Source organism: Pseudomonas sp., from assembly GCF_040514055.1.
In the GTDB taxonomy this organism is placed as follows: domain Bacteria; phylum Pseudomonadota; class Gammaproteobacteria; order Pseudomonadales; family Pseudomonadaceae; genus Aquipseudomonas.
This window is the reverse complement of record NZ_JBEVDL010000026.1, coordinates 171,495-229,165: the sequence shown is the minus strand read 5'-3', so window position 1 is coordinate 229,165 and position 57,671 is coordinate 171,495. Positions and strand designations below refer to the sequence as shown.

The 57,671-nt window shown below is 64.8% G+C and carries 45 protein-coding genes and 1 pseudogene (2 of these 46 cut by a window edge); 27 read left to right on the top strand and 19 right to left on the bottom strand.

The window, feature by feature from the left end; all coding sequences use genetic code 11:
- Both rloB and rloA read right to left on the bottom strand, forming a co-directional pair.
- On the bottom strand, positions 1–512 hold the beginning of the coding sequence (gene rloB, locus ABWY06_RS07040; RefSeq protein WP_353924845.1) for an osmotic stress tolerance membrane protein RloB. It extends 1,012 nt beyond the left edge of the window; only the first 512 of its 1,524 coding nucleotides appear in the window; its start codon is at positions 510–512; its stop codon lies beyond the left edge, outside the window.
- Positions 513–517: 5 nt separating this feature from the next.
- Positions 518–1,048: a retropepsin-like aspartic peptidase RloA gene (rloA, locus tag ABWY06_RS07035; RefSeq protein ID WP_353924844.1), complete on the bottom strand. Its 531-nt coding sequence runs from the start codon at positions 1,046–1,048 to the stop codon at positions 518–520.
- Positions 1,049–1,349: 301 nt separating this feature from the next.
- Between rloA and ABWY06_RS07030 the strand changes: the two genes are divergently transcribed.
- The 5 genes from ABWY06_RS07030 (at position 1,350) to prpF (ending at position 8,159) form a co-directional block, all read left to right on the top strand.
- Entirely contained in the window at positions 1,350–2,090 is a 741-nt protein-coding gene (locus ABWY06_RS07030) for a GntR family transcriptional regulator (RefSeq protein ID WP_353924843.1), read from the top strand.
- Positions 2,087–2,974 (top strand): methylisocitrate lyase, encoded by an 888-nt coding sequence (gene prpB, locus ABWY06_RS07025; protein ID WP_353924842.1) that lies wholly within the window; start codon positions 2,087–2,089, stop codon positions 2,972–2,974. The genes ABWY06_RS07030 and prpB overlap by 4 nt, the downstream gene beginning before the upstream one ends.
- A 76-nt stretch (positions 2,975–3,050) precedes the next feature.
- Positions 3,051–4,214 carry a bifunctional 2-methylcitrate synthase/citrate synthase gene (gene prpC, locus ABWY06_RS07020; protein WP_353924841.1) on the top strand — a complete coding sequence of 388 codons (1,164 nt, stop codon included), beginning with the start codon at positions 3,051–3,053 and terminating at the stop codon, positions 4,212–4,214.
- Positions 4,215–4,225: 11 nt separating this feature from the next.
- Positions 4,226–6,835 carry a Fe/S-dependent 2-methylisocitrate dehydratase AcnD gene (gene acnD / locus ABWY06_RS07015; protein WP_353924883.1) on the top strand — a complete coding sequence of 870 codons (2,610 nt, stop codon included), beginning with the start codon at positions 4,226–4,228 and terminating at the stop codon, positions 6,833–6,835.
- 136 nt (positions 6,836–6,971) lie between these two features.
- On the top strand, positions 6,972–8,159 hold the full coding sequence (gene prpF, locus ABWY06_RS07010; RefSeq protein ID WP_353924840.1) for a 2-methylaconitate cis-trans isomerase PrpF: 1,188 nt from the start codon (positions 6,972–6,974) through the stop codon (positions 8,157–8,159).
- Between the two features lie 25 nt (positions 8,160–8,184).
- Here the strand turns inward: prpF and ABWY06_RS07005 are convergent, their stop codons facing one another.
- Positions 8,185–9,090, bottom strand: a complete 906-nt coding sequence (locus tag ABWY06_RS07005; RefSeq protein WP_353924839.1) for a LysR family transcriptional regulator — start codon at positions 9,088–9,090, stop codon at positions 8,185–8,187.
- A gap of 101 nt (positions 9,091–9,191) precedes the next feature.
- Between ABWY06_RS07005 and ABWY06_RS07000 the strand changes: the two genes are divergently transcribed.
- Together ABWY06_RS07000 and ABWY06_RS06995 are read left to right on the top strand one after the other, a co-directional pair.
- A complete protein-coding gene (locus tag ABWY06_RS07000) occupies positions 9,192–9,725 on the top strand; it encodes a GNAT family N-acetyltransferase (RefSeq protein WP_353924838.1) in 534 nt (177 codons plus the stop codon).
- A gap of 28 nt (positions 9,726–9,753) precedes the next feature.
- The gene (locus ABWY06_RS06995; RefSeq protein ID WP_353924837.1) at positions 9,754–10,893 is read left to right on the top strand and encodes an MFS transporter; all 1,140 of its coding nucleotides are present in this window, start codon (positions 9,754–9,756) and stop codon (positions 10,891–10,893) included.
- A gap of 15 nt (positions 10,894–10,908) precedes the next feature.
- Here ABWY06_RS06995 and ppsR read toward each other — a convergent pair whose 3' ends face one another.
- Positions 10,909–11,727: a posphoenolpyruvate synthetase regulatory kinase/phosphorylase PpsR gene (ppsR, locus tag ABWY06_RS06990; protein WP_353924836.1), complete on the bottom strand. Its 819-nt coding sequence runs from the start codon at positions 11,725–11,727 to the stop codon at positions 10,909–10,911.
- Positions 11,728–11,907: 180 nt separating this feature from the next.
- Here ppsR and ppsA point away from each other — a divergent pair, with 180 nt between their 5' ends.
- From ppsA to ABWY06_RS06950, 8 genes are all read left to right on the top strand, one after another.
- The gene (gene ppsA, locus ABWY06_RS06985) at positions 11,908–14,283 is read left to right on the top strand and encodes a phosphoenolpyruvate synthase (RefSeq protein ID WP_353924835.1); all 2,376 of its coding nucleotides are present in this window, start codon (positions 11,908–11,910) and stop codon (positions 14,281–14,283) included.
- 59 nt (positions 14,284–14,342) lie between these two features.
- Entirely contained in the window at positions 14,343–15,341 is a 999-nt protein-coding gene (locus tag ABWY06_RS06980) for an alpha/beta fold hydrolase (RefSeq protein WP_353924834.1), read from the top strand.
- An 80-nt stretch (positions 15,342–15,421) separates the two neighbouring features.
- Entirely contained in the window at positions 15,422–15,910 is a 489-nt protein-coding gene (gene rraA, locus ABWY06_RS06975; protein WP_353924833.1) for a ribonuclease E activity regulator RraA, read from the top strand.
- A 78-nt stretch (positions 15,911–15,988) separates the two neighbouring features.
- Positions 15,989–16,984, top strand: a complete 996-nt coding sequence (gene cmaX, locus ABWY06_RS06970) for a divalent cation transporter CmaX (protein ID WP_353924832.1) — start codon at positions 15,989–15,991, stop codon at positions 16,982–16,984.
- Between the two features lie 191 nt (positions 16,985–17,175).
- Positions 17,176–17,421 carry a CrfX protein gene (locus ABWY06_RS06965; protein WP_353924831.1) on the top strand — a complete coding sequence of 82 codons (246 nt, stop codon included), beginning with the start codon at positions 17,176–17,178 and terminating at the stop codon, positions 17,419–17,421.
- 2 nt (positions 17,422–17,423) lie between these two features.
- Positions 17,424–18,248 carry a mechanosensitive ion channel family protein gene (locus tag ABWY06_RS06960; protein ID WP_353924830.1) on the top strand — a complete coding sequence of 275 codons (825 nt, stop codon included), beginning with the start codon at positions 17,424–17,426 and terminating at the stop codon, positions 18,246–18,248.
- 88 nt (positions 18,249–18,336) lie between these two features.
- Entirely contained in the window at positions 18,337–18,927 is a 591-nt protein-coding gene (sigX, locus tag ABWY06_RS06955; protein ID WP_353924829.1) for an RNA polymerase sigma factor SigX, read from the top strand.
- A gap of 107 nt (positions 18,928–19,034) precedes the next feature.
- Entirely contained in the window at positions 19,035–20,018 is a 984-nt protein-coding gene (locus ABWY06_RS06950; RefSeq protein ID WP_353924828.1) for an OmpA family protein, read from the top strand.
- 127 nt (positions 20,019–20,145) lie between these two features.
- Here ABWY06_RS06950 and cobA read toward each other — a convergent pair whose 3' ends face one another.
- The 5 genes and pseudogenes from cobA to ABWY06_RS06925 form a co-directional block, all read right to left on the bottom strand.
- Positions 20,146–20,883 carry a uroporphyrinogen-III C-methyltransferase gene (gene cobA / locus ABWY06_RS06945; protein WP_353924827.1) on the bottom strand — a complete coding sequence of 246 codons (738 nt, stop codon included), beginning with the start codon at positions 20,881–20,883 and terminating at the stop codon, positions 20,146–20,148.
- Between the two features lie 56 nt (positions 20,884–20,939).
- Positions 20,940–23,663, bottom strand: coding sequence for a nitrate reductase (locus ABWY06_RS06940; RefSeq protein ID WP_353924826.1), 2,724 nt, complete (start codon positions 23,661–23,663; stop codon positions 20,940–20,942).
- A gap of 114 nt (positions 23,664–23,777) precedes the next feature.
- Positions 23,778–25,043, bottom strand: a pseudogene (locus tag ABWY06_RS06935) (NAD(P)/FAD-dependent oxidoreductase); the annotation flags it as partial.
- 304 nt (positions 25,044–25,347) lie between these two features.
- Positions 25,348–27,015: a bifunctional protein-serine/threonine kinase/phosphatase gene (locus tag ABWY06_RS06930; protein WP_353924825.1), complete on the bottom strand. Its 1,668-nt coding sequence runs from the start codon at positions 27,013–27,015 to the stop codon at positions 25,348–25,350.
- Between the two features lie 28 nt (positions 27,016–27,043).
- Positions 27,044–28,255 carry a nitrate/nitrite transporter gene (locus ABWY06_RS06925; protein ID WP_353924824.1) on the bottom strand — a complete coding sequence of 404 codons (1,212 nt, stop codon included), beginning with the start codon at positions 28,253–28,255 and terminating at the stop codon, positions 27,044–27,046.
- A 767-nt stretch (positions 28,256–29,022) separates the two neighbouring features.
- On the opposite strand from ABWY06_RS06925, the gene ABWY06_RS06920 reads away from it, so the two are divergent.
- Positions 29,023–29,709 (top strand): polysaccharide lyase family 7 protein, encoded by a 687-nt coding sequence (locus ABWY06_RS06920; protein ID WP_353924823.1) that lies wholly within the window; start codon positions 29,023–29,025, stop codon positions 29,707–29,709.
- Positions 29,710–29,742: 33 nt separating this feature from the next.
- On the opposite strand, the gene ABWY06_RS06915 is transcribed toward ABWY06_RS06920, so the two are convergent.
- Entirely contained in the window at positions 29,743–30,168 is a 426-nt protein-coding gene (locus ABWY06_RS06915; protein WP_353924822.1) for a DUF3010 family protein, read from the bottom strand.
- Between the two features lie 260 nt (positions 30,169–30,428).
- On the opposite strand from ABWY06_RS06915, the gene ABWY06_RS06910 reads away from it, so the two are divergent.
- On the top strand, positions 30,429–31,718 hold the full coding sequence (locus tag ABWY06_RS06910) for a sigma-54-dependent transcriptional regulator (RefSeq protein ID WP_353924821.1): 1,290 nt from the start codon (positions 30,429–30,431) through the stop codon (positions 31,716–31,718).
- A 7-nt stretch (positions 31,719–31,725) separates the two neighbouring features.
- Here the strand turns inward: ABWY06_RS06910 and ABWY06_RS06905 are convergent, their stop codons facing one another.
- The 4 genes from ABWY06_RS06905 to ABWY06_RS06890 all read right to left on the bottom strand — a co-directional run bounded on the left by ABWY06_RS06905 (position 31,726) and on the right by ABWY06_RS06890 (position 34,766).
- On the bottom strand, positions 31,726–32,754 hold the full coding sequence (locus ABWY06_RS06905; protein WP_353924820.1) for a DNA topoisomerase IB: 1,029 nt from the start codon (positions 32,752–32,754) through the stop codon (positions 31,726–31,728).
- Between the two features lie 16 nt (positions 32,755–32,770).
- Positions 32,771–33,463 carry a DUF421 domain-containing protein gene (locus ABWY06_RS06900; protein ID WP_353924819.1) on the bottom strand — a complete coding sequence of 231 codons (693 nt, stop codon included), beginning with the start codon at positions 33,461–33,463 and terminating at the stop codon, positions 32,771–32,773.
- 293 nt (positions 33,464–33,756) lie between these two features.
- Entirely contained in the window at positions 33,757–34,026 is a 270-nt protein-coding gene (locus ABWY06_RS06895; protein ID WP_353924818.1) for a hypothetical protein, read from the bottom strand.
- Positions 34,027–34,271: 245 nt separating this feature from the next.
- Positions 34,272–34,766, bottom strand: coding sequence for an MgtC/SapB family protein (locus ABWY06_RS06890; protein WP_353924817.1), 495 nt, complete (start codon positions 34,764–34,766; stop codon positions 34,272–34,274).
- Positions 34,767–34,937: 171 nt separating this feature from the next.
- On the opposite strand from ABWY06_RS06890, the gene ABWY06_RS06885 reads away from it, so the two are divergent.
- Positions 34,938–35,162 (top strand): DUF3203 family protein, encoded by a 225-nt coding sequence (locus ABWY06_RS06885; protein ID WP_353924816.1) that lies wholly within the window; start codon positions 34,938–34,940, stop codon positions 35,160–35,162.
- Positions 35,163–35,192: 30 nt separating this feature from the next.
- Here the strand turns inward: ABWY06_RS06885 and ABWY06_RS06880 are convergent, their stop codons facing one another.
- The 4 genes from ABWY06_RS06880 to xthA form a co-directional block, all read right to left on the bottom strand.
- A complete protein-coding gene (locus ABWY06_RS06880; RefSeq protein ID WP_353924882.1) occupies positions 35,193–35,984 on the bottom strand; it encodes an ABC transporter ATP-binding protein in 792 nt (263 codons plus the stop codon).
- A gap of 20 nt (positions 35,985–36,004) precedes the next feature.
- The gene (gene ntrB / locus ABWY06_RS06875; protein WP_353924815.1) at positions 36,005–36,841 is read right to left on the bottom strand and encodes a nitrate ABC transporter permease; all 837 of its coding nucleotides are present in this window, start codon (positions 36,839–36,841) and stop codon (positions 36,005–36,007) included.
- Positions 36,842–36,849: 8 nt separating this feature from the next.
- A complete protein-coding gene (locus ABWY06_RS06870) occupies positions 36,850–38,121 on the bottom strand; it encodes a CmpA/NrtA family ABC transporter substrate-binding protein (RefSeq protein WP_353924814.1) in 1,272 nt (423 codons plus the stop codon).
- A gap of 515 nt (positions 38,122–38,636) precedes the next feature.
- Positions 38,637–39,449, bottom strand: a complete 813-nt coding sequence (gene xthA / locus ABWY06_RS06865; RefSeq protein WP_353924813.1) for an exodeoxyribonuclease III — start codon at positions 39,447–39,449, stop codon at positions 38,637–38,639.
- 190 nt (positions 39,450–39,639) lie between these two features.
- On the opposite strand from xthA, the gene ABWY06_RS06860 reads away from it, so the two are divergent.
- The 3 genes from ABWY06_RS06860 to ABWY06_RS06850 are packed head-to-tail and all read left to right on the top strand — an operon-like array spanning position 39,640 to position 45,764.
- Positions 39,640–40,290 (top strand): GNAT family N-acetyltransferase, encoded by a 651-nt coding sequence (locus ABWY06_RS06860; RefSeq protein WP_353924812.1) that lies wholly within the window; start codon positions 39,640–39,642, stop codon positions 40,288–40,290.
- A gap of 60 nt (positions 40,291–40,350) precedes the next feature.
- Complete coding sequence (locus tag ABWY06_RS06855) at positions 40,351–42,078, top strand: autotransporter assembly complex protein TamA (protein ID WP_353924811.1); 1,728 nt, start codon at positions 40,351–40,353, stop codon at positions 42,076–42,078.
- A 53-nt stretch (positions 42,079–42,131) separates the two neighbouring features.
- Positions 42,132–45,764 carry a translocation/assembly module TamB domain-containing protein gene (locus tag ABWY06_RS06850; RefSeq protein WP_353924881.1) on the top strand — a complete coding sequence of 1,211 codons (3,633 nt, stop codon included), beginning with the start codon at positions 42,132–42,134 and terminating at the stop codon, positions 45,762–45,764.
- Between the two features lie 130 nt (positions 45,765–45,894).
- Here ABWY06_RS06850 and ABWY06_RS06845 read toward each other — a convergent pair whose 3' ends face one another.
- Positions 45,895–46,890: an aldo/keto reductase gene (locus ABWY06_RS06845; RefSeq protein ID WP_353924810.1), complete on the bottom strand. Its 996-nt coding sequence runs from the start codon at positions 46,888–46,890 to the stop codon at positions 45,895–45,897.
- Positions 46,891–47,010: 120 nt separating this feature from the next.
- On the opposite strand from ABWY06_RS06845, the gene ABWY06_RS06840 reads away from it, so the two are divergent.
- From ABWY06_RS06840 to ABWY06_RS06815, 6 genes are all read left to right on the top strand, one after another.
- Positions 47,011–47,913: a LysR family transcriptional regulator gene (locus ABWY06_RS06840; protein WP_353924809.1), complete on the top strand. Its 903-nt coding sequence runs from the start codon at positions 47,011–47,013 to the stop codon at positions 47,911–47,913.
- A 144-nt stretch (positions 47,914–48,057) separates the two neighbouring features.
- Positions 48,058–49,419, top strand: coding sequence for an alanine/glycine:cation symporter family protein (locus ABWY06_RS06835; RefSeq protein ID WP_353924808.1), 1,362 nt, complete (start codon positions 48,058–48,060; stop codon positions 49,417–49,419).
- Between the two features lie 138 nt (positions 49,420–49,557).
- Positions 49,558–50,058, top strand: coding sequence for a thiol peroxidase (gene tpx / locus ABWY06_RS06830; protein ID WP_353924807.1), 501 nt, complete (start codon positions 49,558–49,560; stop codon positions 50,056–50,058).
- A gap of 296 nt (positions 50,059–50,354) precedes the next feature.
- On the top strand, positions 50,355–51,584 hold the full coding sequence (locus ABWY06_RS06825; RefSeq protein WP_353924806.1) for an MdtA/MuxA family multidrug efflux RND transporter periplasmic adaptor subunit: 1,230 nt from the start codon (positions 50,355–50,357) through the stop codon (positions 51,582–51,584).
- The gene (locus tag ABWY06_RS06820; RefSeq protein WP_353924805.1) at positions 51,581–54,673 is read left to right on the top strand and encodes an MdtB/MuxB family multidrug efflux RND transporter permease subunit; all 3,093 of its coding nucleotides are present in this window, start codon (positions 51,581–51,583) and stop codon (positions 54,671–54,673) included. Before ABWY06_RS06825 ends, ABWY06_RS06820 begins: the two co-directional genes overlap by 4 nt.
- A gap of 46 nt (positions 54,674–54,719) precedes the next feature.
- A protein-coding gene (locus ABWY06_RS06815) for an efflux RND transporter permease subunit (protein WP_353924804.1) crosses the window boundary here: on the top strand, positions 54,720–57,671 show its 5' portion. Its footprint extends 156 nt past the window's final position; the window shows 2,952 of its 3,108 coding nt (coding positions 1–2,952); the start codon lies at positions 54,720–54,722; its stop codon lies beyond the right edge, outside the window.

The following is a 57,671-nucleotide window of genomic DNA, read 5'->3' as shown; positions in this document are numbered from 1 at the left end:
ACCCGCTTGATGGTCTCGCTGATAAAGGTTTCGACGTCCGCCGAGTGTTGACGGATCGGCGCCATCAACGCCTCGGCGGCGATTTTCTCTGCGCCCTCGACCGGGATGCTGTCGCGGAAGATCGGGCCCTTGGCCTTGAGCTTTTCGCCGCTGTAGCGTTTGGTCAGCACCAGCCGGTAATACAGGGTCTGGCCGCCACTGACGCGCCGCGCCGACCAGGTCACCTTGCGGTTGCCGTCGACGCGATTGATGCTCACGCCGTAGTTATTGGAGATAAAACTCTCGTTCAGGCTCACGTAATCCTGGTTCAGCGGCGGCACGAACATCTGCAGCTTGACCGGTTCACGCGGGTTGGCCTGAAACTCGACTTTGGCGTCGATATTCCACAGGTCGGCGGTGTCGTCCTCGGTCACTGGAATGCCCAGTACGAAGATTTGATAGGCCGTAACCATAAGCCCCAGCGCCACCAGGACGGTGATCAGGACTTTAAGATGCAGGTTAAGAGAGCGCATGTGGATTACTCGGCAGACAGTGCGTCGGTGGCGCAACCGGGTTTGCCGGCAGCGTATTTAAGGCTCGGGTCGACCAGCGCATCGAAACGCTTGAGCGCTTCGGAGCCGATCAAAAGCGGGTATTGGAAGGCGCTGCGGTCGGTCAAGTTCACTTCGATCGTCCGCTGCGCCTTGCCCATGCAGATCGCCAGCTCGATTACCGGGCGGGCGGTGTAGGTTTTTTCTTCGCTGGGGTCGTAATCGCCGGAGCGACGTTTGATCTTGCTGATCCGCGCCAGCGGCCGTTCGATAGGGTGCGCGTGGGCATCGTCGATGGCCAGGTAAAAGCGCACCCAGGTCTCGCCGTCGCGTTTGAACCGCTTGATATCGCGGGCGCTGAGCGAGGCGGTCTTGGCCCCGGTGTCGAGTTTGGCCGCCACTTCCAGATCGATATCGGCCAACAGGGCGTATTCATTCAGGCCATAAACGGCCTTGTCGGCGGCGAGACTCAGGCCGGGAAGCAGGCAAAGCATGGCGAGGTAGGGCTTGAGTCTCATAAATCCCGAAAGCTGTATTGCGGTCGGCGGGATGACGCAGCAGGGCGTGGCGCACAAGCCTGCGTGCGTCGAGGGTGAGTCTAGCAGGCAACCGCAGGGCAGCCGGCCGGGCAATGACGGTGCGCATTCTAGCATGGGGATTTTCCACGGTAACAGGCGCTTAGACAGCTTTCTGCATGTGACTTCCCGAAACCGTGCATCACCCCCTTCTGATGATGTGTCGACAATCGTTACGTTTTGTTTGACAAGAATGCGGCTTGGCGGTAATTTTTTCGAAAATATCAACAAGGTTGTCGACAGTATGAGCGAGGCCCTCGATTCGCCCAGCCTTCTTTCGGACGATTCCGAAACACGCTCCGAGCAGGTGTTTCGCCGTATTCAGGCGGCTATCGTCTGTGGCGAAATCGCCCCGGGCAGCAAGATCTCCGAACCCGAGCTGGCGCGGGTGTATGGCATCAGCCGCGGCACCCTGCGCGAGGCCATCCACCGCCTGGAAGGCCAGCGCCTGCTGGTGCGCATTCCCCACGTGGGGGCGCGGGTGGTCGAGCTCAGCCATGCGGAATTGATCGAGCTCTACGAGATTCGCGAGTCGCTGGAGGGCATGGCCTGTCGCCTGGCCGCCGAGCGCATGAGCCAGGCCGAGATCGCAGAGTTGCGCCGGGTGTTGGAGACCCATGAGCGTGACGCGGCCTTTCAGGCGGGGGTCGGCTATTACCAGCAGGAAGGGGATTTCGACTTCCATTACCGGATCATCCAGGGCAGCGGCAACCAGACCCTGTCCAAGCTGTTGTGCGGCGACCTGTATCAACTGGTGCGTATGTACCGCATTCAGTTCTCCGCCATGCCCAATCGGCCGCGCCAGGCCTTCGCCGAGCACCATCGCATCCTCGACGCGATTGCCGAGCGTGATGGCGAGCTGGCCGAACTGTTGATGCGCCGGCATATCGGTGCCTCCAAACGCAATATCGAACGACATTTTCAGGAAGCGGCCGCCAGCCAGGCGTTGCTTTCCCCACCAGCCAAACCCCGAGGTGAGTCATGAGTTCTTCCCCCAGTGCCGGTCAGCGTTTTCGTGATGCGGTGGCCAGCGAGCACCCGTTGCAAGTGGTGGGCGCGATCAACGCCAACCATGCGCTGCTGGCCCAGCGGGCCGGCTTCAAGGCCATCTACCTGTCCGGTGGCGGCGTCGCGGCGGGCTCCCTGGGCCTGCCGGACCTGGGCATCACCGGGCTGGATGACGTGTTGACCGATGTCCGTCGGATCACCGACGTGTGCGACCTGCCCCTGTTGGTGGACGTCGACACCGGCTTCGGCTCCTCGGCGTTCAACGTCGCGCGGACGGTGCGCTCGATGTGCAAGTTCGGCGCGGCGGCCATCCATATCGAGGACCAGGTCGGCGCCAAGCGCTGTGGCCACCGGCCCAACAAGGAAATTGTTTCCCAGCAGGAAATGGTCGACCGGATCAAGGCGGCCGTCGACGCGCGCACCGATGACAGCTTCGTGATCATGGCCCGCACCGATGCGCTGGCCGTCGAAGGCCTGAACGCCGCGCTGGACCGCGCCGCCGCCTGTGTCGAGGCCGGTGCCGACATGGTCTTTCCCGAAGCCATCACCGAGCTGGCGATGTACAAGACCTTCGCCGATCGCATCAAGGCGCCGATCCTGGCCAATATCACCGAGTTCGGGGCAACGCCGCTGTACACCACCGACGAGCTGGCGTCGGTCGATGTCTCCCTGGTGCTCTATCCGCTGTCGGCGTTCCGCGCCATGAACAAGGCGGCGGAAAACGTCTATGGCGCCATTCGCCGCGATGGCAGCCAGAAAAACGTGGTCGACACCATGCAGACCCGCATGGAGCTGTACGAGCGCATCAATTACCACGCCTTCGAGCAACACCTCGACGCACTGTTCGCCGCCAAGAAGTGACGGCATGCGGGTCGCCCAACGCAGGCGGCCGGCAACTGACAACATGTAACCGGATTAGCTGAGGAGAGACACCGCGATGAGCGCTACCCCCGACACCATCAGTCCCGGCTTCAAGCCGAAAAAGTCCGTGGCCCTGAGCGGCACCACCGCTGGCAACACCGCCCTGTGCACCGTCGGCCGTACGGGTAACGACCTGCACTACCGGGGCTATGACGTTCTGGACTTTGCCAATCGCTGCGAGTTCGAGGAAATCGCCCACCTGCTGGTCCATGGCAAGCTGCCCAACGCCGCCGAGCTGGCCGCCTACAAGGCCAAGCTCAAGGCCCTGCGCGGCCTGCCCGCAGCGCTGAAGAGCGGCTTGGAGCAACTGCCGCCCTCCGCGCACCCGATGGATGTGATGCGCACCGCGGTGTCCGTGCTGGGCTGCCTGTCGCCGGAGAAGGACGACCACAATCACCCCGGTGCCCGGGATATCGCCGACAAACTGATGGCTTCCTTGGGGTCCGCGCTGCTGTATTGGTACCACTTCAGCCACAACGGCAAGCGTATCGAGGTGGAAACCGATGACGACTCCATCGGTGGTCACTTCCTGCACCTGCTGCATGGCGAGGCGCCGCGGGCGTCCTGGGTGCGCGCCATGCACACCTCGCTCAACCTGTATGCCGAGCACGAATTCAACGCCTCCACCTTTACCGCGCGGGTGATCGCCGGTACGGGTTCCGACATGTTCTCCTGCATCGCCGGCGCGATTGGCGCGCTGCGCGGGCCCAAGCACGGCGGCGCCAACGAAGTGGCGTTCGAGATTCAGAAACGCTACGACAACCCGCAGGAGGCCGAGGCCGATATCCGCGCCCGCGTCGAGAAGAGGGAAGTGGTGATCGGCTTCGGTCACCCGGTCTATACCGTGGCCGATCCGCGTAACAAGGTCATCAAGGAAGTGGCGCGCGAGCTCTCCGCCGAGCAGTCGAACAGCAAGATGTTCGATATCGCCGAGCGGCTGGAGACCATCATGTGGGAGATCAAGAAGATGTTCCCCAACCTCGATTGGTTCAGCGCCGTCAGCTACCACATGATGGGCGTGCCCACCGCCATGTTCACACCGCTGTTCGTGATCGCGCGCACCTCCGGCTGGGCCTCCCACGTCGTCGAGCAGCGCATCGACGGCAAGATCATTCGTCCGAGCGCCAACTACACCGGCCCCGAAGACCTGAAGTTCGTGCCGCTCAAGGATCGCCCCTAACCATGAACCCGATGAACACCCTCTACCGCAAGGCGTTGCCCGGCACCCAGCTGGATTACTTCGACACCCGCGAGGCGGTCGATGCCATCGCCCCGGGCGCCTATGCGACGCTGCCCTACACCTCCCGCGTGCTGGCCGAGCAGCTTGTTCGCAGATGCGATCCGGCCCTGCTCACCGACTCGCTCAAGCAGTTGATCGAGCGCAAGCGCGACCTGGACTTTCCCTGGTACCCGGCGCGGGTGGTCTGCCACGACATCCTTGGCCAGACCGCGCTGGTCGACCTGGCGGGGTTGCGCGACGCCATCGCCGATAAAGGCGGGGATCCGGCCAAGGTGAATCCGGTGGTGCCGACCCAACTGATCGTCGATCACTCCCTGGCCGTGGAATTCGGCGGTTTCGACCCGGACGCGTTCGAGAAGAACCGTGCCGTGGAAGAGCGCCGCAACGAAGACCGCTTCCACTTTATCGAGTGGACCAAGACCGCGTTCAAGAACGTCGACGTGATTCCGGCCGGCAACGGCATCATGCACCAGATCAACCTGGAGAAGATGAGCCCGGTGATCCAGGCGCGTGGTGGCGTGGCCTTTCCGGATACCTGTGTCGGCACTGACAGCCATACCCCGCACGTGGATGCCCTGGGCGTGATCGCCATTGGCGTGGGCGGCCTGGAAGCGGAAACCGTGATGCTCGGTCGCGCCTCGATGATGCGCCTGCCGGATATCGTCGGTGTCCAGCTGGTCGGCAAGCGCCAACCCGGCATCACTGCCACCGATATCGTGCTGGCCTTGACCGAGTTCCTGCGCAAGGAACGGGTGGTCGGCGCCTGGGTCGAGTTCTTCGGCGAGGGCGCGAACAGCCTGACCATCGGCGACCGTGCGACCATCTCCAACATGTGCCCGGAATACGGCGCGACGGCGGCGATGTTCTACATCGACCAGCAGACCATCGATTACCTCAAGCTGACCGGTCGCGAGCCGGAGCAGGTGGCACTGGTCGAGCACTACGCCAGAACCACCGGCCTGTGGGCCGATGCGCTGGTCAGTGCCGCCTACGAGCGGGTGCTGAGCTTCGACCTGTCGAGTGTGGTGCGCAACATGGCCGGCCCGTCCAACCCGCACAAGCGTTTGCCGACCTCGGCGTTGCATGAGCGCGGCATTGCCGACGAAGCCAAGCTGGCGGCCGGCAAGGTCGAGGAGGCCGAAGGCCTGCTGCCCGATGGCGCGGTGATCATCGCCGCCATCACCAGCTGCACCAACACCTCCAACCCGCGCAACGTGGTGGCGGCCGGCCTGGTGGCGAAAAAGGCCAATGCCTTGGGGCTGGTACGCAAACCCTGGGTCAAGACCTCCTTCGCCCCGGGCTCCAAGGTGGCCAAGCTGTACCTGGAGGAAGCCGGCCTGTTGCCGGAGCTGGAGCAACTCGGCTTTGGCATCGTCGGCTACGCCTGCACCACCTGTAACGGCATGTCGGGGGCGCTGGACCCGCTAATCCAGCAGGAAATCATCGGCCGCGACCTGTATGCCACCGCGGTGCTGTCCGGCAACCGCAACTTCGACGGGCGCATCCACCCCTATGCCAAGCAAGCCTTCCTGGCGTCGCCGCCGCTGGTGGTGGCCTACGCCATCGCCGGAACCGTGCGTTTCGACATCGAGCAGGACGTGCTGGGCCATGACCCGGCGGGCAACCCGATCACCCTGAAGGACCTGTGGCCCAGCGACGAAGAGATCGACGCCCTGGTTGCGACTTCGGTGAAGCCGGAGCAGTTCAGGCAGATCTATATCCCGATGTTCGACCTGGGCACGGTCAAGGAGGCCGAAAGCCCCTTGTACGACTGGCGCCCGAGCTCCACCTATATCCGCCGTCCGCCGTACTGGGAAGGCGCCCTGGCCGGAGCGCGCGCGCTCAAGGGCATGCGTCCGCTGGCGGTCTTGCCAGACAACATCACCACCGATCACCTGTCGCCGTCCAACGCCATCCTGCTCGACAGCGCCGCGGGCGAGTACCTGCACAAAATGGGCTTGCCGGAAGAGGACTTCAACTCCTACGCCACCCACCGCGGCGATCACCTGACCGCCCAGCGCGCGACCTTCGCCAACCCGCAACTGATCAACGAAATGGCGCTGGTCGATGGTCAGGTGAAGAAAGGCTCGCTGGCCCGCGTCGAGCCGGAAGGCCAGGTCATGCGCATGTGGGAGGCGATCGAGACGTATATGGAGCGCAAGCAGCCGCTGATCATCGTCGCCGGTGCCGACTACGGTCAAGGCTCGTCCCGCGACTGGGCCGCCAAGGGCGTGCGTCTGGCCGGCGTGGAGGCGATCGCCGCCGAAGGTTTCGAGCGTATCCACCGGACCAACCTGGTCGGCATGGGCGTGTTGCCGCTGGAGTTCAAGCCGGGCACCAACCGCCTGACCCTGGGCATCGACGGCACCGAGACCTTTGACGTCCTCGGCGAACGCACGCCCCGTGCGGACCTGACCCTGGTGATTAACCGGCGCAACGGCGAGTGCCTTGAGGTACCGATGACCTGCCGCCTGGACAGCAACGAGGAAGTGCTGATCTACGAAGCCGGAGGCGTGCTGCAGCGCTTCGCCCAGGACTTCCTCGAGTCGTCCACGGCCTGATGCCGGCGTTCACTCCCTCTCCCTCTGGGAGAGGGTTGGGGTGAGGGTGCTGCGACAATGAGCTGCCCCTTACCCGCCCTCCGGGCGCCTTTTCCCTGAGGGAGAAGGGTATTAGAAGCCTCTCAGGACATACTCCATGACCCACGTAGCGCAAATCAGAATCCCCGCCACCTATATGCGTGGCGGCACCAGCAAGGGCGTATTTTTTCGCTTGCAGGACCTGCCGGGGCCTTGCCAGGTGGCGGGCAAGGCACGCGACCAGTTGTTTATGCGGGTGATCGGCAGCCCCGATGCCTACGGGGCGCACATCGATGGCATGGGGGGCGCCACCTCCAGCACCAGCAAGTGCGTAATCCTGTGCAAAAGCAGCCAGCCGGATCACGATGTCGACTACCTCTACGGTCAGGTCTCCATCGACAAGGCCTTCGTCGACTGGAGCGGCAACTGCGGCAACCTGTCCACCGCCGCCGGCGCGTTCGCCCTGCATGCCGGGCTGGTCGATACGGCCCGGATTCCCCACGACGGTACCTGCGTGGTGCGCATCTGGCAGGCCAATATCCAGAAAACCATCATCGCCCATGTGCCGGTCAGCAATGGTCAGGTGCAGGAAACCGGTGACTTCGAGCTGGATGGGGTGACCTTTCCGGCCGCGGAGATCGTGCTGGAGTTTATCGATCCGTCCGACGAGGGCGAGGAGGGAGGCTCGATGTTTCCCACCGGCAATCTGGTGGATGACCTGGAGGTGCCTGGCATCGGTACGCTCAAGGCGACCATGATTACCGCGGGCATCCCGACGGTGTTCGTCAGGGCCGAGGACATCGGCCACAGTGGTACCGAGCTGCGCGAGGACCTCAACGGCAATCCCGAGGCGCTGGCGCGTTTCGAGGCGATCCGCGTGGCGGGGGCATTGCGCATGGGGCTGATCAAGACGGCGGAAGAAGCGGCGACTCGCCAGCACACGCCAAAGATCGCCTTCGTTTCCCGGCCCAGGGATTATCGGAGCGCCAGCGGCAAGCCGGTCAAGGCGCAGGAGGTCGACCTGCTGGTGCGGGCCTTGTCCATGGGCAAGCTGCACCACGCCATGATGGGTACGGCGGCGGTGGCCATCGGCACCGCGGCGGCCATTCCAGGCACCCTGGTCAACTGGGCCGCCGGTGGTGGCGAGCGCAGCAGCGTCTGTTTCGGCCATCCCTCGGGTGTGCTGCGCGTGGGTGCCGAGGCCCGGCAGCTAAATGGCCACTGGACGGTGACCAAGGCAATCATGAGTCGCAGCGCGCGGGTACTGATGGAAGGCTGGGTACGCGTGCCCGGCGATTCATTTTAGTCGCTAGTGGAGCCTGGACAGGCGCTTAGAAGCGGGTGCGCTCGTCAATAGACAGGGTGTTCAGGTGCTGCAGCAGGTGCTGCAAGCCGCGGCTCAGGGGTTTGTCCTGGCGCACGGCAATGGCCAGGGTGCGTATCAGCGGGGATTGCAGGGCGAGCACCTGCAGCTCGCGACGGTGATGCTCGGCGGTGACGGCCATGCGCGGCACCAGGCTGCAGCCCAGGCCCGCGGCGACCATTTCCTTGATCGCCTCGATACTGCCCAGTTCCATGATCGGCCGTGGGTCCTGTCCGCCTTGCAGGAACCAGTCGTCGATCAGGCGCCGGGTGCTGCTGCCGGCGTCGAACAGCACCAGCGGCCGCGTGGCCAGGCTTGCCGGATTCACGGCCAATGGCAGGTCAGGTTCGCCCGCGGCGAAGATCGCCACGAAGGGATCCTGCAGCAGGGGCGTGATCTGCAGGCTGGGGCCGCTGGCGGGTAGGGTGACCAGTGCCAGGTCCAGGCGATTGTCTTCGACCGCCTTGAGAATGTCGCGGGTGTGGCCGGTACTGACCCGCACGTCCAGTGCGGGAAAGCTCGCCTTTAGGCGACGCAGTAGCGGCGGCAGCAGGTGGATACAGGCCGTGGCGCCCGTGCCCAGGGCGATACGTCCACTGACGCCCTCGGCCTGATGCTGCATGGCGTGGAGGGCGCCCTCGACCGCCGCATCGATATGCCGGCTGTGTTCCAGCAAGACGAGGCCGGCGGCGCTGGCTTTGGCGCGTTTGCCCACCCGTTCGATCAGGCGCACGCCCAGGCGCTGCTCCAGCTGACGAATCTGCAGACTGATGGCGGGTTGGCTGAGGCCCAGGCGCTCGGCCGCCGCGGAAAAACTGCCGTGGGTGATCACCAGGGAAAAACTGTGCAGTTGATCCAGATTGAGTCGACGCATGCCAAAGTTATTCTTATGGTTATGATAAGAAAGCAAAGCTTCATTTAGTGTAAGTCGATTGCCATGCTATGGGCACCTGTCCTGCACGAGTGATGCCCTCCATGCCGCTTTCCCCGATTGTCCGCGATGCCCTGCTGGCCGATCTGGCATCGGTGCAGGCGATCTACGCCTGGCATGTCCAGCACGGCCTGTCCAGTTTCGAAACGGTGCCGCCGACCCTGGAGCAGATCCAACAGCGCCACGCGGAGGTCCGCGCCCAGGGGTTGCCCTTCCTGGTGGCCGAGGTTGCTGGCGAGGTGGTGGGCTACGGTTATGCGAGCCCCTACCGACCCCGCCCGGCCTATCGGCATACGGTCGAAGATTCGGTCTATGTGCGAGCCGATCGGGCCGGCCTGGGGCTGGGGCGGGCGCTGCTCGCTGCGTTGATCCGGCGGGTCGAGCTGGGCGACTGGCGGCAGATGGTGGCCATCGTTGGCAACAGCGAGAACCAGGGTTCGATCGCCTTGCATCAAGCGTTGGGTTTTCGCCAGGTCGGGGTGTTCCAGTCGGTGGGCTTCAAGCACGGCCGCTGGCTGGATACGGTGCTGATGCAACGCGCGCTGGGTGAGGGCGACTCCACACCGCCCGAAGTTTAAGCACGTGCGCACGGCGTTCAGCAGGTCCGTGGAGCTGCGCTTGGGCCTGGCGCAGTTGATCGGCTGGGGCGTGACTTTCTACTTGCCCGGCGTCTTTGGCCCGGCCATCGCCACGGCAATGGGCTGGACGCCGGTGTGGGTGTATGCCGGGTTGTCGCTGGCGATGCTGGTGATGGGATTGGTTTCGCCGCTGACCGGTCGACTGGTGGGGCGCCATGGCGGGCGGCGGGTGATGGTCGCCGGCATGCTGCTCAGTGCCCTGGGGTGCGTATTACTGGCGGTCAGTCAGGGCGCGCTCAGCTATTACGGCGCCTGGTTGGTCCTGGGCGTGGGCATGCGCGGCTCATTGTACGACGCCGCGTTCGCCACCCTGGTGGGGCTGCAGGGCACGGCGGCCGGCCCCGCCATGCAGCGCATCACCCTGTTCGGGGGGCTTGCGTCGACGCTGTTCTGGCCCCTGGGCGAGCTCTGGATGGCGCTGCTTGGCTGGCGACCGGCCCTGGGGCTGTACGCAGCGCTGGCGCTGGCGGCGGGCCTGTTGCTGCTCGGGTTGCCAAAGGCCTTTGCCGTGGCTGTGTCCGCGGTGCCCGTGGCGCGCAGCCCCTGGTCGCGCGCGGCCCGGCTTTACGCGCTGCTGATGGTGCTGCTGGGTTTCCTGGCGGCCGGCGTGACCGCGCATCTGCCGGCCTTGTTGGCGGGCCAGGGGTTGCCGGTGGTGATCGCCGCCCTCTGGGGAATAGGTCAGGTCAGTGGCCGGGTGCTCGACCTGCTGCTGGGCCGGCGCCTGTCGCCGCTGGGCTTGACCCGGGTGATCGGGATCGCCTTGCCACTGTGTTTTGCCCTGGGCCTGTGCAGTGGCGGATCGATCCTGCTGGCAACCCTCTGGGTGTTCGGTTACGGAGCGGTCAATGGCCTGGCGACGCGGGTGCGCGCCAGTGTGCCGTTGCTGCTGTTCGCCCCCGATCAATACGCCGCGCGAACAGGCCCGTTGCTGGCGCCGGGTTTTGTCATGGCCGCTCTGGCGCCGGCGGCCTACGCGGCGCTGCGCCAAGATTACGGCGACCCGGCGAGCCTGTTGCTGTCGCTGCTGCTGGCGGTGCTGGTGTGCGGGGCCGCGCTGGCGCTGCGGCGCGAGCTGTTGGCCCGGCCGCCGTTCGACGTGCGTTGAGGACGGGCAGGGCCTTTACTTCAGGCGGCGTTCGACGCCTTTTTCCACCAGGATCTTGGCGGAAATCTCTTCCACGGAAAAATGCGTGGAGTTGATGTAGTGGATGTTCTCGCGGCGGAACAGGTTCTCCACTTCGCGCACCTCGAACTCGCACTGGGCATAACTGGCGTAGCGGCTATTGGGCTTGCGCTCGTTGCGGATGGCGGTCAGCCGGTCGGGGTCGATGGTCAGGCCGAACAGCTTGTTCTTGTAGGTTTTAAGGGCCGCCGGCAGTTGCAGGCGCTCCATGTCGTCCTCGGTCAGCGGATAGTTGGCCGCACGAATGCCATATTGCAGCGCCATATACAGGCAGGTCGGGGTCTTGCCGCAGCGCGAGACGCCGACCAGGATCAGGTCGGCCTTGTCGTAGTAGTGCGTACGGGCGCCGTCGTCGTTGTCGAGGGCGAAATTGACCGCCTCGATACGCTCCATATAGTTGGAGTTGTGCCCGATAGAGTGGGATTTGCCCACCGAGTAGGAGGAGTGCGAGGTCAGTTCCTGTTCCAGTGGGGCGAGAAAGGTCGAAAAGATATCGATCATAAAGCCGTCGGACGTGGCCAGGACATCGCGAATGTCCTGATTGACAATGGTATCGAAGATAATCGGCCGCGTGCCGTCCTTCTCGGCCGCGCTGTTGATTTGCTGTACCATGGCCCGCGCTTTTTCCACGCTGTCGATATAGGGCCGCGTGAGTTTGGTGAAGGTGATGTTTTCAAACTGCGCCAACAGGCTCTGGCCCAAGGTTTCGGCCGTGATGCCGGTGCCGTCGGAGATGAAAAAGGCGGATCGTTTCATTTGTGCCGAAGGCCTTAAGCTGGGAACGATTCTTGGCTATGATAGACGCGCTTCATACGCAGTCCATGCCGGTTGGCATTGTCACTTATTCGAGGGCCGGGAGACAATTGGGCAAAGCCGTTGTCTCAGTGCTTCACCCCGCCCCAGAGCTTGTCCAACACCGTTAGTGGAGAGATCACCTTGGTAGAGTACGTAGTTTCCCTCGATAAGCTCGGCGTCCACGATGTGGAGCATGTAGGGGGCAAAAACGCATCCCTGGGCGAGATGATCAGCAACCTGGCCGGTGCCGGCGTGTCGGTGCCCGGTGGCTTTGCCACCACCGCCCAGGCCTACCGCGATTTCCTTGAGCTCAGCGGCCTCAACCAGCAGATTCATGAGGCCCTGGACTCGCTGGACGTGGACGATGTGAACGCCCTGGCCAAGGTTGGCGCGCGGATTCGCGAATCGATCATGGCCGCCGAGTTTCCCGAGGCGCTGAACGAGCAAATCCGTACCGCCTTCGCCGCCATGTCCAACGGCAACCCCAATATGGCCGTGGCCGTACGCTCCTCGGCCACCGCCGAAGACCTGCCGGACGCCTCCTTCGCCGGCCAGCAGGAGACCTTTCTGAATATCCGCGGTGTGGAGAACGTGATCCGTGCCACCAAGGAAGTCTTCGCCTCCCTGTTCAATGACCGCGCCATCTCCTACCGCGTACACCAGGGTTTCGAGCATAAACTGGTCGCCCTGTCCGCCGGTGTGCAGCGCATGGTCCGCTCGGAAACCGGTACCGCCGGGGTGATGTTCACCCTGGACACCGAATCGGGTTTCCGTGACGTGGTGTTTATCACCGGGGCCTACGGCCTGGGCGAAACCGTGGTTCAGGGGGCGGTCAACCCGGACGAGTTCTACGTGCACAAGAAGACCCTGGCAGAAGGGCGTCCGGCCATTCTGCGGCGCAACCTGGGCAGCAAAGCGATCAAGATGATCTACGGCGAGGAGGCCAAGGCCGGCAAGTCGGTCAAGGTGGTGGACGTCGACCCCGCCGAGCGCGCGCGTTTCTGCCTCAGCGATGCCGAAGTCAGCGAGTTGGCCAAGCAGGCCATGATCATCGAGAAGCACTACAAGTGCCCGATGGACATCGAGTGGGCCAAGGATGGCGACGACGGCAAGCTGTACATCGTCCAGGCCCGTCCGGAAACCGTGAAAAGCCGTACCAACGTCAATGTGATGGAGCGCTACCTGCTCAAGGAAACCGGCACCGTGCTGGTGGAGGGCCGTGCCATCGGTCAGCGCATCGGTGCCGGCAAGGTGCGGATCATCCGCGACGTGTCCGAGATGGACAAGGTCCAGCCGGGCGACGTGCTGGTGTCCGACATGACCGACCCGGACTGGGAACCGGTGATGAAGCGCGCCAGCGCCATCGTCACCAACCGCGGCGGGCGCACCTGTCACGCGGCGATCATTGCCCGTGAACTGGGCATTCCGGCGGTGGTGGGTTGTGGCAATGCCACCCAGCTGCTCAAGGATGGCCAGGGCGTGACCGTGTCCTGCGCCGAGGGTGACACTGGCTTTATCTTTGAAGGCGAGCTGGGTTTCGATATTCGCAAGAACTCCGTCGACGCCATGCCGGAGCTGCCGTTCAAGATCATGATGAACGTCGGCAACCCGGACCGCGCCTTCGACTTCGCCCAGTTGCCGAATGCCGGCGTGGGCCTGGCGCGCCTTGAGTTCATCATCAACCGGATGATCGGCGTGCACCCCAAGGCGCTGCTGAACTTCGACGGCCTGCCGGCTGAGATCAAGGAAAGCGTGGAAAAACGCATCGCCGGTTACACGGATCCGGTGAATTTTTACGTCGAGAAGCTAGTCGAGGGCATCAGCACCCTGGCGGCGGCGTTCTGGCCGAAAAAAGTCATAGTGCGGTTGTCGGACTTCAAGTCCAACGAGTACGCCAACCTGATCGGTGGCAAACTCTACGAGCCTGAAGAAGAGAACCCGATGCTGGGCTTCCGCGGCGCCTCGCGTTATATCAGCGAGTCGTTCCGTGATTGCTTCGAGCTGGAATGCCGGGCGATGAAAAAGGTCCGCAACGAGATGGGGCTGACCAACGTCGAAATCATGGTGCCCTTCGTGCGCACCCTGGGTGAAGCCAGTCAGGTGGTCGATTTGCTGGCCACCAATGGCCTCAAGCGGGGCGAAAACGGCCTGCGCATCATCATGATGTGCGAACTGCCGTCCAACGCCATCCTGGCCGACGAGTTCCTCGAGTTCTTCGACGGGTTCTCCATCGGCTCCAACGACCTGACTCAGTTGACCCTGGGCCTGGACCGCGACTCGGGGATCATCGCGCACCTGTTCGACGAACGTAACCCGGCGGTCAAGAAGCTGCTGTCCAATGCCATCCAGGCCTGTAACAAGGCCGGCAAGTACATCGGCATCTGCGGTCAGGGCCCTTCGGATCACCCGGACCTGGCCCTCTGGTTGATGGAGCAGGGCATCGAAAGCGTCTCCCTGAACCCCGACTCGGTACTGGACACCTGGTTCTTCCTGGCCGAAGGCCAGGCTCGCGCCTGATTCCCAGCCACTCCAGAAGGGCGGGTCTGATTCCCGCCCTTTTTTATGCCAGAAACATTATGCAAAGCAGCAGTGATCTTTTTCCCGTGGCGCTGATCAGCGCCGAATTGCGTGCCGACCTGAGCGAGGACGTCTACCGCCTCAAGCCGGGCAACAGCCCCGACTTCAGCGTCGAGCTGGCGTTGACCCGGCTGGGCCTGGCCGGCCATGAGGGTGCCCGTGGCGTGCCGGTGGTTCTCCTGCACGGCAGTTTTTCCAACCGACGGTTCTGGTATTCACCCAAGGGCCTCGGGCTGGGACCGTTCCTGGCGCGGGCCGGTTTCGATGTCTGGATTCTCGAGATGCGGGGCCACGGCCTGTCGTCGCGTAATCAGGACTACCGGCACAACCAGGTGGCCGACTACGCGCGCTACGACCTGCCGGCGGTGGCGGCCTTCGTGCGCGAACAAAGCGGCCAGGTGCCGCACTGGATCGGGCACTCCCTGGGAGGGATCACCCTGGCGGCGGCCTTGGGCGGTCATTACCTCGGCGAGCAGGACGTCGCGTCGGTGGCGCTGTTCGGCAGCCAGGTCAGCCGGGTCTACTGGCCGCTGAAGATGCCGCCCGTGGCCTGGGCCGGACGCCTGCTGCTCAAGGGGCTGGGCAGTATCCCGGGGCAGCGCCTCAAGCGCGGTCCTGAGGACGAACCGATTGGCCTGGCACTGGAAGGCCTGCGTTGGCATGGCTTGTTCGGCCGTTTCGGCGACCGCGAGCGCGACTGGTGGGCCGGCCTGGCCGAGGTGCGGGTGCCGGTGCTGGCGGTCAGCGCGGTGGGTGACCTGCAGGACCCGGCGTGGGCCTGCCGCAAGCTGTTGGCGCAATTCGGCTCGCCCGTACAGGCGTTTTGCTGCCTGGGTCTGCAGCACGGCGACGCCAGCGACTATGGGCACGTCGAAATGCTCGTCAGCAAGGCCGCCCAACAGGAGGTCTGGCCCCTGGTGTCACACTGGCTAACGTTCGGTGAGGTGCCGGCCCAGCGTCGGGCCGACCCGGCGGCCAGCCCCGAGCCCGCGTCCTGAGTCGATTTTATGAGTACTATGGGGGCTCCAGGCAGTCCGCCATCGAGCCCTGGTTCATCATGCTTTTACAGGAGAGTCCCATGCACTACCTCACCCCCGATCTGTGTGACGCCTACCCGGATGCGGTCCAGGTGGTCGAACCCATGTTCAGCAACTTCGGTGGCCGAGATTCCTTCGGCGGCGAAATCGTGACCATCAAGTGTTTCGAAGACAACTCGCTGGTCAAGGATCAGGTCGAGCTCGATGGTAAGGGCAAGGTACTGGTGGTCGACGGCGGCGGTTCGCTGCGCCGCGCCCTGTTGGGTGACATGCTCGCGGAAAAGGCTGCCCGCAATGGCTGGGAAGGGCTGGTGGTGTACGGCTGTATCCGCGACGTCGACGTGATCGCCCAGACCGACCTCGGTGTACAGGCACTGGCCAGTCATCCGATGAAGACCGAAAAGCGTGGCATCGGTGACCTGAATCTGGCCGTGACCTTCGCCGGCGTGACCTTCCGCCCTGGTCATTACCTGTACGCCGACAATAACGGCATTATCGTGTCGGCCGACCCCCTGACGATGCCCGAGTAACCTGACTGGCATCCAATTCCCGGCCTGGCATCACCCGGCCGGGTTTTTTCGCGCCCGCTATCCCTACGAGGAATCCTGATGCTCGAGCAAGACAATGCACAATGGGGGCTGGTGCATGCCTTTGTCCTGGACGGCAAGGGCGGCGCCCGTGCGCTGGCCCGCCAGCAGCTCGACGACCTGGCAATGTTGCCCGGTGAAAGCCTGTGGCTGCACTGGGACCGTGGCCATCCGCATGCCCAGGCCTGGCTGCGCGAGGCCAGTGGGCTGAGCCCCTTCAGTTGTGACCTGTTGCTGGAAGAAAATACCCGGCCACGCCTGCTGCCGTTACCGGATGAGAAATTGCTGTTGTTTTTGCGCGGGGTCAACCTCAACCCCGGCGCGGAGCCCGAGGACATGGTGTCGGTACGCATCTTCGCCGCGGCGCAGCGGGTGATTTCCCTGCGCCTGCGGCCGCTGCGGGCCACCGAGGAGCTGATCGAGCTACTGGCCAAGGGCCGTGGGCCAAAAACCGCGTCCGAGCTGATCCTGGCCCTGGCCGACTACCTGACCGACAAGGTCGATGCCCTGGTGAGCGAGCTGTCGGAGCTGGTCGATCAGGAAGAAGAGAAGGTCGACGCCGACGAGCATTATTCGCCCGAGCACGGCGCCTTGCTGCAGATGCGCCGTCGCGCCGCCAGCCTGCGCCGTTTCCTGGCCCCGCAGCGGGATATCTTTGCCCAGCTCACGCGCAACAAGCTGCCCTGGTTCGTCGACGACGATGCCGACTACTGGAACGAGCTGAACAACCGACTGACCCGCTACCTGGAAGAGCTGGAGTTGACGCGCGAGCGGGTGGGTTTGGTGCTGGAGTCCGAGCACCGCCGCATGAGCGAGCGAATGAACCGCATCATGTACCGGTTTGGCATCGTCACGGGGGTGTTCCTGCCCATGACCTTCGTCACCGGCCTGCTGGGCATCAATGTCGGCGGTATCCCGGGCTCCGAGAGCAACTATGGCTTTATGGTCGCCTGCTTAATCATGGGCGGCCTGGCGGTCGGCCAGTGGTGGCTGTTCCGGCGCTTGCGCTGGGTGTGAGCGGCTCCGGGGCAAAGGGCGTCCAGTCGCGATTGGCTGCACCCAATCGAGGCGGGTGTCGCAGTCGTTCGTTGCCCTGCCCGGGCGCCTCTCGGGCGTGGTGCGGGCGCAGGGCGATGGGCGCGCCTCGGCGGCCGTTGTGACTTGGCTGAAACTCGCCTCGTCTAGCCGTCACATCCCGTGAGGTGCGTATGCACGATCCGTTTGAAGAATCCCTGCGCGACTTGCTCAAATCGCCATCCTCCAGTCATGACGACGATGCTTGCCTGGGGCGCGTCCTGAAAACCGCCAACCGCCAGGTCGGGGCCGGCGACATGTTCAGCTTGATGGGCCATTGGCTCGACGCGCTGATGATGGCCCTTAATAATGGCTCGGCTCACGTCGCGCCGGTTTCACGCCGCAATTCAGCGGCCCGTTCTGCACAGAAGGTTGATTGAACATGGAACTCGATCCCTGGACTCAAAGTTTGGTAAGCGCCATGACGGCCCTGTGGACCAAGGTCGCCGGGTTCATACCCAACCTGTTCGTGGCCTTGATCCTGGTGTTGCTCGGGTTCGTGGTCGCCAAATTGCTCGATACGCTGATCTCCAAGCTGCTGGGTAAGGTGGGTCTCGATCGCCTGATGGCCGGCACCGGTTTGACCAAGCTGCTGGGGCGCGCGGGCATCCAGGTGCCGGTCTCGACCCTGATCGGTAAGATCATCTACTGGTTTATCCTGTTGATCTTTCTGGTGTCGGCCGCCGAATCACTGGGCCTGGAACGGGTCTCGGCGGCGCTGGACCGGGTGGCATTGTACTTGCCGAAAGTCTTCGGTGCGGCGCTGGTGCTGTTGGCCGGCGTGCTGTTGGCGCAGCTGTTCAGTGGTCTGGTGCGCGGCGCGGCCGAAAGCGTCGGGCTTGACTACGCCCACGGCCTGGGCCGCATGGCCCAGGTGTTGGTGATCGTGATCAGCATCTCGGTGGCTATCGGTCTGCTGGAGATCAAGACCGACCTGTTGAACTACATCATCGCCATTGTGCTTATTTCGGTCGGCGTGGCGGTAGCCCTGGCCTTGGGCCTGGGCAGTCGAGAAATCGCCGGCCAGATTCTGGCCGGCATCTATGTACGTGAGCTGTACGAAGTCGGACAGGAAGTCAGGTTGGGGGCACTGGAAGGACAGATCGAGGAGATCGGCACGGTCAAAACCACCTTGCTGACGGCCGACGGCGAATTGGTGTCGGTAGCCAACCGTATGCTGCTCGAGCAACAGGTGAGCAGCCGCTAAGGCGCTAATCCCTGCTACTGTAGGCCGCCTTATCGCCCGACGTGTCGGGCGTTGGCGGCTATTCACCTGACTGTCGGCCTGATTCGTTTTGAACAAAGCCCAATCGCTGTCCTTGCGCTACGACCCTCGCGAACTCTCGGATGAAGAGTTGGTGGCGCGTGCGCACGCCGAACTGTTTCACGTCACCCGTGCCTACGAAGAGCTGATGCGGCGTTACCAGCGCACGCTGTTCAACGTCTGTGCCCGCTACCTGGGCAACGACCGTGACGCCGATGACGTCTGCCAGGAGGTCATGCTCAAAGTGCTCTATGGCCTGAAGAACTTCGAGGGCAAGTCGAAGTTCAAGACCTGGCTCTACAGCATTACTTATAACGAGTGCATCACCCAGTACCGCAAAGAGCGGCGCAAGCGCCGCCTGATGGACGCTCTCAGTCTGGATCCGCTGGAGGAGGCGACCGAGGAAAAACCGGTGCTGCTCACTGAGCCTGCGGGGTTGGACCGTTGGTTGGTGCACGTCAATCCCATCGACCGGGAGATTCTGGTCCTGCGTTTTGTCGCCGAGCTGGAGTTCCAGGAAATCGCCGACATCATGCATATGGGCCTGAGCGCGACTAAAATGCGCTATAAACGCGCACTTGACCGCTTGCGCGAGAAATTTTCCGACAGCGCCGAAACTTAGTTAGGCGAAATACCTCTAACAAATCGGCTAGTTCTGATAGAATTAAAAATTGAGTTGTCTTGCGTTAGTCAGACAGCTTAACTGATAACCAAGATGGGGATTTACGGATGAAATTGAAAAACACCTTAGGCGTTGTCATTGGCTCACTGCTGGCCACTTCCTCTCTCAGCGTGCTGGCCCAAGGCCAAGGCGCGGTCGAGGTGGAAGCGTTTGCCAAGCGTTCCTTCACTGAAAGCAATCGCGACGTTACCAACGGCAACCTGTTCGGCGGCAGCCTCGGTTACTACCTGACCGACGACGTTTCGCTGAACCTGTCCCATGGTGTTTACGAGAGCATCGAATCCGACCTGTTGCCAGGCGGTAGCGGTGAGAAGGAAATCGACGGTCACCTGAGCACCGTTGAAGCCCTGTACCACTTCGGTACCCCCGGCGCGCAAAGCCTGCGTCCTTACGTGTCTGCTGGTTTCGGCCATCAGTCGCTGGACAATACCGCCGAGCGCGGCAAGGACAAGACCACCTTCGCCATGGTCGGTACCGGCGTGAAGTACTACTTCAATGAAGTGTTCTTCGCCAAAGCCGGCGTTGACGTCCTGCACAGCCTGGATACTGAACAGACCGAATGGCAAGCGGGCGTTGGTGTTGGCCTGAACTTCGGTGGCAACACCAAGCAAGTGGCTGAAACCGTCGAAGCTGCTCCAGAGCCTACTCCTGAGCCAGTGGTTGCTGAAGAACCGGCTGAAGTGGTTCGTGTCGAGTTGGATGTGAAATTCGACTTCGACAAGTCCAAGGTCAAGGAAGAAAGCTACGGCGACATCAAGAGCCTGGCTGATTTCATGAAGCAATACCCGCAAACCAACACCACTGTTGAAGGTCACACCGACGCCGTCGGTACTGACGCTTACAACCAGGGCCTGTCCGAGCGCCGTGCTAACGCCGTGCGTGAAGTGCTGGTCAATCAGTACGGTGTTGAAGGCGAGCGCGTCAACTCCGTTGGCTACGGCGAATCCCGCCCGGTTGCCGACAATGCCACTGCTGACGGCCGTGCCGTCAACCGTCGCGTAGAAGCTGAAGTAGAAGCTCAAGCCAAGTAATGGTTTGACTGCTGCACAAAAAACCCGGCTTCGGCCGGGTTTTTTGCATTCTGGCATCGGACATGTGTCTGGCGAAAAAAAACCCGGCACGAAGGCCGGGCAAAAACTCCGCAGGAGCGAAGGGGGGTCAGCCGTACTGGACGATCGGCAGTACCTGAGCGCCTGCGGCGACCTCACCGATTATCAGGATGGCTGGACTCTTGAGGCCAAATGCCAGGGCCTCGCCGTGCATGGTCGCCAGGGTGCTGCGGCAATCGCGCTGTTGGGGTAACGAGGCATTCTCGATCATTGCCACCGGGGTGGAGGCGGGAAGGCCGCCGGCCAGCAGGCCGTCGCGGATATCGGCCAGTTTCGCCACGCCCATGTACACCACCAGGGTCGTGCCGCCCTGGGCCAGGGCCGACCAATTGACCGGGCTGTCATCCTGGGTATGTGCGGTCACCAGGGTCACGCCTCGGGCCACGCCGCGCAGCGTCAACGGGATACCACATTGGGTGGCGCCGGCCAGGCCGGCGGTGATGCCGTTGACCAGCTCGACCTCGATGCCGTGCAGCTTGAGCCAGTCGGCCTCTTCGCTACCGCGGCCGAAAATGCAGGGGTCGCCGCCCTTGAGGCGCACCACGACTTTGCCCTGGCGGGCATAACGCAACATCAGGCGATGGATAAACGCCTGAGGCGTGGAGCGGCAGCCTCCGCGCTTGCCGACCGCAATGATTCGCGCGTCCGGGCAATGTTCGAGCACGGCGGGATTGACCAGATCGTCGATCATCACCACCTGTGCCTGGTGCATGGCGCGGACCGCCTTGAGCGTCAGCAATTCGGGATCGCCAGGACCCGCACCCACCAACCAGACTTTTGCACTCATTCCAGGGATCTCCATCCAGGTTCGGGTCGCGGAGCAGGTGCTGCGCGTTTGCAGGGTCAGGCCGCTGGCAGCGCAACCGGGTACGTAGCCAGCAGACGTTTGATTTCCGGGACGCAGGAGCCGCACTGGGTGCCGCAACCCAGGCGGCGTTTCAGGCCGTCCAGGTCCAGGCCGGCGCCGATACCCGCGCACACCGCGGTTTCGGCGACGTTCATGCAGGTGCACAGGATCTTGCCACCGTGACCGCTCGCCCGGCCAGGCGGTGCGCTCAACGGGGCAAGTAACCAGCGCCGCAGTTCGGTGTCGATGGTGCCGTTCTGCCAAAGGCTCTTGAGCCAATCGCGGGCTGCGGTTTCGCCGGCCAGGCGGAGCGCGGTGATGCGCCCCTGCTCCAGACGCACGCGTTTGCCAATCGACTTGCGCGGATCGTCGTAGGCCATTACCGGTCCATTAGCGAGTCCCAGCCAGTGATCGATCTCGGCCAGCAGCGCTGGGCTCGGCGCCTGGCTGGCCGCCGCACGAATTAACAGGGCCGGACGCTCGCGTCCGCTCAGGCCGAAGCTGGCGTAGTCGAAGCCCTCACACAGCGGTCGCAGGCCTTCGAACAGCCGCTGCACGGGACCTTCGACCAAGGCGAACAAGTGCCAGGGCAGGGTCACTTTCGCGACCTCGACACTGGCATGTTTCAGCTCGGGTTGCTTGGACAGCGGGTCGTAGGCGGGCAGGGTCAACACGTTGGTGCCCAGGCCTTTAAGAAAGCGATCACCCCAATGCATCGGCAGGTAGGCCTGACCGGCCATGACGCCGCTGTCGGCGCGTACCGGCAGGATCAGGCGGCCACGCCGGCTGCTCACCTGGACCAGCTCACCGTCAAGCAGCTGGCGGCGCCGCAGCTCGTCCGGGTGCAGGCTCAACAGGGCTTCCTCGACATGGCCGAACAGACGGGCGGCCGTGCCGGTGCGGCTCATCCCGTGCCATTGGTCGCGCAACCGACCGGTGTTGAGGGTCAGCGGGTACTGGGTATCGCTGAGCTCCTGAGGCGCCTGGTAGGCATCGGCGATAAAGCGCGCGCGACCCGAGGGATGGGCGAAGCGTCCATCGCCATACAGGCGCGGCGTGCCGCGCGGTGCGCCGAGGGGAAACGGCCATTGTTGCGGGCCGTCACGGTCGAGCAGGGCATAACTCAGGCCGCAGAGGTCGAGATCGCGGCCCTCGGTCAGTCCCTTGTATTCCTCGAACAGCGCCTGCGCACTGTCGAACTCGAACAGGTCCGGGTGGCTGTGGGGGAGTCGGGCCTGCAGGCGGCGGGCGAAGTCGCAGGTGATGGCCCAATCTGCCCGGGCTTCACCCGGTGCGGGGATCGCACGCCGGACATGGCTGACACGGCGCTCGGAGTTGGTGACCGTGCCTTCCTTTTCACCCCAGCTGGCGGCGGGCAGCAGCAGGTCGGCGTAGCGGCAGGTCTCGGTGGTGAAGAAGGCCTCCTGGACCACCACGAAAGGGCAGCGGCTTAAGGCCTCATGCACGCGGGTCTGGTCGGGCAGCGACTGTGCCGGGTTGGTACAGGCAATCCACAGCGCCTTGATGGTACCGGCGTGCACTGCGTCGAACAGTTCGATGGCGCTCAGCCCCGGGCGTTCGGACAGGCCGGGGACACCCCAATAGGCGGCTACCTCCGCGCGGTCCGTGGCGCTGGCCACCTCGCGGTGACCTGGCAGCAGATTGGCCAGGCTGCCGGTCTCGCGGCCGCCCATGGCGTTGGGCTGGCCAGTCAGTGAGAAAGGTCCGGCGCCGACCCGGCCGATTTGCCCGGTGGCCAGGTGCAGGTTGATCAGGGCGCTGTTTTTCGCCGAGCCGGCGCTGGACTGGTTCAGGCCCATGCACCACAACGAGAGGAAGCTCGGCGCGTTGCCGATCAGGCGGGCGCAGGCGTGCAAGGCCTCGACGCTGATGCCACACAGCTCGCTGACACGCTGCGGTGGGTAGTCGCGCACCAGGGCCTGCAAGGTGTCAAAGCCCTCGGTGTGGCTGTCGATAAAACGCCGATCGATCCAGCCCGCCTCCAGCAGTACAAAGAGCAGGCCATGAAACAGTGCCACATCACTGCCCGGCCGAATGGCCAGGTGCAGGTCGGCCAGCTCACAGGTGTCGGTGCGGCGCGGATCGATAACGATGACCTGCATGTCTGGTCGCTTGGCTTTGGCTTCTTCAAGGCGGCGGAAAAGAACGGGGTGGGCGAAGGCCGTGTTGCTGCCGACGATCAGCACGCAATCGCTTTGCTCCAGGTCCTCGTAATTGCAGGGCGGCGCATCGGCGCCCAGGCTGCGCTTGTAGCCCACCACCGCCGAGGACATGCACAGGCGCGAATTGCTGTCGATATTGTTGGTGCCCACCAGCGCCCGAGCCAGTTTGTTGAACGCGTAGTAGTCCTCGGTCAGCAACTGACCGGAGATATAGAACGCCACGCTGTCCGGGCCATGTTCGGCAATGGTCGCGGCGAACTGCTGCGCCGCGTGGTCCAGCGCACTGTCCCAGTCGCAGCGCGCACGGGCCAGGCCCTTGCCCAGGCGCAACTCGGGATACAGGGCGCGCGCGTCGAGGTCACCGGTCAGGTGCAAGGACGCACCCTTGCTGCAGAGTTTGCCGAAGTTGGCCGGATGCTGCGGGTCTCCGCGCACGTCCAGGATATGCTCATCGTCATGTTCGATCAGGACCCCGCAGCCCACGCCGCAGTAGCAGCAGGTCGAGGCAGTAATACGGCGTTCAGCGCTGGCTGACATGGGGCAGCTCCCGGAGTGAGAAATAGGGGGCAGGGTGCTGAGCAGGCGTCACAAGGCGACCTCTGCCATGGGCACCAGGCTCGGTTGCGGGGCTGGCCGGACCAGGGGCGTTGGCTCGGCGCTCAGCTCTGCGACGGCGGCCGCGCCGCTGCCCTCGGCGTCTGCGTCGGCGAGGCAGGCCTTGCCGAACATCAGCCGGTCACGGATTTGCGCGATATTCTGCTGTTCGCGCACCTGGTGGACGTACCAGCTGCCGTCGGCGGTGTCGCCGTACAGGCACGCGCCGACCAGCACGTCGTCCCTGATCACCAGCTTTTTGTACACACCGCCGATGGGGTCGGACAGGGTGATGGTTTCAGTGCCTTCGCCCCCCATAAATTCGCCGGCGGAAAACAGGTCGATGCCGGTGACCTTGAGTTTGGTCGAAGTCACCGAACCCGGGTAACGGGCGAAACCGAGCTGGGCCAGGTGGTTGGCGCAGACCTTGGCCTGTTCGAACAATGGAGCGACCAGGCCATACGCCGTGCCACGGTGGTTGGCGCATTCGCCGACGGCGTAGATCCGTGGATCATTGGTCTGCAGGGTGTCGTCGACCAGGACGCCGCGGTTGCAGGGCAGGCCGGCGCGTTGTGCCAGTTCGAAGTTAGGCCGGATACCGGCCGCCATCACCACCAGGTCCGCGGGGATCACTTCGTCGTCGGTAAAGCGCACGGCGCAGACCCGGCCGTCTTCGTTGCCGATCAGTTCGGCCGTGCTCTTGGCCAGCTTGAAGTGCAGGCCGCGCTGCTCCAGCGCGCGCTGCAGCAAGGTGGCGGCGGTCTGGTCCAGTTGACGCTCCATCAACCAGTCGCTGAGGTGCACCACGGTGACGTCCATGCCGCGCAGGCTCAGGCCATTGGCCGCCTCCAGGCCGAGCAGGCCGCCGCCGATCACCACGGCATGGCTATGGGTGGCGGCGGTGTCCATCATCATCTGGGTATCGGCCATGTCCCGGTAGCCGATCACGCCGGTCAGCCGGTTACCGGGCACCGGCAGCACAAAAGGCAGCGAGCCGGTCGCAATCAGCAAACGGTCGTATTCGGCACTGGAGCCGTCGTCGGCGATTACCTGGCGCTTGATCCGGTCGATGCTGACGACCTTGCGATTGAGCAATAGGCGTATACCGTGTTCGCTGTACCAGTTCAGGTCGTTGAGTACGATGTCGCTGAACTGCTGTTCGCCAGCCAGCACGGGCGATAACAGGATGCGGTTGTAGTTGGGGTGCGGCTCGGCGCCGAACACGGTGATCTGGTAGAGATCAGGGGCGAGCTTGAGCAGTTCCTCAAGGGTGCGTACACCGGCCATGCCATTGCCGATCACTACCAGTTTTAGCTTTTTCATAGCTGTCTCCGCGAGTCTGCGCGCCACGCTGCCGGGGCGCTGCGCCAAAAGCAACGCAACAAAAAAGGCGTCCCGCTGGTAAACCAGCGAGGACGCCTTTGTCCTGATCCCGCTCTTCGGGAAGCCGGGTCTTCTTCGTTGAAGGCCAGGCTCTATGTCATCTCCCTCTTACCAATGCAGTGTCCGTGCCAAGCCTGTTTATTATTGATTTATAAGGTTTTTTAAGGCTATTGATAGATATGGGAGGGAGGTGGATGCACTCGATTAAGGCAAGCTGCGCCGTTCCAGTGCGTGGTTTGACAGGTTACTTCAACAGCAGCAGCATCAATACTAGGTTGAGTGTCAGCGCCAGTAGCGCAAGGGTGCGCCACACTTTCAACGGTTCGCGCTCCAGCAAGGGCCGCAGCCGTTGAGGCGCGACTTGGCGGTCGCCCTGCTCAAGGCACAGGAGCCATTGTTCGGCGGTTTCAAAACGCTGCTGCGGGTCCGCGGCCACCGCCATGCCCAGGCACTCGTCCAGCCAGCCTGGCAAATCCGGGCGATAGCGGCTGGCCGCCACGGGTTGGCCGAAGCGGGGGTGCTGGAAGGCCTCGATTTCACCGTAAGGGTAGTGACCGGTGAGCAGGTAATAGAGGGTAACGCCCGCCGCGAACAGATCCTGCCGGGGGCTCGGCGGCGTGCCGGCAAAGGCTTCCGGGGCCAGATAGCTGGGGGTGCCGGGCAGGTCGTGGGGGCTGTCCTGGGACAGTCCAGGGCAATAGGCCAGACCAAAATCCAGCACCCGCAGTTCGCCATCCGCGCCCCACCAGAGGTTTTCCGGTTTGATGTCGCGGTGCAGGATATTGCGCCGGTGCAGCATGCCCAGCGCCTTGAGCAGTTGGCTGGCCAGGTTCAACCAGTCGGCCAGGCCCAGTGGCTGGCCCATTCGACGCTGAGCCTCCAGGGTCTGTCCGGGGTATTCGCGTTGCACGTAATACAGGTGCTGGCGTTCCGCCAGGGCGTGGACCTCGGGGAAGTGACGGCCGGCGACCCGGCGCAAAAACCACTCTTCCTGCAACAAGGCAGGGCCGGCCTGGGGTTCGTCGCGGCGGCTGTCGGGCAGCGTCTTGAGCAGCCAGGGACGATCCTGGGCATCGCGTACGCGGTACAGCAGCGATTGCCGGGATTCGCCCAGCACGCATTCAACCTGCCAGCCCTCGAACCGTTGTCCGGGGCGCAATTTGGGTGGCAATGGCCAGTGGGCCAGCGCAGCCAGGGTGTCGGCCAGCGCCTGGGTCGGCAATGCCTGGAGCTGCACCAGCAAGGCGCTGGCATTGTCCTGGCTGCCCGCCAGGTGCGCGGCGCTGACCAACGCCTGGGCAGCCGCGTTGGCGTCCGGTTCGTCGCGCAGGATGCGCTGGATGCCGTCGTCGCCGAGGGTGGCCCAAATACCGTCGCAAACCAGCAAGAAACTATCGCCTTCCTGCAGGTCGCCCTCCAGGTAATCCACCACCAAGTGCTGGTCCAGGCCCAGGGCCCGCTTAAGCACGTGCTGCATGCCCGGCTGGTCCCATACATGGTCTTCGGTCAGACGCTGCAGATGACCCTGTTGCCAGCGGTAGGCCCGGCAGTCGCCGACATGCGCGAGGGTGAAGCGTCGCCCGCGCAGGACCAGGGCGGTGAGGGTAGTCAGCAGCGGCTGACCGCCGCCATTGGCCTGCAGCCAGCGATTCTGTGCGCTCAACAGGCGGTCCAGGGATTGGGCCACGGCCCAGGTTTCCGGGGTCGCGTAGTAGTCCAGGGCCAGGGCCTGGACACTGGCCCGCGCCGCCAGGCCGCCGTCGGCGCACTGGCTGACACCGTCGGCGAGGGCGAACAGGTAGCCCTTGCTGGCGGCCAGGGCGGTAGCGGGGGTGGCCACCCGCAAGGCGTCCTGGTTTTCCGCCCGCGGGCCGGTGGCACTGGCTTCGCCAATACGCACGCGCAAGCTCATCGGCGAGCGTCCTCGTCGTGCCGGCGAATCACACCCGCGCGACCGTCATGGCCGCCGAACCCCAGGTGGTCCGCCAGCGCTGCTTGACCCCGTAGAGGCCAAACCAGGCGACAATGCCGAGGCTGGCAAACAGCCAGAGCCCCAGCTGATAGTCACCCGTATGCTGCTTGATGGCGCCCAAGCCGGCCGCCAGGAGAAAACCACCGATGCCCCCGGCCATGCCGATCAATCCGGTCATCACGCCAATTTCCTTGCGAAAGCGCTGAGGTACCAGTTGGAAGACCGCGCCGTTGCCGGCTCCGAGGCCAAGCATGGCGAGGACGAAAAGCGCCAGCGCCATGTTCACGTTAGGCAGGTTGAAGCCGACCGTGGCGATGCAGAGCGAGGCGATACCATACATTACCAGCAGCGAGCGGATGCCGCCGATGCGGTCGGCCAGGGCGCCGCCCAGTGGGCGCATCAGGCTGCCGGCGCAGACACAGGCGGCGGTGTAATAGCCGGCGGTCACCGGGCTCAGGCCGTACTGGTCGTTGAAGTAGCCCGGCAAGGCGCTGGCCAGGCCGATAAAGCCGCCGAAGGTCACGCTGTAGAACAGCATAAACCACCAGCTGTCCCGGTCGCCCAGGGCCTTCAGGTAGTCGGCCAGGGTCTTGGCCGGCGGACGGTCCGGTGCATTGCGCGCCAGCAGGGCGAACGCCAGCAGGGCCAGCAACAGCGGGATCAGCGCCCAACCGAACACGTTCTGCCAACCGAACACTGCCGCCAGGGCTGGTGCGAACAACGCCGCCAGCACCGTGCCGGAATTGCCCGCGCCAGCGATGCCCATGGCCGTGCCCTGATGTTGCGGTGGATACCACTGCGACGCCAGGGGCAGGGCGACGGCGAACGCGGCGCCGGCAAAGCCGAGAAACAGGCCCAGCAACAGCGCCTGTTCATAACTGTGCACGCCCAGGCGCCAGGCGCTGAACAGGGCGCCGATGACGATGACTTGACCGATCAGGCCGGCGGTTTTCGGCGACAGGCGATCGGCCAGCAATCCCATAAACAGGCGCAGAACGGCGCCCGCCAGAATCGGCGTGGCGACCATCAGGCCGCGCTGTTGGGTGGTCAGGTGCAGGTCGGTGGCAATTTGCACGCCCAGGGGGCCCAGCAGGTACCAGACCATAAAGCTCAGGTCGAAATAGAGAAAGGCCGCAAACAACGTGGGTGTGTGGCCGGACTTCCAGAAGCTTGTATTCATCGAGCACCTCGTCATCGCAAAAGGACCCGGCCGGTACCGGTGCGCCGTGGTCGTGGCACGGTGCGCCGATACGGTCCGGGAGACGCCGCGCGGTTGGCGCAGCGCCCTGAGGCCGAAGCCGCAGCGGGGTTGAACGGTAGGGCGCGGTATTCACGGATCCGCGCCCGGGCTGTAGTCAAAACAGAAAAACCAAAGCACAAAAAAACGTCGCGACACCGGGCTGCTCGGAAGCAGGGGTGAGCGCGACGTCGTTGTCGTAGAGGTGGCCGCCGCCGTTGGCAGCCTGAACCAGTGCAAAGCAATAGCCGAGCCAGGTTGCTCGACGTCGGCGGTGAGCGGTGTGTGGATCGGGCGGGCGGCCGCGCCATTGGCGCTGCAGGGCAGGGCCCGACGGGTGCTGGCCAGACGTCGAGGTGGCGGTGCCAGAGGCGGCGCGCGGGGGACGGCAAGGGTGACCGGCCAGGGACCTGGCACAAAACAGGGCGTCGATGGCGTCGGTTGCGCCTCGACGGTGCGCGTACTTAGGGGGCATTGAGACCCGGTACGCAGCGACGCGGCACGTGTGACGCCTGCCAACAGGCCCTAGGCAAGCGTGCGAGCTAGAGCGTTTTTACGACCGGTTCACGGAACTAAATCGCATATTCACACACCATAGACCTCGCCTTTTCGTTTGGACGCGACGAAATATAACCGGGTATGCGCAGCAAGGACGGCTGCCGTCGCCCACCCCGGGAGACCCGATGGGTCCCTGGCACCAGGGAGTTTTTATGATCGACCTTACTACTTTCAACCTGAGCATCCCCAGCCATACCTCCGCCACGCTGATCCAGACCGGACGCCTGAACAATGGCTATGAGAGCCAGTATTTTCGGCCCCAACCTGATGGCAGCATTGTCTTTTGGGTGCCTGTCACCGGCGCACTTAGCGACAGCGCCCGTTACCCGCGCACCGAGTTGCGCGAAACCCAGGCCGACGGCACCTTGAGCTACTGGAAGTTGCAGAGCTCCGACAGCTACCTGAATGCGGTGATGGCAGTGAATCAGGTACCGAGCAAGGGCAAGATCATCATCGGTCAGATTCACAGCAAGGACGAAGTCGGCAGCGAGAACGATCCCTTGCTCAAGCTGCAATATCACTACCTGCGCGGTGTCGGTCGGCTGGAGGCATTGCTGCGCAAACGCCCGGGCGATGCCGAGGTGCAGAACATCCTGCTGGCGGAAAACGTGCAGTTAGGGCAGCGCTTCAGCTATGAGTTGCGCGTCACCCCCAGTGGCAAATTGGGAATACAGGTGTCCAGTAAGGGTAAAGAGAGTTCGCACTACCAAGTGTTGAGTGGTTATTGGGGCAAGCAGCATCTCTACTTCAAAGCGGGTGCGTATATCCAGGACAATTACGGCTCGAGCCAGGAAGGAGGACGGGTGACGGTTTACAACCTGACCAGTCGCCATCGTTAAGCGGCGTCCAGGGCAGGGCAGGCCACCCGCGCCTTACCCGGCGACTTGTTTGAACAGGGCAGTGCAGGCGGTAAGAAAGGCTTCGTGTTGATATTTGTTCAGCGAATCAGGCAGGGAGAACTGTTGTTTCTTCTGGGTCGCGCTGATGCTCTGTGGCGACAGCAGGCTGACCTCGCAATCGTCCAGTAGCTGGATGATGCCTTCTATCTTGAAGGTGACGGGGCCACCGGCGAACTCGCCTTTCTTGCTGCGTTTCTTGATGGCGATCTGGGTGACCTGGTGGGCCTGGACAAAGGTTTCCAGGGCCGTGCGAAAGGCCTTCACGCTCTGGGCCTGTTCATCGTCCTCCAAGGCGATTTTCTTGGTCGGCACGGGCAGGTGCTGCAATTCCGAAGCCTGCCGTTGTACCAGTGCCAGCACGGCTTCGTTGGCCTTGATTTCCACGCCGCATAGGGCCATGTGCACGCTCTCCTGAAAGTCAACCGAAACCGCCAAGGGCGGGGGGCGCAGCATTAGAACACGAGGATGCCGAGCGGCAGCAGTGGTCTGTGCTTACCCGATTGGGATCCGCGCGCCCGGCGGACGTTCCCTCGCCGTCGCCGCGCGGACCTGCTGGCGCGGCCAAAAACGCTTGCAGCGGCAAAATTCTTGCTATGGTCAACTGGCTGCGGCCACCCGCTGCCGATGGTAATTCCCTTTGATAACGCCAAGGATGGCCTATGTCGGAGTTTCCCCTGTTTGCCCCGCGTCGGCTGATGCTGGTGGATCCCTGTCGTGAATGCCAGGCCGTGCGGCCCGGTTTACAAGCCCGCGGCTGGCACGTCGAGACCGCTTCGCTCGGATCGCTGCGCCATTCGCGTGGCGATATCGCCCTGCTGCGCCTGGATGAGCGGCAGCTGCGCCAGCCGCAGCGGATCAGTGCGCGAATCCGTGACAGCGGTATGCTGTGGATCGCCGTGCTGCCGTCGCCGCTGCTGAGCCACCCGGCGGTGGCGGAGCTGATCGGCCAATGGTTTTTCGATTTTCATACCCTGCCACTGGATCGTGAGCGCCTGCTATTTTGCCTCGGCCATGCGCTGGGCATGGCCGCGTTGCGTCAGCGGCCGGCGGCCCCCGCGTCCGCTGCGGTGCAGCCGCTCTTGGGGCGAAGTCCGGGGATGCGTGGGCTGCGCCGGCGGATCGGCGAGCTGGTCAGCAGCGAGGCCCATGTGTTGATCTGCGCGGAGCCCGGCACCGGCAAGACACTGCTCGCCAAAACCCTGCATGCCCGCTCCCCGCGGGCGGCCGGGCCCTTTATAACGCTGGATGTCGAGAACAGCGATACGGCCTGGCGGGCGGCGCAGGAGGCTGTTCGGCGCGCCGAGGCGATGGCGCGGCCTGGGCTAGGTGTTACCCTGTTCTGCAAGGAAATCGCCGCGCTGCCACTGGACGCACAGGCGCGCCTGGTCCAGGGCTTGCAGGCGACAGGGTGCAGCCCGGCGGCGTCGACCGCTCGCCCGCGCTTGTTGGCGGCCAGCGCCTATGACCTGTCGGCCCGGGTGAGGGCGGGGCGTTTTCGGGCGGATCTGCTGGCCTGCATCGAGGAGCCGGCGCTACTGCTGCCGCCCTTGCGCGAGCGGCGGGCGGACATTGGCGTACTGGCCCATTATTTTGCCTGGCGCTGTTGGGTGGTCAGCGGTCGGTCATCGCGACCCTTTAGCGAATTGGCGCTGGTGGCGCTACGCGAGCACTCCTGGCCGGGCAACGTGTCGGAGTTGTTGGATCGAATACAGCGTGCTCGCTGGCTGGCTGGCCGGCGACAAATCGAGCCGGCCGACCTGGGCCTGGACGCGCGTGTGGCGCGAGGGTCCGCTGTCGGCCGCCTGGAGCACTACCTGTTCCAGGCGGAGCGCCAGGCCCTCGATGCGGCATTGACCCGCCATGCGGACAACCTGAGTCAGGCGGCGAGGGTGCTTGGAGTCTCGCGCCCGACCTTCTACCGCTTGTTGCACAAGCACCAGTTGCGTTGACGGCCGTTCAGCTCCCTGGGCTGCGGCGCTGCAGGAAGTGCTTCAGTGCCGTTTCCTCGGGGCTCAGGCGGCTGCTTCCTCGGGCCCTGGGCAGGCGGGCCAGCTCACCGTCGACAAAGGCTTGCAGCAGGGCGGGGTGGATGTAGCAACTGCGGCACACCGCCGGGGTATTACGCAACTGCGTGGACACCGCCTTGACCACTTCGACCAGATGCTGCTTGGCCGTACTCGTGGGTTGCCAGTCGCGCTTGCGCAGCAGACCCAGGGCCAGGGTGCTGCCTGCCCAGGTGCGAAAGTCCTTGGCGGTAAAGTCGGCGCCGGTCATGCGCTGCAAATAGGCATTGATGTCCGAGGAGGTCACCGCGCGGCGCGTGCCATCCTCGTCCAGATACTGGAACAGGTGTTGCCCCGGCAATTCCAGGCAACGGCGGATAATGCGCGCCAGGCGTGGATCCTTGACCGTGACCTGGTGTTCGACCCCGCTCTTGCCACGAAACTGAAAACGCAGGGCCGTGCCCTTCACTTCGACATGCCGATTGCGCAGGGTGGTCAACCCGTAGGAGCGGTTGTCGCGGGCGTACTGGGAATTGCCGATCCGGATCAAGGTGGTATCGAGCAAGCTGATGACCGTGGCCATGACTTTCTCCCGACCATGGTTGGGCAGAGCCAGATGGGCCTCGAGCGCCTTGCGCAGACGGGGCAAGGCGTGTCCGAACTGCAGCAGGCGTTCGTACTTGCTGCTGTCGCGGACCTCGCGCCAGCGCGGATGGTAACGGTACTGCTTGCGGCCGCGCGCGTCGCGGCCGGTGGCTTGCAGATGGCCCTGCGGGTCAGGGCAGATCCACACGTCGACGTAGGCCGGCGGAATGGCCAGGGCCTGGATGCGGCTGATCTCCTGGGGGTCGCGGATGCGCTGGCCCTGCAGGTCGAAGTAGGCGAACTTGCCGCGCAGCAGGCGGCGGCTGAGACCCGGTTGGCCATCATCTACGTAGTGCAGGTCACGGGGCAGCTCAGGCGCGGACACTGCGGCGGTCATCGGCGGCGCTCCAGGGTCAAGTGATTCGTGGGCGGTCGAGCGCTTCGGCCCATTCGCAGCAGTGGCAGCGCGTGCAGGCGCTGTGCTCCTGGACATGCAGGCTTTGCAGCGCACCACAGTGGTTGCAGGCATACAGGCCGTCGGTGGGCGCGACCCGGTGCAACGGCTTGTGGACTGTCGGCAGCACCGACAAACCAGGGCGCGTGGCCTCCTGGGGGTAAAAGTACAGGCTCACGTCGCCATTGACCTCGACTATGCCCAGGCGCACCTGGCCGAGGTGCTCGACGCCTTGCTGGCGCAGCTCCATCAAAAATTCATCATGGGAAATATTGCCTTGGCGCAGCGACTGCAATTCGAAGCGACCGTCGCGGATCAGGGTAAAGGGCTCACCCTCGACCCAGGCCTGAAAGCGCGCGCTGCGGCTCATCAGGTAGGTGATCGCGCGGTAGCACAGGCTCATGGCGATAAACACCATCATAACCGGCAGCAACGGTACGTCTTCATAGAAGGTCATGTCGCCGGCCGCCGAGCCCAGGGTCAGGATCACCACCAACTCGAACAGTGACAGTTGCCGTACGCCGCGCCGGCCGGCAATTTTCAAAAACACGAATACCACGACAAAGGCCAGCGAGGTGCGCGCCGCCACTTCCCCCAGAAACCCCCAAGTTACGTCATCCAGCAACATCCGTTGCCAATCGAAGGCTGTCATCCGGTCCTAATCCCCTGGTCTAATCATTATTAGCCCGGAGCGGCGTCTGGAAGTTCCGTTTCGTTTGCGTCGAACAGCAACGGCGAAGTGCAGTCATCCGTACGCTGACAATGACCGGCCACTCAAGGGATTTGCAGATACAGTGGCGCAGGGCCAGGCAAAATAGCTGGACCTAGGGTATCCAACCCGGGCTGGCCAGGCCGCGGTGAGCGCGCCAACCCGGCGCGGGGCGTCGACGACCGGCGCCGCGCAGGAATGTGCACGGCGGGCCAAGGTCGATCGACGAAGCCGAATTACTCGGGCATGTTCCAGGGTTGCAGCGTGTAACCCTGCTGGCGAAGTTCATCGCGCGACTGCTTCAGCACATTGGCCAACTGCACGGGATCGCTATACGTGCTGCAGGACAGTTGGGTGCGACCGAGGGGCCGAGTGCTGGTGCGGTCGATGACGGTCAGGCTCAAGTTGCCGGTGCCATCTTGGGGGGCCCAGGCGACACATTGAAACGGCTCAAAGGCACGGCCAGCAATTAACAGGGCATCGTTAAAACGCAGCGGGGCGTTCATGGTGCGGTATCTCCGGTAGGTCCCAATACAGTAACGGCCCGGGACACTTGTTGCGTCGCTGGCCTGTATAGTTGTTGATGCGGGTAGCGGCTAGTTAAGTCACATTAAAATATAAAATTAACCAACCTGTTATAAAAAAAGCCCTGTTTTGTGCACTGGCCGCGGTCGCAGTTCATATCTTCGGAGGTTCGGCCCCGCCTGTCGTGCGGCATCTTGCCGCGTGCCGCAGTCCGCGAGGCAATCACTCAAAGCTCAGTTTTTTCACGGTTTTGCGTGAAGTGCGGGATAACAGCGAAAATGACCAACGCCAGCAGGGTGCTCAGCACGGCCGTGGTTTCACGCCCCAGGCCCACTGCGACGCCGATCGCGGCCGTCAGCCAAAGGCCGGCCGCGGTGGTCAGGCCTTTGACCTGATCCTCGTTGCCGTTGCCCTTGAGGATGGTCCCGGCGCCGAGAAAACCGATACCCGCCACCAGTCCCTGAATCACCCGGCTGATAGCGTCCATGTCACCGCCGGCCTGCAAGGGGGCGAGGACAAAGAGTGCGGCGCCCATGGACACCAGCATATGGGTGCGAATGCCAGCAGCCTTGCCCTGCTGTTCGCGCTCGTAGCCCAATATGCCGCCGAGGAAGGCGGCCATCAGCAGGCGCGTGCACAGCACTGTCAACTCTGATGCATCGGGGATATCCGAAAACTCGGCGCTCAAGGTACTGCTGACTTCTGTCCACCAACCGGCCATGCGTTGTACTCCATTGATTTACAGGCCTTAGGCCACGGTTTTGCGGAAAGGTTAGGGAGGCCACCCGCGCAATGGAAAAAATGGCTCCTTGTGCCGGTGGCGGTGTCACAGACGAAGGCGGGTCCTCCCGGTCCGTCCGTTCCGTTCGCAAGCGACACGAGGAGTGCAAGCATGGCAGTGGAAATCGATGCAAGCGCAGGAACCTGCAGCGTGGTGGTCGATGAGCGTCGACAGGTCGGGCCCATCGCCGAGGCCAGGATCAGCACCGATCCACAGGCGCGCATGTCCGTGCTCGAGTTGCCGGGCGTGCGCGCCCACGTCACCGAGGACGATGTACAGCGCCTGTTGAGCGCCGGGGTACGCGACGACCGCTCGAATCTGATCGTCGACAGCTAAGTTGACGGACTAAGGCGCTCCCTTGAGGTGTCAGGCCGCCGGTCGCTGCTCGCGTCGGTGGAGAAACGCCAACAGCTCGCCGCGACAACGGTGGTAGGTCGGATCGTCCGCCAATGCCAGGCGATCGCGTGGCCGCGCCAGCGCGACCGTGATAATGCCGCCGATGGTAGCCGCCGGGCCATTGGTCATCAGCACGATGCGATCCGACAACAGCACCGCCTCGTCGACATCGTGGGTCACCATCACCACCGTGCTGCGTGTCTGCGCAACGATGCGCAGCAACTCGTCCTGCAGGTGTGCGCGGGTCAGGGCATCCAGCGCGCCGAAGGGCTCGTCGAGCAGCAGCACCTTGGGCTCCATGGCCAGTGCGCGGGCGATCCCCACCCGTTGTTTCATGCCGCCGGAAATCTCGTTGGGGTATTTGTCCCGGGCATGGGCCAGGCCCACCAGTTCCAGCGCAGCCAGACTGCGGGCGTTCAACTGGGCCTTGCCCTCGCGGGCGCCAAACACCCGCTCCACGGCCAGGTGGACGTTCTCCAGGCAGGTCATCCAGGGCAACAGGCTGTGGTTCTGGAAGACCACACCACGTTCCGGGCCCGGACCGTCGATTTCCCGACCGTTGCAGATCAAGCCGCCGCTGCTGGGCTCCAGCAGTCCGGCAATCAGGTTCAAGACGGTGGATTTGCCGCAGCCCGAATGACCGATCAGGCTGACGAATTCGCCGCGGGCGATGCTCAGGGTGACGTCGGCGAGGGCCTGGAAACGCCCCTGCTTGGTCTCGAAGTCCTTGCTGACCTGGGTCAGTTCAACGAATTTGTCCAGTTTGTCCATGACGGGCCTCCTCAACGGGCGTAATCGAAACGACGGGCGAGCAGGGACAAGCCCTGCTCCAGCAGCAGGCCGATCAGGCCGACCAGGATAATGGCGATCAGAATGTGTTCGACGTTCAGGTTGTTCCATTCGTCCCACACCCAGAATCCCAGGCCGATGCCGCCGGTGAGCATTTCCGCCGCCACTATCACCAACCAGGCGACGCCCATGGCCAGGCGCACGCCGGTCATCAGGTGTGGCAGCACCGCAGGAAACAGGATGCGCGTCAGCACCTTCCATTCGTTGAGCTTGAGCACGCGCGCCACGTTCAGGTAATCCTGCGGCACGCTGGCCACCCCGGCAGCGGTGTTGAGGATGATCGGCCAGATGGCGCTGATGAAAATCACCCAGATCGACGCTGGCCCCGCCGCCTCGAACACCAGCAGGCCGATCGGCAACCAGGCCAGCGGTGAGACCGGTCGCAGCAGGCTGATGATCGGCGCCAGCATGCCGGCCAGGAAGGCGAAACGGCCGATGGCGAACCCCAGGGGGATGCCGACCAGGGTCGCCAGGCCGAAGCCCAGGCCGACCCGTCCCAGGGAATGCAGGATGTTCCAGCCGATGCCCATGTCGTTGGGCCCATTGTCATAGAAGGGGTCGGCGAACAGCGTCATTGCCGACAACCCAGTGGCCAGCGGGCCGGGCAGTCCCCGGCTGTTCAGCGCGATCAGGGCCCAGACGCCGAGAAACAGCGCGATACCGAGCAGCGGCGCGATGGCGGCCTTGAGCCAGGTGCCCCCTCTGCGCCGACGTGTCGGCGAGGGTGCTGCGATGGTCAATCGTGCCGCGGGATTCAGGAGTGCGTTCATCGCGGACCTCAGGCTTTGATGGAAAAGGAGGCGGCGTAGGCCGCTGGGTCGGAACCGTCCCAGACCTTGCCGTCGAGCAGGGTGCTGCTGCGTAATGGCGAGTTCTGCGTTGGCAGATGCAGGGCGCTGGCGGCCTCATTGAACAGGGCGGACTGGTTGACGCGAGCGGCCAGTGCTGCGTAGTCGGGATCCTCCTTCAGCAACCCCCAGCGACGAAACTGCGTCATAAACCACATGCCGTCGGAGTGGTAAGGGAAGTTGACGCGTCCCTCCTGGTAAAACGCCATGGCGTGGGGATCCTCCCAGCTGCGGCCCAGACCGTCCTCATAGTGGCCGAGGAAACGCTGTTCAATCACCTCCACCGGGGCGTTGACGTAGGCCTTGCCGGCAATCAGCTTGGCGGTGCTCTTGCGGTTGTCCGCCGTGGCCTCGATAAACCGGCTGGCCTCGAGAATGGCCATGATCAGGGCGCGGGCAGTGTTGGGGTGCTGCTCGATAAACGCACGGGTGGTGCCCAGCACCTTTTCCGGGTGGTCCGGCCAAATCTGCTGGGTAGTGGTGGCGGTAAAGCCGATCCCGTCGAAAATCGCCCGCGCGCCCCAGGGTTCGCCAACGCAAAAGCCGTCCATATTGCCCACGCGCATATTGGCCACCATCTGCGGTGGCGGCACGGTGATGGTTTTGACTTCTGTCAGGGGGTTGATGCCCTGGCTGGCGAGCCAGTAATTCAGCCATAGCGCATGGGTGCCGGTGGGAAAGGTCTGGGCGAAGGTCAGCGGCGTACCGCCTTTTTTCACCCGGGCCGCCAGTTGTTCGCCGTTGGTGACGCCGGCCTCCTTGAGCTGGTGGGAGAGGGTGATGGCCTGGCCATTTCGGTTCAGCCCCATCAGCACCGCCATATCACGCTGGGGGCCGGCGATGCCCAACTGCGCGCCGTACAGCATGCCGTACAGCACATGGGCGGCATCCAGCTCGCCGGTATTGAGTTTGTCGCGCACGCCGGCCCAGGAGGCTTCCTTGCTGGGGGTAATGCTCAGGCCGTGCTTCTCGGCGAAACCCTGGGTGGCGGCGACGATCAGCGAGGCGCAATCGGTCAGGGGGATAAAGCCGATTTTCAGCGCGGCTTTTTCCGGGGCGTCTGAACCGGCCGCCCAGACCGCGCTGCGCAGGCCGGCGGGGGCATTGAGGCCAAGGGCGACGATGCCTGTGGCGGCCAGGGTGGTTTTGAGGAATCGGCGGCGGCTGCCGTCCAGCGGTGTATTCGAATCCAGATCCGACATGGGCTGTTCCTTGTACAAGGCGCAAAACACAAAACGGCGACGCCAGAAAGCGCTCGAATCGAGAACCTGCCAGCGGACGCCGTTGTCCGTGATTTGCGGCGCACCGCCGTTGGTGGGCTGCGCAAAATCTTCACAGGGATTTGCAAGGGCCTTGCCAAAAGGCCCAGACGCTGTAGCGCGGACGCCTCGCCGAGCCGGTCAATGGATTGAATTTCGTATATTAACAAGGGCCTGGTGTTTACTGCGGGCAAGGAAACGCGCGCCCGATTGCGTCCTTGAGAGCGTTGGTTCGCTAGGGTTCTGCATCATGCCGGAGCGCCAGCGACCCGTACCTGCCCTAACCCCGGGCAGGTACGGGACCTTGTCTGGCGATGAGCCCGAGGGTCTGTCAGGACAGCGGGGGCGCACTGTACGACGACCTCGGCGTGGTCCACCCGCCAGCCTGGGTGGCTAGGGTCGTTTCGATCCAGCACCAGCCGCCACGGCGAAAAAGGTGGCGTTCTATAGGCCCGCTGTCAGCTCAGCTCGAGCCAGATCGGCGCGTGATCCGAGGGTTTCTCCATGGCGCGCAGGTCATAGTCGACCCCCGCCGCCTTGATCCGTGGTTGCAAGCCGTTGGAGGTCATGATCAGGTCGATGCGCAGGCCGCGCTTGGGCTGGTCCTCGAAGCCGCGACTGCGGTAGTCGAACCAGCTGAAGCGGTCCGCCACCTCCGGATTGAGGTGGCGGTAGCTGTCGACCAGGCCCCAGGCCTTGAGGCGTGCCAACCACTCACGTTCTTCTGGCAGGAAACTGCATTTGCCGGTTTTCAGCCAGCGTTTGCGATTGTCCTCGCCAATGCCGATGTCGCAGTCCTCGGGGGAAATGTTGATGTCGCCCATCACCACCAGCGACTCGCTGGGGTTGAAGCGATTCTCCAGCAGCTGCTGCAGGTCGGCATAAAAGCGCGTCTTGGCTGGGAACTTGGTCGGGTGGTCGCGGCTTTCGCCCTGGGGGAAATAGCCGTTCATCACGGTGACCGTTTGGCCATCGCCATCGGCGAAGGTGCCCCAGATAAAACGCCGCTGGGCGTCCGCATCGTCGTCGGGAAAGCCCTTGTGCAGGCTCAGTGGCGCCAGGCGCGAGAGCAGGGCGACGCCGTAGTGGCCCTTCTGGCCGTGAAAATGCACGTGATAGCCCAGGGCCTCGATGTCCGCCTGGGGGAACTGCTCGTCAGCGACCTTGGTTTCCTGCAGGCCGATCACATCCGGCTGGTGCTTGTCGATCAAGGCCGCCAGTTGGTGGGGGCGAGCGCGCAGGCCGTTGATATTGAAGGATACGATCTTCATGGGGCGGCAAGTCCTGGGCAAAAGGCGATGCTAGCCGATCGATCGAGGCTATGGCTACGTGGGAAAAGCGGTGCTAGGTTGTCTACGCACCCACAGGGGTAGCCCTGGACCGCCCAGGGGCCGGCTCGCCGGTTGGCATGGGTTCGCAGGACCCAGACCGCAGATTTTAATAATAACGAGGTCACCGTGCATGCCCCATTCTTCTCCAGTCACCGCTGAGGCGCGGTTGCTCGACAGCAGTTTCATTCGCGAGGCCCGCTCGCTGCTGTACCACGCCTACCGCCATGAGCCGACGTACGCCTACCTGTTCGAGTCGGAACGGCCAGGGTATGAGCAGCGGGTGCGGGCGACCGTGCGGGAACTGGTGAATCAGCATTTCTCCGAGGACCTGCCAGCGATTGGCCTGCTGATCGAGGATCGCCTGGTCGGTGTGGCGCTGATCGCCCCGCCGCAGCGGCGGCTGGACATCACCGAAAGCTGGGGCTGGCGCCTGCGCATGTTGTTGACCACCGGCTTTCGCTGTACCCGACGTTACCTGGCGTACCACGACGCCGTGCTCGCCTGCCTGCCGCCCGGTCCCTATCACGTGCTGCCGCTGCTCGGGGTGCACCCGGAGTTCCAGGGCAAGCACCTGGGCGAGCAACTGCTGGAAGCCCTGCACAGCTGGTGCGCCGAGGACGCCGGCTCCCAGGGCGTGGTGCTGGACACCGGTAACCCGCGTTACCTGGAGTTTTACAAGCGGCAGGGTTACCAGGAAATTGGCGAAGTGGCCGTGGGCCCGGTGCACGAACACGTGTTTTTCCACCCCAACCCGCAACCCCTGGTACCCGCGAGCGCCTGAACCCGAGCCTTGCCCTTGATCAGGCGGTCAGCCTGGCAGGGACCGTGTTAGCATCCCAGCATGACAGTTCAAGGCAGATACTGGCTGCCACTGGCGCTGCTGATCGGCAGCGACGTACTCAGGGCGCAAGACCAGCTGGACATCCGGATCACGCCGGCCAACCCGCCATTGCAGGCCAATATCCAGGCATACCTGGGCGGCGTTGCCGAGGGCGACGAACAGGCCCTGCGGCGTTTGGCGCCCATGGCCGAGTCACAGGCGCAGCAGGCCAGCCAGGCCTTGGGTTACTACCAGGCGCAGATCGAGGCGCGCCTGGCGCCCGGCCAACCACCGCGTCTGCTGATCGAGGTCCGGCCCGGCGAGCCGGTGCGCCTGCGCGAGGTGATCCTGCGCCTCGATGGACCGGCCCGTCAGCTGCCGGCCTTCCAGCTGCCGGACAGCACGTTGCTCAAGCCGGGGGCGGTCCTCCACCACGGCCATTATGAGGACGCCAAGAAGCTGATCGAAAACCAGGCTCAACGCTACGGCTTTTTCAGTGGTCACTTTACCCGCCAGCAGTTGCGTATCGATCCGGCGGCGGGGGTGGCCGATATCGCGTTGATCTACGCCAGTGGTCCACGCTACCGCCTGGGCAAGGTCAGTTTCAGCGGTGATTCGGCCCTCGACCCCGCATTGCTGCAGCGGATGGTGCCGTTTCGCCCGGGGACCGCCTACGATGCCGAACGCATTGCCGAGCTGTACCAGGCGCTGCAGGGCAGCGGCTACTTCGAGGCCGTGCGGGTCGACGCCGACCCCGCCCTGGCCGTGGGGCAGGAGATCGCCGTGCAGGTCCAGCTGGTCAGCCGCGAGCCGCGTACCCTGAGCTTTGGCCTGGGCTTTTCCACCGACGTCGGACCGCGCACCCGCGCCAACTGGACCCGCCACTGGGCCAACCCCCAAGGCCACAGCTACGGGGCGGAACTGGAGTTGTCGGCGCCGCGGCAGAACCTGGGTCTCTGGTATGACGTGCCGGGGGAGCAACCGCTGACCGACAAATTCCGCGTCGCCGGCGGTTACCAGAACCAGCAACTGGCCGATACCGACAGCGACAGCCGATTGCTGACCTTCGGCCCCGAATGGCATCGCGAATTGGCCAGTGGCTGGCAGCGGGTGCTGTCGCTCAAGTACCAGCACGAAACGTACAACCTGGGAGACGACGCGGGCCGCAGCAGCCTGTTGATGCCCGGCGTCAGCTTCGGCTACCTGCGCAGTGACAACCGTATCGACCCCAATCGCGGGTATCGGCTGCAGGTCGACAGCGCGGTGGCCAAGCAGGGACTGCTGGCGGACACCGATCTGTGGCACGCCAACCTGCTGCTCAAGGGACTGGCCACCCCCCTGCCGCGGCATCGTCTGCTGGGGCGTTTCCAGGTGGGGGGCACCCTCACCGGGGACTACGCCAGCGTGCCTGCGTCCTTGCGCTTTTTCGCCGGGGGCGACCAGAGCGTGCGCGGTTATGACTACCAGAGCCTGTCGCCCGAGGACGCGGACGGTGAGCGGGTGGGCGGTCGTTACCTGCTGGCCGGTAGCCTGGAGTACCAGTACGCGCTGGCCGAGCGCTGGCGGGTGGCGGCCTTCGTCGACCAGGGTAATGCCTTCGATTCGCTGCAACTGGACGAGCTTAAGACCGGGGTCGGCCTGGGGCTGCGCTGGGTGTCGCCGGTGGGCCCGCTGCGCCTGGACCTGGCCCATGCGCTGGATGAGCCAGGCGGCATTCGCCTGCATTTTTCCATGGGTCCGGAACTGTGACCACACGCCTCGCCGCCTGGAGCACAAGGACGCTGCTGGGGCTGGCCGGCCTGATGGTGATGGTCATGGCCGTTTTGGTCGGGGTGCTGGGCACACCAGCTGGCAGCCGCTGGCTGTTAGCCCAGGTGCCGGGGTTGCAGGTCGAACAGTTCAGTGGACGCCTGGGGGGGCATTGGCAGGCCGAGCGCCTGGTCTGGCAGCAGGGCGCGGACCGGGTCGAGCTGAAGGGCCCGGTCGTCCAGTGGTCGCCCGCCTGCTTGCTGCGCCTGACCCTGTGCGTGCAACGCCTGGACATCGGCAAGCTGAGCCTGAGCCGTCGCCTGCTGACAGCGACGGACAGCCCGGCGGCGCCGAGCAGGCTGCCGGACCTGGGGCTGCCATTGACCCTGGTGCTCGATGAGGTGCATGTCGGTCGGCTGCTGGTCGACGGCCAGGAACAGGCGCGGGCCCTGTCGGCACGGGGGCGCTGGAGCGCGGCGGGGCTGCAGGTCGAACGCCTGAGCGCGCAGCGCGACGGCATGGCCCTTGAGCTGCAGGGCTCCCTCGATCCCCGCGGCGACTGGCCACTGGACGCCCAAGGCAGCCTGACGGTGCCGGCCCCCGATGCGCAGCCCTGGACTGTCCAATTGGCGGCCCAGGGGCCGTTGCAGGGTCAGCTGCAGGTCACGGCGGACAGCCACGGCTACCTGCAGGGACGGCTCGACGGTGAGCTGCAGCCCTTGGTGAAAGCCCTGCCGGCGCGCCTGAACCTGCGCCTGGCGCGCCTCGAGACCGAGGTCCCCGGCGCCGGGCCGCTGCGCCTGGAGCAGCTGCAGTTGAGTGCGGAAGGAGATATGCAGGCTGGCTATCAACTGGACGGCAGCGCGCAGCTGCCCGCCCAGGGCGCGGCCCTGGCGCTGCAACTGCGGGGGCGGGTGACGGGCGAGGGCGCCCAGCTCGCCGCGCTGAGCCTGCAGGGTGGCCCGGGGGAGCGGCTCCAGCTCAGCGGGGAACTGGATTGGCAGGACGGCGTGGCTGCCCATGGGCTGCTGGACTGGCAGGATTTCCCCTGGCAGCGGCTGTTTCCCGCGGTTCAGATGCCGGCCGTGGCCTTGCGGCGTCTTAACGCCGAGGCGCATTACCGCGACGGCAACTACCTGGGCAATTTCGACGCCCGGTTGGACGGCCCCGCCGGTCCCTTCAGCCTGGCCAGCCCGGTCAGCGGCGACCTGACCCAGGTGCACCTGCCCTCGCTGCAGCTGCAAGCCGGGCAGGGCAGCGCGCAAGGCAACCTGACGCTGGGGTTCGCCGAAGGCCTGCGCTGGAGCACCCGTCTGGCGCTGAGCGCGCTCGACCCCGCCTATTGGCTGGCCGAGTTGCCCGGCGCCCTGGAGGGCACGCTGAGCAGCCAGGGGCACTTCCAGACCGGGCAGTTGCAGGCGAGCGCGCAACTCGATTTGCACGGCCGCCTGCGTGGCCAACCGGCGGTGGTGCGTCTGCAGGGCGAAGGCACGCCACAGCGCTGGCTGCTGGAGCAATTGGAGCTGCGCCTGGGCGATAACCGCCTCGATGGCCAGGTACGGCTCGACCAAGGGCTCACTGGAAAATTACGCCTACGGATGCCGCGCCTGGGGCAACTCTGGCCCGGTCTTGCGGGGTATCTGGATGGCCGGGTCGACCTGGCCGGCAGCCTGCAGGCGCCCCAAGGGCGGCTGACCCTCAAGGGGCGCGACCTGGCCCTGGGGCAGCAACGGTTGGCCCAGCTGAGCCTGGAGGCCCGAGTGGACGAGGGCGGGCGTGGCCAGCTCACACTGGATGGACAGGGCATCGCGCTGGGCGACAACGCCTGGGGCGATCTGCGCCTGAGGGCCGAGGGCGATGCCCGCCGCCAAGCGCTCGAGGTGAAACTGCAGGGGCCCAGGCTCAAAGTCGAGCTGGGCCTGGCCGGCACGCTGCAAGAGGGTGCCTGGAGCGGGCAGCTCAATCGCGGCCAGCTGAGCGCCGGTGACCAGGAGTGGCGGTTGCAACAGTCCGCGCCATTGCGGCGCTCGGCCGAGGGGCAGCTGTCGCTCGGTAGTCAGTGCTGGCGCGCGGGCAGCGCCAGCCTGTGTGGCCAGGCGCAACCGCTGTATCCCCACGGCAAGCTGGCCTACCGCCTGCAGGCCTTTCCCCTGGACGGCCTGGCCGGCCTGTTGCCGGCGGACCTGGCCTGGCAGGGGCGGCTCGATGGCGAGCTGCGCCTGGACCTGGCGGATACCGGCCCCCGCGGTGTCGTGCGGCTGGACGCCGGCCCCGGTGTGCTGCGCCTGCGGGATCGACAGCAGTGGCTGGCGTTTCCCTATCAACGCCTGGAGCTGGACAGCCGCCTGGAGCCTGGGCAGATCGACAGCCGTCTGACGTTCCAGGGTGATCGCCTGGGCGAGTTGTCCGTGCAGGTGCAGGTCGATCCGCGGGCTGCCGACAAACCCCTGCGCGGGCAATTCAGTCTCACGGGGCTGGACCTGTCACTGGCTCGCCCCTTTGTCGAGGGTGTGGACACCCTGGCCGGACAGCTCAATGGCAGCGGCACCCTCAGCGGTGGCCTGCTGGCGCCGCGGGTCGATGGCCAGCTGAGCCTGAGCGACGGCGAGCTCTCCGGCGGCCAGCTGCCGCTGTCGATCGAGGCGCTGCAGGTGCAGGCCCGGATCGCGGGCGAGCGCGTGCAGTTGGACGGCGACTGGCGCAGTGGTGAGGTAGGCCATGGCCAGTTGACCGGCCATCTCAACTGGGTCGAGGGTTTGGCCCTGCAGCTGCGGGTATCGGGCAGCCGTTTGCCGGTGCGGGTCGAACCCTACGCGACACTGGAGGTGGAACCACAGCTGGACCTGCTCCTGGAAAACCAGCGCCTGGTGGTACACGGACGGGTGGCGGTACCCCGCGGACAGATCGAGGTCCGCCAATTGCCGCCGTCCACCGTGACCCTGTCCAAGGATGCGGTGCTGGTCGGGACGCCGTCAGAGCAGGCCAAAACGCCCCTGGCGATCGGCATGGATATCGAGGTGGAGGTCGGCCAGGAGCGTTTGAGTTTCGAAGGTTTTGGCCTGAACGCCGACCTGGTCGGTCGCTTGCGCATCGGCGACAACCTGGAGACCCGCGGTGAACTGAACCTGCGCAACGGCCGCTACCGGGCCTATGGCCAACGCCTGAGCCTGCGTCGGGCGCGGCTGTTGTTCGTCGGCCCCATCGATCAACCCTACCTGGACATCGAGGCGATTCGCCGGGTGGACGAGGTGGTGGCCGGTCTGCGGCTGAGCGGCAACGCGGCGCGACCCAGCAGCCAGGTGTTTTCCGAGCCGGCCATGAGCCAGGAGCAAGCGCTGTCCTACTTGGTCCTCGGCCGCCCATTGAACGCCAGCGGCGGCGACAACGACCTGCTCGGTCAGGCGGCGCTGGCCATGGGCCTGGCCGGCAGCGCGTCGTTCAGCGGGGGACTGGCGCAGCGCCTGGGCATCCGCGACTTCGAACTGGACAGCGAAGGCAGCGGCCAGCGCACCAGCCTGGTGGCCAGCGGCAAGCTGTCCGAACGCCTGAGCCTGCGTTATGGGGTCGGGGTGTTCGAGCCGGCCAATAGCCTGGCGCTGCGTTATGAATTGAGCAAACGCCTGTACCTGGAGGCGGCCAGCGGGCTGGCCAGTTCCCTGGATATTTTCTACAAGCGCGATTTTTAGCGCGGTGCGCTGTGACGACAGGGCAAAAGCTCGGCCCGGGTGCGGGCCTCCCACAGCTATGCAGCTCTGTAGGGCGGGCTCAACCCGCAGGCTTTGCGCACTGCGGGTTAGGGGATGGTTGGACAAAACCTCAGATATTCAGCATACGCAGGCTGGCCTCGGTGTAACGACTGCCGGCGGCGGCATCCAGCGGAAACAGCGCGTCGAGCTCGACCAGTTCCTGGGGGCTCAGGCACACGTCGAGGGCGGCGATGTTTTCCTCCAGGTAGCGGCGTCGCTTGGTGCCCGGGATGGGAATGATGTCCTCGCCCTGGGCCAGTACCCAGGCCAGCGCCAGCTGTCCGGGCGACACCCCTTTGTCCCGCGCCAGGCGTTGCACTTCGGCCACCAGCGCCAGGTTCTTGTGGAAATTCTCACCCTGGAAACGCGGGTTGCTGCGGCGGAAATCGTCCGCGGCGAAATCCTCCGGTGATTGCAGGGCGCCGGTCAGAAAGCCTCGGCCCAGGGGGCTGTAGGGCACGAAGGCGATGCCCAGGCGCCGGCAGGCTTGCAGGCAGCCGTTGCTTTCCGGCTCGCGGCTCCACAGCGAGTACTCGCTCTGCAGGGCGCTGATCGGGTGGACCCGGTGCGCGCGCTCCAGGGTTTCGGCCGAGGCTTCGCTCAGTCCCAGGTAACGCACCTTGCCCGCCTGCACCAGCTCCGCCATGGCGCCCACCGTGTCCTCGATCGGCACCTCGGGGTCCACCCGGTGCAGGTAGTAGAGGTCGAGGCAGTCAACGCCCAGGCGCCTGAGGCTGCCCTCGATGGAGCGCCTTACGTACTCGGGGCGGCCGTCGACACCGCGCACGGCGGGGTTGGCCGGGTCGTAGAGAATGCCGAATTTGCTGGCCAGGACAATCGGCTCGGTACGACCGCGCAACGCCTTGCCGAGCAGCGTTTCGTTGCTCAGGGGGCCGTACATGTCGGCGGTGTCCAGCAGGGTCACGCCCAGCTCGAGGGCGCGGTGCAGGGTGGCGATGGCTTCGCGCTCGTCCTGGGCGCCGGTGTAGAAACTGGTCATGCCCATGCAGCCCAGGCCCAAGGCGGACACCTGGGGGCCGTTGCGGCCCAATTGGCGGATGTTCATGGTATGGCTCCTTTGCAGTGGATAAAACAACGAAGCCAGTTTGATTGCTCTGTTAAATCTGATAAATATGGTGATATGGCTTTGACTATTCGTAATAGCTAAATAATAGAAGGGCCGCTTATGGACAAATTTCAGGCCATGCGGGTGTTCGCACGTGTCGTGGAGTTGCGGGCGTTTGGCAAGGCCGCCGACAGCTTGCACCTGCCGCCTGCCTCGGTGACGACCCTGGTCAAGCAGCTCGAGGCCCATCTGGGGGTGCAGCTGCTGCAACGCACCACCCGCCAGGTCAATCCGACCCCGGACGGCATGGCGTTTTACCAGCGCTGCATCCAGCTGCTGGCCGACCTGGAGGAAACCGAGTCATTTTTTACCGAGGCCCGCCAAAACCCCCAGGGCCGCCTGCGGGTCGACCTGCCCGGGTCCTTGGGGCGGTTGGTGGTGGTCCCGGCACTGGCCGAGTTCTGCACGCGTTATCCGCGGGTGGCACTGGAGGTGGGCATCAGCGACCGGCCGGTGGAGCTGATTCGCGAAGGGGTTGATTGTGTTCTGCGTGCCGGCGACATCCACGACGACAGCCTGGTCAGTCGCTCGTTGCCGCCGCTGCCCCAGCGCACCTGCGCCAGTCCCGCCTACCTCGCGGCCCATGGCACGCCGCTGACCCTGGAGCAGCTCGCCGGCCACCAGGCGGTCAATTTTTTTTCGCCGCGCAGCGGGCGGCTGTTCGACCTGGAATTTGTGCGTGAGGGTCAGCTGGTTCGCCTGCAGCTGCCCGGGGCCGTCGCGGTCAATGGTGCCGATGCCTACGTGGCGGCGGGCGAGGCCGGCCTGGGGTTGATCCAGGCACCGGATTACCACGTTGCCGCGCAGTTGCGGGCGGGCACCCTGTGTGAAGTGCTGGCCGACAGTCCGCCGCCGGACATGCCGCTGGCCCTGCTGTATCCGGCGCAGCGCCAGCTGTCGCGGCGGGTGCGGGTGTTCGTCGACTGGCTGGCGGGGGTGTTCGAACGGCCACTGGGTCGCTGATCCGTGCGCCAGTCGACTTGGCAACGTGCTGGCTAATGGATAGCATCGCCGCGCCTGGCGCCGGCTGCCATCTACCCTTAGCCCACGCGCCGCTGTTTTACCGGCCATGTCTGGCCGCTTCATCGTCCTAATGAGGAGCCTTCGATGGAATCCCTGTACACCTGGCTGACCAGCCTGAATGCCCTGTTGTGGGGGCCGCCGATGCTGGTGTTGATCCTCGGCACCGGGCTGTTCCTGATGATCGGCCTGAAGATGATGCCGCTGCTGAAGATCAGTACTGGTTTTGCCCTGCTCTGGCGCGGACGGGAGAAAGGGCGGGAGCAGGGCGACATCAGTCCCTTTCAGGCGCTGATGACCAGCCTGGCGGCGACCGTGGGTACCGGCAATATCGCCGGGGTGGCCACGGCGATTTTCCTCGGCGGCCCCGGCGCGCTGTTCTGGATGTGGTGCGCGGCGCTGCTCGGCATGGCGACCAAGTACGCCGAAGTGCTGCTGGCGGTGTATTACCGGGAAAAGGACGACCAGGGCCACTATGTCGGCGGGCCCATGTACGCGATCAAGAACGGCCTGGGCAAACGCTGGGCCTGGCTGGGCGCGGTGTTCGCCCTGTTCGGCGGCCTGGCGGGCTTCGGTATCGGCAACCTGGTACAGGTCAACAGCATGGCCGATGCCCTGGAAGTGGCCTTCGGCATTCCGGACTGGGCCACCGGTCTGCTGACCATGGCAGTGATCGGGCTGGTGGTGCTGGGCGGCATCCAGCGTATCGGCAAGGTGGCTGCCACCCTGGTGCCCTTTATGTGCCTGGCCTACCTGGTGGCCTCGGTGGTGGTGTTGGCGGTGCACGCCGAGGCGATTCCCGGCGCCTTCGCGTTGATCTTCACCCATGCCTTCACGCCCGTGGCGGCCACCGGCGGTTTTGCCGGTGCGACGGTGCTCGCCGCCCTGCGCTACGGGGTGGCGCGCAGCATCATTTCCAACGAGGCCGGCCTGGGCACGGCCGGTATCGCCCAGGCGGCCGGTACCACCGACAGCGCGGTGCGTTCGGGCCTGATCGGCATGCTCGGGACCTTTATCGACACCTTGGTCATCTGCAGCCTGACCGGGCTGACGATCATCTGCTCCGGCGCCTGGACCAGTGGGCTGAGCGGCGTGGCCATGTCATCGGCGGCCTTCGAGTCGGCCATGCCGGGCGTGGGGCATTACATCCTGTCGCTGACCCTGGTGGTGTTCGCCTTCACCACCATCCTCGGCTGGAGCTATTACGGCGAGCGCTGCTGGGAATACCTGGCGGGTACCCGCGCGATCCTGCCCTTTCGTTTGCTCTGGGTCGCCTTGATTCCGCTGGGGGCCATGGTGCAGTTGGATCTCGTCTGGCTGCTGGCCGACACCCTGACGGCGCTGATGGCGTTGCCGAACCTGCTGGCCCTACTGCTGCTCAGCCCGGTGGTGGTGCGCCTGACCAACGATTTTTTTGCCGGGCGCAAGGCCACCCTGTATTACCCCTGAGGGCAGGCTGAACGCCCAGGGCCTGTGGATACGGTGCGTACGTGGCCAGTGTCCACAGGTCCTGGTGGGTGATAGGCGGATCCTTGCATCCGTGCTTAACTTCCACCCCCTTACCTCACTCCTGCAAGGATTCAGTTCATGGCTCAAGTCACCCTGCGCGGTACCCCGATCCAAGTCGAGGGCCAACTGCCGCAAATCGGCCAACAGGCGCCGGCGTTCAGCCTGGTGGGCAGCGCGCTGCAAGACGTGGCCCTGGCCAGTTTTGCCGGCAAACGCAAAGTGCTGAACATTTTCCCCAGCGTCGACACCCCGACCTGCGCCACCTCGGTACGCAAGTTCAACGCCGAAACCAGCCAGCTGGAGAACACCGTGGTGCTGTGCATTTCGGCCGACCTGCCGTTCGCCCAATCGCGCTTCTGCGGCGCCGAAGGCCTGGAAAACGTCACCAACCTGTCGACCATGCGCGGTGCCGACTTCCTGCAGCAGTACGGCGTCGCCATCGCCAACGGCCCACTGGCCGGCGTCGCCGCCCGTGCGGTGGTGGTGCTGGACGAGCAGGACAAGGTATTGCACAGTGAGCTGGTGGCCGAGATCGGTAACGAACCGGACTACGCCGCGGCGCTCGCCACCCTGAAGTAACATTTGCTCTCCCTGGCGCGCCGGGGCGCGACTGCCGACGGCCTGCCTTGCAGGCCGTTTTTCTTTGCTGCATGTTTCCACGGCAGGCAACGTCCTTCCGTCGACAGCCCCGCGGCGGGACGCCAAATGGCGCCTGGCGAGGCCTATCGGCCTGGTTGGCTGTGAGCATTCAGCGTTTTTTATTGTGCGTCAGTGGCTTAGCCGGCTCAGCCTTGAGTAAATGACCGGTAAAGAGCCTTTGCATCGTCATCCACACTGCTTATCGTGCACGCTCTCAAAGGAAATGATTGCGCACCATGGCCGAATTGATCGAAAACTCCTCACCACCCCGCATGGCCGCTCGCTCGCGACGCGGGTTGCTGATCCTGTCGCTGCTCGTCGTGGCCGCTGCCTTGGGCTGGTGGCTGTGGCCCGTCTCGGCGCCGCCCAAGGATGCCGAGCGTGACGGCGGCTGGGGTCGCGACGCCGGTCCGGTGCCGGTGCGGGTCACCAGTGTCACCCAGGGTGATTTCGCCATCGAACTCAAGGCCCTGGGCACCGTGACCGCGTTGAATACGGTCAATGTTCGCAGCCGGGTGGACGGCGAACTGGTCAAGCTGCTGTTCGAGGATGGCCAGCGGGTCAAGGCCGGCGACCTGTTGGCGCAGATCGACCCGCGGGCCTACGAGGTGGCCTTGCTACAGGCCGAGGGCACGCTGGGGCAGAACCAGGCGCAGCTGCGCAACGCCGAGATCGACCTGGCCCGTTACAAGGGCCTGTACGCCGAGGATTCGATCGCCAAGCAAACCCTGGATACCCAGGAAGCCCTGGTCAACCAATACCGCGGCACCGTCAAGAGCAATCAGGCGGCGGTGGCCGAGGCGCGGCTGAACCTGGAGTTCACCCGTATTCGCGCGCCGATCGCTGGCCGCCTGGGATTGCGCCAGGTCGATGTCGGCAACCTGATCAGCGCGGGCGATACCACGCCCCTGGTGGTGATCACCCAGGTGCAACCGATTTCGGTCACCTTCACCCTGGCCGAAAACGAGCTGGCCGCGGTCCTGGCCCGGGTGCGCGCCAACGCGCAACTGCCGGTGCAGGCCCGCGACCGCAGCGAAAAACTGGTGCTGGCCGACGGTGTGTTGCAGAGCCTGGACAACCAGATCGATATCGCCACCGGCACCCTGAAGTTCAAGGCGCGCTTCGCCAACGCCGACGAAAGCCTGTTCCCCAACCAGTTCGTCAACGTGCGACTGCGTGTGGACACCCGTCAGAACGCCACGCTGATTCCTTCGGCGGCCCTGCAGTTCGGCTCGCGAGGGGCTTTTGTGTTCGTCCTCGACGCGGACAACAAGGTCAGCGTGCGTCCGGTGGGCGTCGGTGCCAGCGATGGCGCGACCACCCTGATCACCGAGGGCCTGAGCCTGGGTGAACGCCTGGTGCTGGAAGGCACCGACAAGCTCAAGGAAGGCAGCGTCGTGCACATCATCAGCGATCCGGCCACCGCCCCGGTGGCCGCACAGGTACCGCCGCGGGCCGGCGCATGAACGTGTCGCGCCTGTTCGTCCTGCGGCCGGTCGCGACCACGCTGATCATGGTGGCGATCTTCCTCAGCGGCCTGATCGCCTACCGGCTGTTGCCGGTGTCGGCCTTGCCCGAGGTGGACTACCCGACCATCCGCGTGCTCACTCTCTATCCCGGCGCCAGTCCGGAAGTGATGACCAGCGCCGTGACCGCGCCGCTGGAGCGCCAGTTCGGGCAGATGCCGGGCCTCAAGCAGATGTCCTCGACCAGCTCCGGCGGCGCCTCGGTGATCACCCTGCGCTTTACCCTGGAAGTCGACCTCGAGGTGGCCGAGCAGGAAGTGCAGGCCGCGATCAATGCGGCGAGCAACCTGCTGCCCAACGACCTGCCGGCGCCCCCGGTGTACAACAAGGTCAACCCGGCCGACACGCCGGTGCTGACCCTGGCGATCAGTTCCGCGACCCTGCCGCTGACCGAGGTCCACGACCTGGTCGATACCCGCATGGCGCAGAAGATCGCGCAGATCAGCGGTGTCGGGCTGGTCAGCCTGTCCGGTGGGCAACGCAAGGCCGTGCGTATCCGCGTCGACCCGCAGGCGCTGGCCAGCCATGGCCTCAACCTGGCCGATGTGCGCGCGCTGATCAGCGCGTCCAATGTCAACCAGCCCAAGGGTAACTTCGACGGCCCGACCCGGGTCTCGCAGCTCGATGCCAATGATCAGCTGGAGTCCGCCGAGGCCTATCTGGACCTGGTCCTCAAGTACGAGAACGGCGCCGCGCTGCGCCTGAAGGACGTCTCGACGGTCATCGACGGCGCGGAAAACGAGCGCCTGGCGGCCTGGGCCGACCTGAACCAGACGGTGCTGTTGAGCATCCAGCGCCAGCCCGGGGCCAATGTCATCAAGGTGGTCGAGCGGGTGCAGGCGCTGTTGCCGCAGATCACCGGCGCGCTGCCGGCCAGCATCGAGGTCAAGCTGCTGACCGATCGGACCCAGACCATCCGTGCCGCGATCAGCGATGTCCGCTTCGAGTTGATGCTGGCCATCGGGCTGGTGGTGCTGGTGACCTTTTTGTTCCTGCGCAAATTCTCGGCCACCCTGATTCCGTCGATCGCCGTGCCGCTGTCGCTGATCGGGACCTTCGGGGTGATGTACCTGGCCGGCTTTTCGATCAATAACCTGACCCTGATGGCGCTGACCATCGCCACCGGCTTTGTGGTGGACGATGCCATCGTCATGCTGGAAAACATCGCCCGCCACCTGGAGGAGGGTGAGACGCCGCTCAACGCGGCGCTCAAGGGCGCGCGGCAGATCGGCTTCACCCTGGTGTCGCTGACCTTCTCGCTGATCGCGGTGTTGATCCCGCTGCTGTTTATGTCCGATGTGGTGGGGCGCCTGTTCCGCGAGTTCGCCATCACCCTGGCGGTGGCCATCCTGATTTCCCTGGTGGTGTCGCTGAGCCTCACGCCGATGATGTGCGCGCGCCTGCTCAAGCAGGAGAAGGACGAGGAGCAGGGGCGTTTCTACCGCGCCAGCGGTGCCGTGATCGACCACCTGATTGCCCGTTACGCCGTGGGCCTGCGCTGGGTCCTGCGCCATCAGCCGCTGACCCTGCTGGTGGCCCTGGGCACCCTGGCATTGACCGTGGTGCTTTATCTGGCGGTGCCCAAGGGGTTTTTCCCGGTGCAGGACACCGGGGTGATCCAGGGCATCTCCGACGCGCCCCAGAGCATTTCCTTCGCCGCCATGAGCGCGCGCCAGCAGGACCTGGCGGCGGTCATTCTGCGCGACCCGGCGGTGTCCAGCCTGTCGTCTTATATCGGTGTCGACGGCGACAATGCCACCCTGAACAGCGGCCGCCTGCTGATCAACCTCAAGCCCCATGGCGAGCGCGATGCCGACGCCAGCGAGGTGATCGCTCGCCTGCGTCCGGCGCTGGCGCGGGTCGCCGGTATCCAGCTGTACCTGCAGCCGGTGCAGGACCTGACCATCGAGGACCGGGTCAGCCGTACCCAGTTCCAGTTCAGCCTGGAATCGCCGGACGCCGCACTGCTGGAAGAATGGACGCCGAAGCTGACCGAGGCGCTGCGGCAACAGCCCGAGCTGATCGACGTGGCCAATGACCTGCAGAACCAGGGGTTGCAGGTCTACCTGAACATCGACCGGGACGCCGCCGCGCGCCTCGGGGTCAGCGTCAGCGCCATTGACGATGCGCTGTACGACGCCTTTGGCCAGCGGCAGATCTCGACTATCTACACCCAGGCCAGCCAATACCGCGTGGTGCTGGAAAGCCGCGACGGCGGCCGCATCGGCCCCCAGGCACTGCAGCAGATCCATGTCGCCACCGCGGACGGCCAGCAGGTGCCCCTGGTGTCGCTGGCGCGGGTCGAGGAGCGCGCCGCGGCGCTGGCGGTCAACCACATCGGTCAGTTCCCGGCGGTGACCCTGTCGTTCAACCTGGCCAGCGGCGTGTCCCTGGGCGAGGCGGTGCAGGTGATCGAGCAGGTGCAGCGCGACATCGGCCTGCCGACCGGTATCCAGAGTCACTTCCAGGGCGCCGCCGAGGCCTTCCGCGCCTCGCTGTCGAGCACCCTGCTGCTGATTCTGGCGGCCATCGTGACCATGTATATCGTACTGGGGGTGCTCTACGAGAGTTATGTGCACCCGATCACCATCCTCTCCACCTTGCCTTCGGCCGGTGTCGGGGCCTTGCTGGCCTTGCTGCTGAGCGGCAACGACCTGGGCCTGATCGCCATTATCGGCATCATCCTGCTGATCGGTATCGTCAAGAAGAACGCGATCATGATGATCGACTTCGCCCTGGAGGCCGAGCGGCAGCAGGGCATGACGCCGCACGAAGCGATCTACCAGGCGGCCTTGCTGCGTTTTCGGCCGATTCTGATGACCACCCTGGCCGCGCTGTTCGGTGCCGTGCCGCTGATGCTCGCCTCGGGTTCTGGCGCCGAGTTGCGTCAGCCCCTGGGTCTGGTGATGGTCGGTGGCCTGCTGGTCAGCCAGGTGCTGACGCTGTTCACCACGCCGGTGATCTACCTCTGGTTCGACCGCCTGGCCCGGCGGTTTTCCGGCCAGGGCACGGCGGGAGTGGCGTTGTGAACACCGCTATCGGCGGCGCTGGCCGCTTGCCCAGGCGGCCCGCCAGATGAACCTCTCCGCGCCCTTTATCGCCCGTCCGGTGGCGACCCTGTTGCTCAGCCTGGCGATCATCCTGCTCGGCGCCGTCAGCTTCGGCCTACTGTCGGTGGCGCCGCTACCGAAGATGGATTTTCCGGCCATCGTGATCGACGCCAACCTGCCGGGCGCCAGCCCGCAGGTGATGGCGTCCAGCGTGGCCACCCCGCTGGAGCGGGCGCTGGGCAGCATCGCCGGGATCAGCGAGATGACCAGCCGCAGCAGCCAGGGCAATACCCGGATCATTATCCTGTTCGACCTCGGCCGCCAGGTCGACTCCGCCGCGCGGGAAGTGCAGGCGGCCATCAACGCGGCGCGCAACCTGTTGCCCAGCGGCATGCGCAGCATGCCAACCTACCGCAAGTTCAACCCCTCCCAGGCGCCGATCATGGTGCTGTCGCTGACCTCCAAGGTGCTCAGCAAGAGCCAGCTGTACGATGTCGCCTCGACCGTGCTGGCGCAGAAACTGTCGCAGGTCAGCGGGGTCGGCGAAGTGCAGATTGGCGGCAGCTCCCTGCCGGCGGTGCGGGTGGCCCTGGAGCCGCGCCTGCTCGACCAGTACGGCATCGCCCTGGATGAGGTACGCAACGCCATCGTCCAGGCCAGTGTCGACCGGCCCAAGGGCATGCTCGAGGACGACCAGCGGCATTGGCAGATCCAGGCCAATGACCAGTTGGAAAAGGCCGACGACTACCGGCCGCTGGTGATCCGTTACCAGAACAACGCGCCGGTGCGCCTGGGCGATGTCGCCGAGGTCAAGGACGGGGTGGAGGACCGCTACAACAGCGGCTTCTACAACGACAACGAGGCGGTGCTGATGGTGATCAACCGCCAGCCCGGTGCCAATATCATCGAGACCACCGAGGATATCCGCGCCGAGTTGCCGGCCCTGCAGGCGGTGATTCCGCCCAGCGTGGAACTGGAAGTGGCGATGGACCGCTCGCCGGTGATACGCGCCACCCTGCACGAGGCCGAGCGCACGCTGCTGATCGCGGTCGGCCTGGTGATCCTGGTGGTATTCGCCTTCCTCGGCCGTTGGCGCGCCGCGCTGATCCCGGCCCTGGCGGTGCCGGTGTCGCTGGTCGGCACCTTCGCGGTGATGTACCTGCTGGATTTCTCGTTGAACAACCTGTCGCTGATGGCGCTGATCATCGCCACCGGCCTGGTGGTGGACGACGCCATCGTGGTACTGGAAAACATCTCGCGGCATATCGAGGCGGGCGACTCGCCGATGGTGGCGGCGTACAAGGGTTCCCAGGAGGTGGGCTTCACCCTGCTGTCGATGAACCTGTCGCTGGTGGCGGTGTTTCTCTCGATCCTGTTTATGGGCGGTATCGTCGGTAACCTGTTCCGCGAATTCTCCATCACCCTGACCGTGGCCATCCTGGTCTCATTGCTGGTGTCGCTGACCTTGACGCCCATGCTCTGCGCGCGCTGGCTGCGCGCCGAAACCGCCGGGCATCGTCCCGGCCCGCTGCAGCGCTTCGGTACGCGGCTGCAGGACCGGGTGGTGGGCGGCTATGCGCGCAGCCTGGACTGGGCCTTGCGCCACTCGGGCCTGACGCTGTTGAGCCTGCTGCTGACCATCGGCTTTAACGTCTACCTGTTTATCGAGGCGCCCAAGACCTTTATGCCGCAGCAGGACACCGGCCAGCTGCTGGGCTTCGTGCGCGGCGACGATGGCCTGTCGTTCCAGGTGATGCAGCCGAAGATGGAGATCTACCGGCGGGCATTGCTGGCCGATCCGGCGATCCACAGTGTCGCCGGGTTTATCGGCGGCACCGGCGGGATCAACAACGCCACCCTGATCATCCGGCTAAAACCCATCGCCGAGCGCGGGGTGTCCTCGCAGCAGGTGATCGACCGCCTGCGCGACACGGTGCCCAAGGTGCCGGGTGGGCGCCTGATGCTGATGTCCGACCAGGACCTGCAGTTCGGCGGTCGTCAGGGCCGCAGCACCGACAACGAGTACGTGCTGCTGGCCAGCGAGCTGAGCGACTTGCGCACCTGGATGCCCAAGGTGCGCGACGCCCTGGCGCGGCTGCCGGAGCTGGCCGATATCGATGCCAACGAAGGCGAGGGGGCCCAGCAGATCAGCCTGGAAATCGACCGCGCCACCGCCCAGCGCCTGGGCGTGGACATGAGCATGGTCACCGCGGTGCTCAACAACGCCTTCAGTCAACGGCGCATCTCGACCATCTATGACCGCCTTAACCAGTACAGCGTGGTCATGGAGATCAACCCCAAGTACGCCGAGTACCCGGAGGCCCTCAACCAGATCCAGCTGATCACCGCCGACGGCGCGCGGGTGCCCTTGTCCAGCTTCGCCCGCTGGACGCGCAGTCTGGAGGAGGACCGGGTGAACCATCAGGGCCAGTTCGCCGCCGAGAGCATCGGTTATTCCCTGGCCGCCGGCGTCACCCCGGACCAGGCCAACCGCGCCATCGCCAAGGCGGTGGCCGAGGTCAACCTGCCCACCGAGGTGCAGGGGTCGATTGGTGGCACCGGCGGCGCTTTCCAGAAGGCCGCCATGGGCCAACCGGTGATGATCCTTACCGCGCTGCTGGTGGTCTACGTGGTGCTGGGGATCCTCTACGAGAGTTATATCCACCCGCTGACCATCCTCTCGACCTTGCCGTCCGCCGGGGTCGGCGCGCTCCTGGCGATCCTGCTGACCGGCGGCGAGTTCAGCTTGATCTCGATGCTCGGCTTGTTCCTGCTGATTGGCGTGGTGAAGAAAAACGCCATCCTGATGATCGACCTGGCGCTGCAACTGGAGCGTAGCGACCGGCTGAGCCCGACCGAATCCATCCGCCAGGCCTGCCTGCTGCGCTTCCGGCCGATCCTGATGACCACCCTGGCCGCCATGCTGGGCGCCTTGCCGCTGCTGCTGGGCACCAGCGAGGGGGCGGAGATGCGTCAG

Bases quoted from the DNA above. Each gene is read 5' to 3' on its own strand.
- prpF (WP_353924840.1), top strand. From the start codon at position 6,972: ATGACCCACGTAGCGCAAATCAGAATCCCCGCCACCTATATGCGTGGC.
- ABWY06_RS06890 (WP_353924817.1), bottom strand. From the start codon at position 34,766: ATGGCCGGTTGGTGGACAGAAGTCAGCAGTACCTTGAGCGCCGAGTTT.
- ABWY06_RS07000 (WP_353924838.1), top strand. From the start codon at position 9,192: ATGCCGCTTTCCCCGATTGTCCGCGATGCCCTGCTGGCCGATCTGGCA.
- ABWY06_RS06925 (WP_353924824.1), bottom strand. From the start codon at position 28,255: ATGAATACAAGCTTCTGGAAGTCCGGCCACACACCCACGTTGTTTGCG.
- tpx (WP_353924807.1), top strand. From the start codon at position 49,558: ATGGCTCAAGTCACCCTGCGCGGTACCCCGATCCAAGTCGAGGGCCAA.
- cmaX (WP_353924832.1), top strand. From the start codon at position 15,989: ATGCTCGAGCAAGACAATGCACAATGGGGGCTGGTGCATGCCTTTGTC.
- ABWY06_RS06930 (WP_353924825.1), bottom strand. From the start codon at position 27,015: ATGAGCTTGCGCGTGCGTATTGGCGAAGCCAGTGCCACCGGCCCGCGG.
- ABWY06_RS06870 (WP_353924814.1), bottom strand. From the start codon at position 38,121: ATGTCGGATCTGGATTCGAATACACCGCTGGACGGCAGCCGCCGCCGA.
- ABWY06_RS06905 (WP_353924820.1), bottom strand. From the start codon at position 32,754: ATGACCGCCGCAGTGTCCGCGCCTGAGCTGCCCCGTGACCTGCACTAC.
- ntrB (WP_353924815.1), bottom strand. From the start codon at position 36,841: ATGAACGCACTCCTGAATCCCGCGGCACGATTGACCATCGCAGCACCC.
- ABWY06_RS06910 (WP_353924821.1), top strand. From the start codon at position 30,429: ATGTCGGAGTTTCCCCTGTTTGCCCCGCGTCGGCTGATGCTGGTGGAT.
- ABWY06_RS07005 (WP_353924839.1), bottom strand. From the start codon at position 9,090: ATGCGTCGACTCAATCTGGATCAACTGCACAGTTTTTCCCTGGTGATC.
- ABWY06_RS06855 (WP_353924811.1), top strand. From the start codon at position 40,351: ATGACAGTTCAAGGCAGATACTGGCTGCCACTGGCGCTGCTGATCGGC.
- prpC (WP_353924841.1), top strand. From the start codon at position 3,051: ATGAGCGCTACCCCCGACACCATCAGTCCCGGCTTCAAGCCGAAAAAG.
- ABWY06_RS06850 (WP_353924881.1), top strand. From the start codon at position 42,132: ATGGTGATGGTCATGGCCGTTTTGGTCGGGGTGCTGGGCACACCAGCT.
- acnD (WP_353924883.1), top strand. From the start codon at position 4,226: ATGAACACCCTCTACCGCAAGGCGTTGCCCGGCACCCAGCTGGATTAC.
- ABWY06_RS06980 (WP_353924834.1), top strand. From the start codon at position 14,343: ATGCAAAGCAGCAGTGATCTTTTTCCCGTGGCGCTGATCAGCGCCGAA.
- ABWY06_RS06960 (WP_353924830.1), top strand. From the start codon at position 17,424: ATGGAACTCGATCCCTGGACTCAAAGTTTGGTAAGCGCCATGACGGCC.
- ABWY06_RS06920 (WP_353924823.1), top strand. From the start codon at position 29,023: ATGATCGACCTTACTACTTTCAACCTGAGCATCCCCAGCCATACCTCC.
- ABWY06_RS06840 (WP_353924809.1), top strand. From the start codon at position 47,011: ATGGACAAATTTCAGGCCATGCGGGTGTTCGCACGTGTCGTGGAGTTG.
- ABWY06_RS06845 (WP_353924810.1), bottom strand. From the start codon at position 46,890: ATGAACATCCGCCAATTGGGCCGCAACGGCCCCCAGGTGTCCGCCTTG.
- ABWY06_RS06825 (WP_353924806.1), top strand. From the start codon at position 50,355: ATGGCCGAATTGATCGAAAACTCCTCACCACCCCGCATGGCCGCTCGC.
- prpB (WP_353924842.1), top strand. From the start codon at position 2,087: ATGAGTTCTTCCCCCAGTGCCGGTCAGCGTTTTCGTGATGCGGTGGCC.
- ABWY06_RS06860 (WP_353924812.1), top strand. From the start codon at position 39,640: ATGCCCCATTCTTCTCCAGTCACCGCTGAGGCGCGGTTGCTCGACAGC.
- ABWY06_RS06895 (WP_353924818.1), bottom strand. From the start codon at position 34,026: ATGAACGCCCCGCTGCGTTTTAACGATGCCCTGTTAATTGCTGGCCGT.
- xthA (WP_353924813.1), bottom strand. From the start codon at position 39,449: ATGAAGATCGTATCCTTCAATATCAACGGCCTGCGCGCTCGCCCCCAC.
- ABWY06_RS06915 (WP_353924822.1), bottom strand. From the start codon at position 30,168: ATGGCCCTATGCGGCGTGGAAATCAAGGCCAACGAAGCCGTGCTGGCA.
- ppsR (WP_353924836.1), bottom strand. From the start codon at position 11,727: ATGAAACGATCCGCCTTTTTCATCTCCGACGGCACCGGCATCACGGCC.
- rloA (WP_353924844.1), bottom strand. From the start codon at position 1,048: ATGAGACTCAAGCCCTACCTCGCCATGCTTTGCCTGCTTCCCGGCCTG.
- ABWY06_RS06965 (WP_353924831.1), top strand. From the start codon at position 17,176: ATGCACGATCCGTTTGAAGAATCCCTGCGCGACTTGCTCAAATCGCCA.
- cobA (WP_353924827.1), bottom strand. From the start codon at position 20,883: ATGAGTGCAAAAGTCTGGTTGGTGGGTGCGGGTCCTGGCGATCCCGAA.
- rraA (WP_353924833.1), top strand. From the start codon at position 15,422: ATGCACTACCTCACCCCCGATCTGTGTGACGCCTACCCGGATGCGGTC.
- ABWY06_RS06885 (WP_353924816.1), top strand. From the start codon at position 34,938: ATGGCAGTGGAAATCGATGCAAGCGCAGGAACCTGCAGCGTGGTGGTC.
- ABWY06_RS06835 (WP_353924808.1), top strand. From the start codon at position 48,058: ATGGAATCCCTGTACACCTGGCTGACCAGCCTGAATGCCCTGTTGTGG.
- ABWY06_RS06950 (WP_353924828.1), top strand. From the start codon at position 19,035: ATGAAATTGAAAAACACCTTAGGCGTTGTCATTGGCTCACTGCTGGCC.
- ABWY06_RS06820 (WP_353924805.1), top strand. From the start codon at position 51,581: ATGAACGTGTCGCGCCTGTTCGTCCTGCGGCCGGTCGCGACCACGCTG.
- ABWY06_RS06940 (WP_353924826.1), bottom strand. From the start codon at position 23,663: ATGTCAGCCAGCGCTGAACGCCGTATTACTGCCTCGACCTGCTGCTAC.
- ABWY06_RS07030 (WP_353924843.1), top strand. From the start codon at position 1,350: ATGAGCGAGGCCCTCGATTCGCCCAGCCTTCTTTCGGACGATTCCGAA.
- ABWY06_RS06900 (WP_353924819.1), bottom strand. From the start codon at position 33,463: ATGACAGCCTTCGATTGGCAACGGATGTTGCTGGATGACGTAACTTGG.